This window comes from Streptomyces colonosanans, assembly GCF_001866645.1.
Taxonomy (GTDB): Bacteria; Actinomycetota; Actinomycetes; order Streptomycetales; family Streptomycetaceae; genus Streptomyces; species Streptomyces colonosanans.
This window is the reverse complement of the sequence record NZ_MLYP01000007.1, coordinates 114154-170523: the sequence shown is the minus strand read 5'-3', so window position 1 is coordinate 170523 and position 56370 is coordinate 114154. Positions and strand designations below refer to the sequence as shown.

General features: G+C 69.7%; 52 protein-coding genes and 1 pseudogene (2 of these 53 cut by a window edge). 34 read left to right on the top strand and 19 right to left on the bottom strand.

Translation table 11 applies throughout. The features are described from left to right. Positions 1–1181: the 3' portion of a bifunctional uroporphyrinogen-III C-methyltransferase/uroporphyrinogen-III synthase gene (locus tag BIV24_RS03740; RefSeq protein WP_071364668.1), read on the top strand. The gene continues 523 nt to the left of window position 1, outside the view; 1181 of the gene's 1704 nt are visible here — the last part of the coding sequence; its start codon lies beyond the left edge, outside the window; its stop codon occupies positions 1179–1181. 221 nt (positions 1182–1402) lie between these two features. Then, complete coding sequence (locus tag BIV24_RS03735; RefSeq protein WP_071364667.1) at positions 1403–2335, top strand: phosphotransferase family protein; 933 nt, start codon at positions 1403–1405, stop codon at positions 2333–2335. Between the two features lie 15 nt (positions 2336–2350). Here BIV24_RS03735 and BIV24_RS03730 read toward each other — a convergent pair whose 3' ends face one another. After that, complete coding sequence (locus BIV24_RS03730; protein ID WP_071364666.1) at positions 2351–3256, bottom strand: SAM-dependent methyltransferase; 906 nt, start codon at positions 3254–3256, stop codon at positions 2351–2353. 90 nt (positions 3257–3346) lie between these two features. Here BIV24_RS03730 and BIV24_RS03725 point away from each other — a divergent pair, with 90 nt between their 5' ends. Beyond that, complete coding sequence (locus tag BIV24_RS03725; RefSeq protein ID WP_071364665.1) at positions 3347–3601, top strand: hypothetical protein; 255 nt, start codon at positions 3347–3349, stop codon at positions 3599–3601. Between the two features lie 121 nt (positions 3602–3722). On the opposite strand, the gene BIV24_RS03720 is transcribed toward BIV24_RS03725, so the two are convergent. Continuing rightward, positions 3723–4331 (bottom strand): acyl-CoA-like ligand-binding transcription factor, encoded by a 609-nt coding sequence (locus BIV24_RS03720; RefSeq protein ID WP_071364664.1) that lies wholly within the window; start codon positions 4329–4331, stop codon positions 3723–3725. Beyond that, the gene (locus tag BIV24_RS03715) at positions 4328–5884 is read right to left on the bottom strand and encodes an MFS transporter (RefSeq protein ID WP_071364663.1); all 1557 of its coding nucleotides are present in this window, start codon (positions 5882–5884) and stop codon (positions 4328–4330) included. Before BIV24_RS03715 ends, BIV24_RS03720 begins: the two co-directional genes overlap by 4 nt. A gap of 214 nt (positions 5885–6098) precedes the next feature. Between BIV24_RS03715 and hemB the strand changes: the two genes are divergently transcribed. After that, complete coding sequence (hemB, locus tag BIV24_RS03710; RefSeq protein ID WP_071364662.1) at positions 6099–7091, top strand: porphobilinogen synthase; 993 nt, start codon at positions 6099–6101, stop codon at positions 7089–7091. A 200-nt stretch (positions 7092–7291) separates the two neighbouring features. After that, positions 7292–8194, top strand: a complete 903-nt coding sequence (locus BIV24_RS03705; RefSeq protein WP_071364661.1) for an SAM-dependent methyltransferase — start codon at positions 7292–7294, stop codon at positions 8192–8194. Positions 8195–8263: 69 nt separating this feature from the next. On the opposite strand, the gene argS is transcribed toward BIV24_RS03705, so the two are convergent. Beyond that, a complete protein-coding gene (gene argS, locus BIV24_RS03700) occupies positions 8264–10024 on the bottom strand; it encodes an arginine--tRNA ligase (protein WP_071364660.1) in 1761 nt (586 codons plus the stop codon). Positions 10025–10286: 262 nt separating this feature from the next. On the opposite strand from argS, the gene lysS reads away from it, so the two are divergent. Further along, positions 10287–12029 (top strand): lysine--tRNA ligase, encoded by a 1743-nt coding sequence (gene lysS, locus BIV24_RS03695; protein WP_071364659.1) that lies wholly within the window; start codon positions 10287–10289, stop codon positions 12027–12029. Between the two features lie 77 nt (positions 12030–12106). Here the strand turns inward: lysS and BIV24_RS03690 are convergent, their stop codons facing one another. From BIV24_RS03690 to BIV24_RS03680, 3 genes are all read right to left on the bottom strand, one after another. After that, entirely contained in the window at positions 12107–13471 is a 1365-nt protein-coding gene (locus BIV24_RS03690; protein ID WP_245766654.1) for a DUF2637 domain-containing protein, read from the bottom strand. A 146-nt stretch (positions 13472–13617) separates the two neighbouring features. After that, on the bottom strand, positions 13618–14559 hold the full coding sequence (locus BIV24_RS03685) for a DUF3558 family protein (RefSeq protein WP_071364658.1): 942 nt from the start codon (positions 14557–14559) through the stop codon (positions 13618–13620). A 110-nt stretch (positions 14560–14669) separates the two neighbouring features. Next, entirely contained in the window at positions 14670–15509 is an 840-nt protein-coding gene (locus BIV24_RS03680; protein ID WP_071364657.1) for a hypothetical protein, read from the bottom strand. A gap of 191 nt (positions 15510–15700) precedes the next feature. Between BIV24_RS03680 and BIV24_RS03675 the strand changes: the two genes are divergently transcribed. Further along, complete coding sequence (locus tag BIV24_RS03675; RefSeq protein WP_071364656.1) at positions 15701–16894, top strand: RtcB family protein; 1194 nt, start codon at positions 15701–15703, stop codon at positions 16892–16894. Positions 16895–16964: 70 nt separating this feature from the next. Here the strand turns inward: BIV24_RS03675 and BIV24_RS34145 are convergent, their stop codons facing one another. From BIV24_RS34145 to BIV24_RS03660, 4 genes are all read right to left on the bottom strand, one after another. Then, positions 16965–17132 carry a hypothetical protein gene (locus tag BIV24_RS34145; protein ID WP_177198614.1) on the bottom strand — a complete coding sequence of 56 codons (168 nt, stop codon included), beginning with the start codon at positions 17130–17132 and terminating at the stop codon, positions 16965–16967. Beyond that, complete coding sequence (locus BIV24_RS03670; protein ID WP_071364655.1) at positions 17132–17908, bottom strand: SDR family NAD(P)-dependent oxidoreductase; 777 nt, start codon at positions 17906–17908, stop codon at positions 17132–17134. Before BIV24_RS03670 ends, BIV24_RS34145 begins: the two co-directional genes overlap by 1 nt. A 210-nt stretch (positions 17909–18118) precedes the next feature. After that, positions 18119–18454, bottom strand: coding sequence for a YnfA family protein (locus tag BIV24_RS03665; protein WP_071364654.1), 336 nt, complete (start codon positions 18452–18454; stop codon positions 18119–18121). Positions 18455–18511: 57 nt separating this feature from the next. Next, positions 18512–19441, bottom strand: coding sequence for a helix-turn-helix domain-containing protein (locus BIV24_RS03660; protein WP_079167976.1), 930 nt, complete (start codon positions 19439–19441; stop codon positions 18512–18514). Between the two features lie 648 nt (positions 19442–20089). Here BIV24_RS03660 and BIV24_RS03655 point away from each other — a divergent pair. Both BIV24_RS03655 and BIV24_RS03650 read left to right on the top strand, forming a co-directional pair. After that, positions 20090–20788: a response regulator transcription factor gene (locus BIV24_RS03655; protein WP_079167980.1), complete on the top strand. Its 699-nt coding sequence runs from the start codon at positions 20090–20092 to the stop codon at positions 20786–20788. Between the two features lie 59 nt (positions 20789–20847). Beyond that, a complete protein-coding gene (locus tag BIV24_RS03650) occupies positions 20848–22347 on the top strand; it encodes a HAMP domain-containing sensor histidine kinase (protein ID WP_079167979.1) in 1500 nt (499 codons plus the stop codon). 48 nt (positions 22348–22395) lie between these two features. On the opposite strand, the gene BIV24_RS03645 is transcribed toward BIV24_RS03650, so the two are convergent. After that, complete coding sequence (locus tag BIV24_RS03645) at positions 22396–24345, bottom strand: APC family permease (protein ID WP_071364652.1); 1950 nt, start codon at positions 24343–24345, stop codon at positions 22396–22398. A 393-nt stretch (positions 24346–24738) separates the two neighbouring features. Between BIV24_RS03645 and BIV24_RS03640 the strand changes: the two genes are divergently transcribed. The 3 genes from BIV24_RS03640 (at position 24739) to BIV24_RS03630 (ending at position 29371) form a co-directional block, all read left to right on the top strand. After that, positions 24739–25197, top strand: a complete 459-nt coding sequence (locus tag BIV24_RS03640; protein ID WP_071364651.1) for a hypothetical protein — start codon at positions 24739–24741, stop codon at positions 25195–25197. Positions 25198–25691: 494 nt separating this feature from the next. Next, positions 25692–26732 carry a LacI family DNA-binding transcriptional regulator gene (locus BIV24_RS03635; RefSeq protein WP_071364650.1) on the top strand — a complete coding sequence of 347 codons (1041 nt, stop codon included), beginning with the start codon at positions 25692–25694 and terminating at the stop codon, positions 26730–26732. A 251-nt stretch (positions 26733–26983) separates the two neighbouring features. Next, the gene (locus BIV24_RS03630; protein WP_071364649.1) at positions 26984–29371 is read left to right on the top strand and encodes a protein kinase domain-containing protein; all 2388 of its coding nucleotides are present in this window, start codon (positions 26984–26986) and stop codon (positions 29369–29371) included. Here BIV24_RS03630 and BIV24_RS35000 read toward each other — a convergent pair. Continuing rightward, positions 29344–29823, bottom strand: coding sequence for a hypothetical protein (locus BIV24_RS35000; protein WP_079167974.1), 480 nt, complete (start codon positions 29821–29823; stop codon positions 29344–29346). The two genes, BIV24_RS03630 and BIV24_RS35000, sit on opposite strands and share 28 nt — an antisense overlap. A gap of 492 nt (positions 29824–30315) precedes the next feature. On the opposite strand from BIV24_RS35000, the gene BIV24_RS03620 reads away from it, so the two are divergent. The 13 genes from BIV24_RS03620 to BIV24_RS03565 all read left to right on the top strand — a co-directional run bounded on the left by BIV24_RS03620 (position 30316) and on the right by BIV24_RS03565 (position 42955). Continuing rightward, the gene (locus BIV24_RS03620; protein ID WP_079167972.1) at positions 30316–32073 is read left to right on the top strand and encodes a recombinase family protein; all 1758 of its coding nucleotides are present in this window, start codon (positions 30316–30318) and stop codon (positions 32071–32073) included. A 271-nt stretch (positions 32074–32344) separates the two neighbouring features. Beyond that, positions 32345–33556: a helix-turn-helix domain-containing protein gene (locus BIV24_RS03615; RefSeq protein WP_079167971.1), complete on the top strand. Its 1212-nt coding sequence runs from the start codon at positions 32345–32347 to the stop codon at positions 33554–33556. Positions 33557–33645: 89 nt separating this feature from the next. Next, positions 33646–33867 carry a hypothetical protein gene (locus BIV24_RS03610; protein WP_107459182.1) on the top strand — a complete coding sequence of 74 codons (222 nt, stop codon included), beginning with the start codon at positions 33646–33648 and terminating at the stop codon, positions 33865–33867. Further along, positions 33864–34109, top strand: coding sequence for a DUF7848 domain-containing protein (locus tag BIV24_RS03605; protein WP_071364647.1), 246 nt, complete (start codon positions 33864–33866; stop codon positions 34107–34109). Before BIV24_RS03610 ends, BIV24_RS03605 begins: the two co-directional genes overlap by 4 nt. Before the next feature lie 236 nt (positions 34110–34345). Next, a complete protein-coding gene (gene hemL / locus BIV24_RS03600) occupies positions 34346–35665 on the top strand; it encodes a glutamate-1-semialdehyde 2,1-aminomutase (protein ID WP_071364646.1) in 1320 nt (439 codons plus the stop codon). Then, positions 35662–36336 (top strand): histidine phosphatase family protein, encoded by a 675-nt coding sequence (locus BIV24_RS03595; RefSeq protein ID WP_071364645.1) that lies wholly within the window; start codon positions 35662–35664, stop codon positions 36334–36336. The genes hemL and BIV24_RS03595 overlap by 4 nt, the downstream gene beginning before the upstream one ends. A gap of 234 nt (positions 36337–36570) precedes the next feature. Beyond that, positions 36571–37845 (top strand): polysaccharide deacetylase family protein, encoded by a 1275-nt coding sequence (locus BIV24_RS03590; protein WP_071364644.1) that lies wholly within the window; start codon positions 36571–36573, stop codon positions 37843–37845. Positions 37846–37911: 66 nt separating this feature from the next. Then, positions 37912–38547, top strand: a complete 636-nt coding sequence (locus BIV24_RS03585; protein WP_071364643.1) for a TlpA family protein disulfide reductase — start codon at positions 37912–37914, stop codon at positions 38545–38547. A 1-nt stretch (position 38548) separates the two neighbouring features. Continuing rightward, complete coding sequence (locus BIV24_RS03580; RefSeq protein ID WP_071364642.1) at positions 38549–39322, top strand: cytochrome c biogenesis CcdA family protein; 774 nt, start codon at positions 38549–38551, stop codon at positions 39320–39322. Between the two features lie 2 nt (positions 39323–39324). After that, positions 39325–41124, top strand: a complete 1800-nt coding sequence (gene resB / locus BIV24_RS03575; RefSeq protein ID WP_071364641.1) for a cytochrome c biogenesis protein ResB — start codon at positions 39325–39327, stop codon at positions 41122–41124. After that, positions 41121–42203 (top strand): c-type cytochrome biogenesis protein CcsB, encoded by a 1083-nt coding sequence (gene ccsB / locus BIV24_RS03570; protein ID WP_071364640.1) that lies wholly within the window; start codon positions 41121–41123, stop codon positions 42201–42203. The genes resB and ccsB overlap by 4 nt, the downstream gene beginning before the upstream one ends. A 144-nt stretch (positions 42204–42347) precedes the next feature. After that, the gene (locus BIV24_RS34135; protein ID WP_177198611.1) at positions 42348–42506 is read left to right on the top strand and encodes a hypothetical protein; all 159 of its coding nucleotides are present in this window, start codon (positions 42348–42350) and stop codon (positions 42504–42506) included. A gap of 38 nt (positions 42507–42544) precedes the next feature. Then, positions 42545–42955: an SRPBCC domain-containing protein gene (locus BIV24_RS03565; protein ID WP_071364639.1), complete on the top strand. Its 411-nt coding sequence runs from the start codon at positions 42545–42547 to the stop codon at positions 42953–42955. A gap of 6 nt (positions 42956–42961) precedes the next feature. Here BIV24_RS03565 and BIV24_RS03560 read toward each other — a convergent pair whose 3' ends face one another. Both BIV24_RS03560 and BIV24_RS03555 read right to left on the bottom strand, forming a co-directional pair. After that, complete coding sequence (locus BIV24_RS03560; RefSeq protein WP_071364638.1) at positions 42962–44506, bottom strand: ABC transporter substrate-binding protein; 1545 nt, start codon at positions 44504–44506, stop codon at positions 42962–42964. A 28-nt stretch (positions 44507–44534) separates the two neighbouring features. Next, positions 44535–46667: a hypothetical protein gene (locus BIV24_RS03555; RefSeq protein WP_071364637.1), complete on the bottom strand. Its 2133-nt coding sequence runs from the start codon at positions 46665–46667 to the stop codon at positions 44535–44537. Positions 46668–46964: 297 nt separating this feature from the next. On the opposite strand from BIV24_RS03555, the pseudogene BIV24_RS36175 reads away from it, so the two are divergent. Further along, positions 46965–47236: pseudogene (locus BIV24_RS36175) on the top strand (transcriptional regulator); the annotation flags it as partial. Further along, complete coding sequence (locus BIV24_RS36170) at positions 47193–47321, top strand: DUF397 domain-containing protein (RefSeq protein ID WP_342745237.1); 129 nt, start codon at positions 47193–47195, stop codon at positions 47319–47321. The pseudogene BIV24_RS36175 and the gene BIV24_RS36170, both read left to right, overlap by 44 nt. Here the strand turns inward: BIV24_RS36170 and BIV24_RS03545 are convergent, their stop codons facing one another. The 4 genes from BIV24_RS03545 to BIV24_RS03535 all read right to left on the bottom strand — a co-directional run bounded on the left by BIV24_RS03545 (position 47322) and on the right by BIV24_RS03535 (position 49122). Beyond that, entirely contained in the window at positions 47322–47675 is a 354-nt protein-coding gene (locus tag BIV24_RS03545) for a hypothetical protein (RefSeq protein ID WP_071364635.1), read from the bottom strand. After that, complete coding sequence (locus BIV24_RS03540; RefSeq protein ID WP_071364634.1) at positions 47672–48271, bottom strand: DUF6232 family protein; 600 nt, start codon at positions 48269–48271, stop codon at positions 47672–47674. Before BIV24_RS03540 ends, BIV24_RS03545 begins: the two co-directional genes overlap by 4 nt. 59 nt (positions 48272–48330) lie before the next feature. Continuing rightward, positions 48331–48633, bottom strand: a complete 303-nt coding sequence (locus tag BIV24_RS34995; RefSeq protein ID WP_245766653.1) for a LysR family transcriptional regulator — start codon at positions 48631–48633, stop codon at positions 48331–48333. 93 nt (positions 48634–48726) lie between these two features. Then, a complete protein-coding gene (locus BIV24_RS03535; RefSeq protein WP_071364633.1) occupies positions 48727–49122 on the bottom strand; it encodes a PLD nuclease N-terminal domain-containing protein in 396 nt (131 codons plus the stop codon). Between the two features lie 233 nt (positions 49123–49355). Between BIV24_RS03535 and BIV24_RS03530 the strand changes: the two genes are divergently transcribed. The 7 genes from BIV24_RS03530 to mqnE all read left to right on the top strand — a co-directional run. Further along, positions 49356–51455, top strand: a complete 2100-nt coding sequence (locus tag BIV24_RS03530; RefSeq protein ID WP_143064556.1) for an FG-GAP repeat domain-containing protein — start codon at positions 49356–49358, stop codon at positions 51453–51455. Positions 51456–51637: 182 nt separating this feature from the next. Then, complete coding sequence (locus BIV24_RS03525) at positions 51638–53095, top strand: menaquinone biosynthesis decarboxylase (RefSeq protein WP_071364631.1); 1458 nt, start codon at positions 51638–51640, stop codon at positions 53093–53095. Continuing rightward, positions 53092–53994, top strand: a complete 903-nt coding sequence (gene mqnP / locus BIV24_RS03520) for a menaquinone biosynthesis prenyltransferase MqnP (RefSeq protein ID WP_071364630.1) — start codon at positions 53092–53094, stop codon at positions 53992–53994. The genes BIV24_RS03525 and mqnP overlap by 4 nt, the downstream gene beginning before the upstream one ends. Before the next feature lie 120 nt (positions 53995–54114). Then, complete coding sequence (locus BIV24_RS03515; protein WP_425442512.1) at positions 54115–54258, top strand: hypothetical protein; 144 nt, start codon at positions 54115–54117, stop codon at positions 54256–54258. Between the two features lie 111 nt (positions 54259–54369). Further along, positions 54370–55062 (top strand): UbiX family flavin prenyltransferase, encoded by a 693-nt coding sequence (locus BIV24_RS03510; protein WP_079167970.1) that lies wholly within the window; start codon positions 54370–54372, stop codon positions 55060–55062. A 154-nt stretch (positions 55063–55216) separates the two neighbouring features. Beyond that, the gene (locus BIV24_RS03505; protein ID WP_071364627.1) at positions 55217–55672 is read left to right on the top strand and encodes an Lrp/AsnC family transcriptional regulator; all 456 of its coding nucleotides are present in this window, start codon (positions 55217–55219) and stop codon (positions 55670–55672) included. 82 nt (positions 55673–55754) lie between these two features. Beyond that, positions 55755–56370, top strand: partial view of an aminofutalosine synthase MqnE gene (gene mqnE / locus BIV24_RS03500; RefSeq protein WP_071364626.1) — the 5' portion only. 548 nt of this gene lie beyond the right edge of the window; only the first 616 of its 1164 coding nucleotides appear in the window; its start codon is at positions 55755–55757; the stop codon falls past the right edge of the window.

Below are 56370 nucleotides of genomic sequence, written 5' to 3'. Positions count from 1 at the left end.
CGCGGACCGCCTCGGAGCGCTGCTGGACCGAGGTCGGTGCCTCCGACGGCACGGTTGTGGTCTCCACGACCCTGGACTCGGTGGCCGCCGCCGCCGGGGAACTGGTGGCCGCGGGCCGCAAGCCGGACACCCCGCTGACGGTGACGATCGCCGGTACGACGACCCGGCAGCGCACCTGGTCCGCGACGCTCGGCTCGATCGCGCAGACGCTGAAGCAGGCGAAGGTCCTGCCCTCCCCCGAGGGCTGTCGGCCGGTGATAGCCGTGGTCGGTGAGCGATCCGCCGCGCAACGCGACCAGCTGTCGTGGTTCGAGAGCAAGCCGCTGTTCGGCTGGAAGGTCCTCGTCCCGCGGACGAAGGAGCAGGCCGCGTCGCTCTCCGACCAGCTGCGGTCGTACGGCGCCGTGCCGCACGAGGTGCCGACGATCGCCGTCGAGCCGCCCCGTACGCCCCAGCAGATGGAGCGGGCGGTCAAGGGCCTGGTGACGGGCCGGTACGAGTGGATCGCGTTCACGTCGGTCAACGCGGTGAAGGCGGTCCGGGAGAAGTTTGAGGAGTACGGCCTCGACGCGCGTGCCTTCGCGGGTATCAAGGTGGCCGCGGTCGGCGAGCAGACGGCGAAGGCACTGGTGGCCTTCGGTGTGAAGCCGGACCTGATCCCGTCCGGGGAGCAGTCCGCCGCCGGTCTGCTGGAGGACTGGCCGCCGTACGACCCGGTGTTCGACCCGATCGACCGTGTCTTCCTGCCCCGCGCCGACATCGCCACGGAGACCCTGGTCGCCGGTCTGATCGAACTGGGCTGGGAGGTCGACGACGTCACGGCGTACCGGACGGTTCGCGCCTCGCCGCCGCCGGCCGAGACCCGCGAGGCGATCAAGGGTGGCGGCTTCGACGCGGTCCTGTTCACCTCGTCGTCCACGGTCCGGAACCTGGTGGGCATCGCGGGCAAGCCGCACAACGTGACGGTGATCGCCTGCATCGGCCCGGCGACCGCGAAGACGGCGGAGGAGCACGGCCTGCGCGTCGACGTCATGTCGCCCGAGCCGTCGGTCCACAAGCTGACGGAGGCGCTGGCGGACTTCGGCCTCAGGCGGCGCGCCGCCGCGCTGGAGGCCGGGGACCCGGTGACGCGGCCGAGCGAGCGGAGGCCGGGGGCGCGGAGGCGTCGTTCGACCACCTGACCGAGCGGCACGCCCCTCGCGTGGCGTGAGCTTGGCCGCCTTCGGCTCATGGACGGAAGGGCGCCCCCGGTTCGGGGGCGCCCTTCCGTGCATGGCGGAGGAAGTTCCCGCCGAGCCGGCCGTGCCGCCGCGTATCGGGTGGGTTCGGGCCGCGCAGGCCGCCACGGCCGGTGTGATCCGTTCGCAATACAGGGGGCCGCCAACGGGCCTAGCATGCGCCCATGTTGCCGAACGTGGACACGGACGACGAGCTGAGAGCGGTGATCTCGGACGAGGCGGTGCTGCGTCCGGCCGTCGAGGATCTGGTCGCCCGACTGGGGCTCAGCGGCTTGTCGTTGCGGCGTTTCGACGACGGTTCCCTGCCGGTGTACGCGCTCGGGGGTGATCTGGTCCTGAAGCTGTATCCGGGGTTCGAGGTGGCCGAGGCCGTCCGAGAAGCGCGGGTGCTGGCCCATCTGTGGGGTCGACTGCCGGTGCCCACACCCCGGGTGTATGCGGCGGACGAGTACGTGAACGGCTGGCGGTTCGTGCTGATGTCCCGGCTGTCCGGCCTGAGCCTTGCCGAGGCCTGGCCGCGGCTCACGGAGGCCGAGCGGGACCGGATCGTGACGGAGGCGGCCGAGGCGTTGGCCGCGCTGCACGCGATGGACCACAAGCAACTGGCGGACGTCGTGGGCCCGTCGGACTGGGACGGGTTCCTGCGCCGCCAGCGGGCCGGTGTGTTCGAGCGCCACCAGGCCGCCGGTCTGACCGAGCCCTGGCTGAGCCGGATCCCCGAATTCCTGGACTCCGTGACCCTCCCCGCGTCCATCGAACTCGCCCTTTTACATACGGAGTTCATGCGCGAGCACCTGACCGTCGAGCTGGGCGACGGCCGTCGGCTGACCGGGCTGTTCGACTTCGAACCGGCGATGATCGGCGACCCGGCGTACGACTTCGTGGGCGTCGGCCTGTTCGTCACCCGCGCCGACCCGCGTCAGTTCGGCCGCTTCTACGAGGCCTACGGGCGCGCCCCGCACGACCCCGACCAGCTTCTCGCGTACACGCTGCTGCACGTGTACAGCAACCTGCCCTGGTACCTGCGGGAACTGCCGGCCCCGGCCGAACCACGCCTCGACGCGCTTGCCGAGATGTGGTTCGGCACGGATGGGTAGCGGCGCCCGCGGCGGCTATGCCTTGCGGCCGATGGCCGCGTACACGTTGATGTCGGCGTCGGTGACGTCGTTGATGTCGCGGTAGCGGACCTTTTCGATGTCGTCGAGGGTGGCGAGGAAGGCCGGGTCCACAGCTTCCGGGGCGGGCGCCGCACTGTCCTGCTGCCAGTGGTGGACCGGGACGACGCCCGGCTCGTCCAGTGTCAGGCCGGGGGGCTCGGTGAAGAACCGGGCGACCTCGTCCCGGGAGCGCAGCACGAAGGTGAAGCCGCGCTCGGTGTAGGTGCGTTGGACCGCGCGAATGCTCTCCGGGTTGAGGTCCTCGGTGAGATGGCTGAGGACGACCCGGCTGCCGGACGGCAGCGCGTCCACCAGGTCGCGCACGATCGGGTACGCCTCCTCGTCCTCGACGAAGTGCAGGATCGCCACCAGCACGAGCGCGACGGGCTGGCCGAAGTCGAGGGTCTTGGCGGCGTGTTCGAGGATCTGCGCCGGGTTCTTGAAGTCGGCGTCGAGGTAGTCCGTGCGGCCCTCGGGGCCGCTGACGAGCAGAGCGCGGGCGTGCGCCAGGACGACGGGGTCGTTGTCGACGTAGACGACCCTCGCGTCGGGGGTGATGCGCTGGGCGATCTGGTGGACGTTCTCCGCGGTCGGCAATCCGGTGCCGATGTCGAGGAACTGGCGGATGCCGTCCTCCTTCGCCAGCCGGGTCACCGCGCGGCGCAGGAAATCGCGGTTGTGGCGGACGTCGAGGTACCCGCGCGGATTGGCGGCGAGCGCGGCGGCGGCCGCGGCGCGGTCCACCGGGTAGTTGTCCTTGCCCCCGAGGAAGACGTCGTAGACGCGTGCCGGATGGGCCTTGGCGGTGTCGATCCGCTTGCTCAGCTCGGCCGGGTCGTGGCTGAGCGCATCGCCGGGCATGGGAGTCTCCCTGGGGGATCGGTCATTCGAACGGCAACCAATGTGCTGGCCAACAACCTAACTTTCAGGAGCACTTGATGGTGCTCGTCCATGACTCTCGGGTTCTTGGGCTCTTGGGGCACTGGGAGCGTCTCTTCGGTCTTCCTGGATCAGCCCGTGGCGTCCGGCGCGGTGCGTTGCAAGCCGGAGGTCGACCTCTCCCGCGCCCTCCTGTCCCGCCTCACGGAGGGCGCCGCGACGATGACCACGACGCCGGCGGCGATGTCGGAGTGGGGCCGTGCGTGGGAAGGGGGGTCGCCTCCGGGGGCGGAGCGGGAGCGGCTGTTGCGGGAGTGGGCGGGCTAGAGCCTCCGATTCAGCCCGCCGCGGGAGCGGTCGAGTCCGTCACCTGTCGCACCGCTTCCGCCGGCAGGTCGAACGCCTCCCAGGTCAAGAAGATCGACGCCGACCTCCGCCTGTCGGGGCACTAGAAGTCCAGACCGCGCGACAGCAGCGGCAGATGCCGTTCGTACAGGGCTGCCAGGTCCTCCTTGCCGTCGCCCTCCACCCAGTGCCGCACGAGGGTGGTGAACACGGCGACGATGGCGGCGGCCGCGCACTTGACGTCCAGGTCGGTCGTGCTGCGGCCGGTGCGCTCGGCGATGCTCGCGGCGATGCCTTCCTCGCTGCGCTGCTGCTCGGCCACCTGGCGGGCCCGGATCGCGGGGTCCGTGAAGGAGATGCGGGTGCGCAGGAGCAGTTCGTCGCGGTCCTGTTGCAGCATCTCGCCCATGGGGCCCCGCAGGGAGTTGAGGATCGCTTCCACGATCGGCTCGTCGGCGGGGCGGGCCCGCAGCGCCTCGGCGAGTGCGGGGTCGTACTCGTCCTGCATGACCACGTCTTCCTTCGTGGGGAAGTACCGGAAGAACGTGCTCGGCGAGACCTCCGCCGCCTCCGCGATCTGGTCGACCGTGGTCGCCTCGTACCCGTGCTCGGCGAAGAGGCGGTAGGCCTCGCGCCGGATGCGCTCGCGGGTCTTCTGCTTCTTGCGCTCCCGCAGGCCGAGGGGTGCGGCGGAGGTCTCGTGGGTCGTCATGCGACAAATTCTCCGTGCTCCGGGGCCGCCTCGGCCACCGTCGGGGAGGTAGTGGACCGGCTGGACCGGCCGGGGAGGAAGAGCGCGGCCAGGCCCGCGCCGAGCAGGGCGATCACCCCGCATGCCATCAGGACCAGGTTCATCCCGTGGACGAAGGCCTCGTGCGCCGAGGCCGCGAGGGCCGCGTCGTGCAGTTGCAGTGCCACCGCGTCGGCGCCCGCGACCGAGTCGCGGGCCGCGTGTGCCGCCTGGGCCGGCAGGCCGTCGGTGTGGATGCGGGCCAGGTAGCCGTAGCCGAGCAGGCTGCCGAGGCCGGCGATGCCGAGGACGGCGCCGAGCTGCTGGACGGTCTCCAGGAGGCTGGTGCCCGACCCGGGGCGGTCGGCGGGCAGCGCCCCCATCACCAGGCTGGTCGCCGGCACCACCGCGAGACCGAAGCCGAGGCCGGTGAGGGAGAGCCACAGCGCCGTGACGCCGTAGCCGTCCGAGGCGTCCGTGGCCGCGCCGAGCAGGACGCCGGTTGCGAGCGCCAGCAGGCCGAGCGGTACGACGGTGCGGGCGCCGAACCGCGGGACCAGGGACTCGCTCGCCGCGGCCGATGCCATCAGGCCGCCGATCAGGGGCAGGACGCGGATGCCGGTGCCGAAGGAGTCGTGGCCGAGCACGGACTGCAGGTACTGCGGGAGCACGAACAGGATGCCCATCACCGCGAAGTTGACGAAGACGGCGATCAGCGTGCCCCAGAGGAAGCGGCGGTCCGCGAACAGCCGCAGGTCGACGATCGGGTGCGCGTGACGGCGCTCGCGCAGCACGAAGGCGATCAGGAGTACGAGTGCTGCGGCGAGCGAGACGATGACGCCCGGGCCGGTCCAGCCGTCCTGCGGGATGAGGATCGTGCCGTACACGAGCGCGGTGATGCCGAGGCCGCCGAGGACGGTGCCGAGGGCATCGAAGGCGGCGGTGCGTGGGCGGTTCGTGTCGCGCGGCAGCAGCCACAGCCCGGCGGCCAGGGCCAGCACGGCGACGGGCGCGTTGAACAGGAAGACGGAGCCCCACCAGAAGTGGTCGAGCAGCCAGCCGCCGACCAGCGGGCCGACGGGCATGCCGAGCGCAGTGGCGGCGGTCCAGACGGCGATGGCCTTCGGCGTCTCCTCCTTGCTGAAGATGCGTGGCAGCAGTGCCATGGACAGCGGCATGATCGCGGCGGCGCCGAGGCCGAGGACGGCCCGGGCCGCGATGACCGCCCCGGGTGAGGAGGCGAGCGTGCCGCCGAGCGACGCGAGGCCGAAGAGGGTGATGCCGGCCAGCAGTAACCGCTTGTGGCCGTAGCGGTCGCCGAGCAGGCCGACCGGGAGCATCGCCACCGACAGGGTCAGCAGATAGCCGCCGCCGATCCACTGCAACTGCGAGCTGTCGGCGTGGAGTTCGCCCGCGATGGTCGGCAGGGCGACGTTGATGACGGTTCCGTCGAGGCCGACGATCAGCACGCTCAGGGTGAGGGCGGCGAGGGCGAGCCAGCGGCGGGGCGACCGGGAAAGGGCAGGTGCGGACATATGGACCCTCCAAGAGGAAGCAATCTGATGAGAGATTACCGCCAAATGGGAGTCCACTGTCAATAAATAGTCGTCTCTCGATTTGCTGGGTTCGAGGGGCGCCCTGCGACGCAGGGGGCGGGGAGGGCGAGGGTCGCGGGGGTGGAAAAAGGCGGGGTCCGGCCCGACGCCGCGTCGGCAAAAGGACCCTTGTCGCGGGCGTAGCGTAGGTGGCATGACGAAGTACGGATCCTTCCCCGGTGCCCGTCCCCGGCGGCTGCGTACGACGCCCGCCATGCGCCGCATGGTCGCCGAGACCCGGCTCCATCCGGCCGACTTCATCCTTCCCGCCTTCGTGCGGGAGGGCGTCAGCGAGCCCGTGCCGATCGCGGCCATGCCCGGCGTTGTGCAGCACACCCGCGACAGCCTGAAGAAGGCCGCGCTGGAGGCCGTGGAGGCCGGGATCTCCGGGATCATGCTGTTCGGCGTGCCGGAGGAGTCGAAGAAGGACGCCCTCGGGACCGCGGGGACCGATCCCGACGGGATTCTCCAGGTCGCGCTGCGCGATGTGCGCGCCGAGGTCGGGGACGAACTGCTCGTCATGTCCGACCTGTGCCTGGACGAGTTCACCGACCACGGTCACTGCGGTGTGCTCGACGCCGACGGCCGGGTCGACAACGACGCCACGCTGGAGCGGTACGCCGAGATGGCGCAGGTGCAGGCCGACGCGGGGGCGCACGTCGTGGGTCCCAGCGGGATGATGGACGGTCAGATCGGCGTCATCCGCGATGCGCTGGACCAGATCGGGCGCGAGGATGTCGCCGTCCTCGCCTACACCGCCAAGTACTCCTCCGCCTTCTACGGGCCCTTCCGGGAGGCCGTCGGTTCCTCGCTGCAGGGCGACCGCAAGACCTACCAGCAGGACCCCGCCAACCTGCGCGAATCGCTGCGGGAGCTGGCCCTCGACCTGGAGGAGGGCGCCGACATGGTGATGGTGAAGCCGGCCGGTCCCTATCTCGACATCCTCGCCCGTGTCGCCGACGCCGTGGACGTGCCCGTCGCCGCCTACCAGATCTCCGGCGAGTACTCGATGGTCGAGGCTGCCGCCGAGAAGGGCTGGATCGACCGGGACCGGGCGATCATGGAGACCCTGACCGGCATCAAGCGGGCCGGCGCCCGCAACATCCTCACCTACTGGGCCGTCGAGGCGGCGCAGAAGCTGGGCTGAGCCGCGCCTTCGCCGCAGGGCCCCTTCAGTCACCTGGAGGGGCCCTCGTCGCGTCCGCCCCGACCGTGCTGGCGAACCCGTCAGCGCCGGGAGCGGCCGACCATCTTCCGAGTGGCCCCGGTTCGCCGCAGCGGGCACCATCAAGTCGCCCTGAGAGTTACGTTGTTGACCATCAGTCGCACCTCTCAGGGAGACGCCTCATGCCCGGTGATGCCCTCAGCCACGACTCCGCCGAGGTGAGCAAAAGGATCGACACCACCAAGCCCCACCCGGCCCGGGTCTACGACGTCCTCCTCGGCGGCAAGGACCACTACCCGGTCGACCGGCAGGCGGCCGCCGCGGCCATGGCCAACCACCCCCGCGGCTTCCTCACCGCCCGGCACAACCGGGACTTCCTGCGCCGCGCGGTCACCACGCTCGTCAAGGAAGAGGGCATCCGCCAGTTCCTGGACATCGGCGCCGGCCTTCCCACCGCGGAGAACGCCCACCAGATCGCCCAGCGCATCGCCTCCGATTCGAGGGTGGTGTACGTCGACAACGACCCGATCGTGCTCGCGCACGCGCGCACCCTGCTCACCAGCGGCCCCGAGGGGCGCACCGACTACATCGACGCCGACCTGAAGAACCCGGCGCACATCCTGCGCGAGGCGGCCCGGACGCTCGACTTCGACCGGCCCGTCGTGCTGTGCATGGTGGCGGTGCTGCACTTCATCGAGGACGAAACCGCTTACGGCGTCGTCCAGGAGGTGCTGGACGCGCTGCCCCCGGGAAGCTGGCTCGTCCTGAGCCACCTGGCCGACGACCTCAACCCTGAGGAGACCGCCAAGGTGGCGCGGTCGTTCCAGAAGAGCGGGCTGACCTTCGTGCTCCGGTCACGCGAGAAGGTGGAGCGGTTCTTCACCGGCAACGGGCTGACTCCCGCCGAACCGGGCGTGGTTCCCGTCCACCGCTGGCGGCCCGACGGCGCGGCGCCCGTGCTCCCGGCGCCGGACCCCGAGCGCCTCGCGTCCCTGGAGTTCATCGACCGGATCAAGTACCACGACATCAACGACGTCACGGACGCCGACATCAGTGTCTACGCGGCGATCGCGCGCAAGCCCTGACGGCCCCGAACCACTCAGGGTCCTGCGCCGGGCCGCCACCGCTGTCGGCGATGACGGCCCGAAAGCGCCTCAGAGCCGCTCGGGCGTCCTGATGCCCAGCAGCGCCATGCCCTGGTGCAGAGTGCGGGCGGTGACGTCGCACAGGAAGAGGCGGTTCTCGACCTGCTCGGGCGTCTCGGCCTTCAGCACCGGGCACTTGTCGTAGAAGGAGGTGTAGAAGGACGCCAGCTGGTAGAGGTACCCGGCCAGCTTGTGCGGGGCGTACTCCGCCGCGGCCTCCGCCACCGTCTCCGCGAACTGGTCCATGTGCAGACCCAGCGCCCGCTCCGCCTCGCTCAGCGCCAGCTCCGGGTGCGCGGCCGGGCGTACGTCGCCGGCCTTGCGGAGGATGGACTGGATACGGGCGTACGCGTACTGGAGGTACACGCTCGTGTCGCCGTTCAGCGACACCATCTGGTCCAGGTCGAACTTGTAGTCGCGGCTCGCCGACGTCGACAGGTCCGCGTACTTCACCGCGCCGATGCCCACCTGGGTGCCGCGCTCGGTGATCTCTCCCTCGGACAGGTCCTGCGCCTTCTCCCGTACGACGGCAGAGGCGCGCTCGATCGCCTCGTCGAGGAGGTCGACCAGCCGGACCGTCTCGCCCTCACGCGTCTTGAACGGCTTGCCGTCCTTGCCGAGGACCGTGCCGAAGGCGAGCTGGATCGCCTTCACGCCGTCGTTCAGCCAGCCGGCCCGCCGCGCGGTCTCGAAGACCATCTTGAAGTGCAGCGACTGGCGGGCGTCCACGACGTACAGGAGGGCGTTCGCCTTGTGGTTGAAGACGCGGTCGCGGATCGCGGAGAGGTCCGTGGCCGCGTAGCCGTAGCCACCGTCCGACTTCTGCACGATCAGCGGGACCGGGTTGCCGTCGGGGCCCTTGATGTCGTCGAAGAAGACGCACAGCGCGCCCTCCGAGCGGACCGCCACGCCGGACTCCTCCAGCAGGCGGCAGGTCTCGGCGAGCATGTCGTTGTAGCCCGACTCGCCGACGATGTCGGGGTCCCGGATCTCCATGTCGAGCTTCTCGAAGACGGAGTAGAAGTAGATCTTCGACTCGTCCACGAACTTCTGCCACATGGCGAGGGTGTGCGGGTCACCGGCCTGGAGGTCGACCACCCGGCGCCGGGCGCGCGTCTTGAACTCCTCGTCGGCGTCGAACTTCCTGCGCGCGGCCTTGTAGAGGCGGTCGAGGTTCGACATCGCCTCCTCGCCGGTGACCTGGCCGGCCTTGTGGTCCAGCTCGTGCGGGTGCTCGTCCAGGTACTGGATGAGCATGCCGAACTGGGTGCCCCAGTCGCCGATGTGGTGGCGGCGGACCACGGTCTCGCCGGTGAACTCCAGGAGCTGGACGACCGAGTCGCCGATCACCGCGGAGCGCAGATGCCCGACGTGCATCTCCTTCGCCACGTTCGGCTGGGCGTAGTCGATGACCGTGGTGCCCGGCGTCTCGGCGTACGGCACGCCCAGGCGGCCCTCGGGGTCGGCGGCGCGGGCGGCGAGGTTCTCGGTGATCGCCCGGTCGGTGACCGTGATGTTGAGGAAGCCGGGGCCGGAGACCTCGATGTCCTTGATCACGCCACCGGTGACGACCTTGTCCACGACCTGGGTCGCCAGCTCCCGGGGGTTCGCCTTCGCTTTCTTCGCGAGCGCCAGGATCCCGTTGGCCTGGAAGTCGGCCCGGTCGCTTCGTCGCAGCAGCGGGTCCGCGTCGGCCTCCGGCAGAGTGGCCGAGAGGGCGGTCGCGAGGCGCTGGTGGACGGAGGCGGTGAGGGACGTGACCGAGGCCATGAGGTGGGAGCCGTTCTCCTCGTGCGTACGGATAGACGTGGCCAGTATCCCACGGGGGTAAAGGGGTTTTTCCGGCTGCGGTCTCCGACACGGGCGATCGGGATTTCGAGGTCCGCCACGCCTGCGCCCGGGCGCTGCCCTGCCTGTTTCAGGTGGGGCTTGAAAAGTGGTTTTCGTGGATGTGGTCGAGACAGGGACAATGGAGCGGGTCAGCCGTGTGACCATGCCGGCTGGGTGTGAGGAACTTCCAGACAAAGAGGACGTGCCGATCGTGGCTCAGAGCACCGAGACCACCGACTGGGTCTCCCGTTTCGCGGATGAGGTCATCGAAGAGTCGGAGCGCCGGGCCCCGGGCAAACCGGTCGTCGTCGCGTCCGGGCTCTCCCCGTCCGGGCCCATCCATCTGGGGAACCTGCGCGAGGTCATGACGCCCCACCTCGTCGCCGACGAGATCCGGAGGCGCGGGTACCAGGTCCGGCACCTGATCTCCTGGGACGACTACGACCGGTACCGGAAGGTGCCGGCGGGCGTCGCGGGGATCGACGAGTCCTGGGCCGAGCACATCGGCAAGCCGCTGACCTCCGTGCCCGCCCCGAAGGGCTCCGCCCACGCCAACTGGGCCGAGCACTTCAAGGCCGCGATGATCGAGTCGCTCGCCGAGCTGGGCGTCGAGTACGACGGCATCAGCCAGACCGCGCAGTACACCTCCGGTGCCTACCGCGAGCAGGTCCTGTTCGCGATGAAGCACCGGGGCGAGATCGACGCGATCCTCGCGCAGTACCGGACCAAGCCCAAGGCCGCCGCCAAGAAGCAGCAGAAGCCCGTCGACGAGGCCGAGCTGGAGGCCGCCGAGGGCTCCGGTGCCGCCGCCGAGGACGACGGCAGCGCCGGGTCCGCCGGGTACTTCCCGTACAAGCCCTACTGCGGCGGGTGCGGCAAGGACCTCACCACCGTCACCGCGTACGAGGACGACACCACCGAGTTGACGTACTCGTGCTCGGCCTGCGGCTTCTCCGAGACCGTCCGGCTGAGCGAGTTCAACCGCGGCAAGCTCGTGTGGAAGGTCGACTGGCCCATGCGCTGGGCCTACGAGGGTGTCGTCTTCGAGCCCTCCGGCGTCGACCACTCCTCGCCGGGCTCCAGCTTCCAGGTCGGCGGCCAGATCGTCGGGATCTTCGGCGGCAAGCAGCCCATCGGGCCCATGTACGCGTTCGTGGGCATCAGCGGCATGGCCAAGATGTCCAGCAGCAAGGGCGGGGTCCCGACCCCGGCCGACGCCCTGCGGATCATGGAGCCCCAGTTGCTGCGCTGGCTCTACGCCCGCCGCAAGCCCAACCAGTCCTTCAAGATCGCCTTCGACCAGGAGATCCAGCGGCTCTACGACGAGTGGGACAAGCTGGCCGCGAAGGTCGCCGACGGTTCCGCCCTGCCGGGTGACATGGCGGCGTACACCCGTGCCGTCGGCAGCGCCGCCGGTGAGCTGGCGAAGACGGCCCGCCCGCTGCCGTACCGCACGCTCGCGTCCGTCGCCGACATCACCGCCGGCCACCAGGACCAGGCCCTGCGCATCCTGTCGGACCTCGACCCGGCGAACCCGCTCACCGCGCTCGACGAGGCACGGCCGCGCTACGACAAGGCCGAGGCTTGGATCAACACCTACGTCCCGGCCGACCAGCGCACCATTGTCCGTGGCGAGCCCGACGCCGAGCTGCTGAAGTCCCTTGACGAGCAGGCCAAGCAGTCGCTGCGGCTGCTGCTCGACGGGCTGGAGAAGAACTGGTCCCTGGACGGGCTCACCCACCTCGTGTACGGGGTGCCCAAGGTCCAGGCCGGTTTCTCCGCCGATGCCACCCCCAAGGAGCTGCCGCCGGAGATCAAGACCGCCCAGCGGACGTTCTTCGCGCTCCTCTACCACCTGCTCGTCGGCCGCGACACCGGGCCGCGGCTGCCTACGCTGCTGCTCGCGGTGGGGCAGGACCGGGTGCGGGCCCTGCTCGGGGAGTAGAACCGCTCGAGTACGACAAGGGGCGCCCGGTGTTCGCCGGGCGCCCCGCGCCGTACTTCCCTGGTACTTCCCTGTGGTTATGCGATGTGGTCCTCTTCCAGCTCCGCGTTGAAGCGATTGGAGAAGCGGTTCACCATGCGCTTGGCGGCGGTGTCGCCGAGGGAGATGTTGTACGTCGCCTCGACGCTGTCGCTGAACTCACGGGGCGTGGGCAGGCTGCCGTTGATCGACCGGCGGAAGACCTGGTAGTAGTCCTCCTCGCCCGGTTCCGTGCCGCCGCCCTCGCCGAGCCGGCGGGTGCGGTTCGGGCCCGACGGAATGGGGAAGCTACCGGTCTCCTCCGCGGAGGGCTCCTGGGCGGAGGGCTCCTGCGGCTGCTCCGGGCCGTCCTGCTGCCGGCCCTGGTGCTGCTCGTCCTGGAACCCCTGCTCTTCCTGGACCTCCTGCTCCTGCTGGAACTGCTGCTCCTCGTACCACTGCCAGTGCTCTTCCTCGAGGTCGTAGGAAGGCTCCGGTTCGTACGCCGGGTCGTAGCCGCCGTGGTACTCGACCTGCTGCGGCGGCTTGAACCAGGGGTTCAGCTCCGGGGACGGCACGGCCTCGGGGGCCGGAAGGTCCTGGGGTTGCCCGGGGGCCGGGTTGCGCTCCAGCTGGGGGCGCTGCTCATCGGGTGTCGCCGCCTTCTGTGGTCCCGCTTCGGCCGGGGCGCCCACGGCCACCTCCAGCTGGGGCGCCGGCGGTATCAGGGCCGGTTCGATGCCCGCCGCCGCCAGGCCCGCCGAGGCCGTCTCCGCGAGCGGGACGCCGTACCGCGCGAGCCTCAGCGGCATCAGCGACTCCACCGGGGCCTTGCGCCGCCAGGCCCGGCCGAAGCGGGAACGCAGCCGTGCCTGGTAGACGAGACGTTCCTGCTCCAGCTTGATCACCTGCTCGTAGGAACGCAGCTCCCACAGCTTCATACGGCGCCAGAGAAGGAAGGTGGGCACCGGGGAGAGCAGCCAGCGGGTCAGGCGGACGCCCTCCATGTGCTTGTCGGCCGTGATGTCCGCGATCCGGCCGATCGCATGGCGGGCCGCTTCGACCGCGACCACGAACAGGACCGGGATCACCGCGTGCATGCCCACGCCCAGCGGGTCCGGCCAGGCCGCCGCGCCGTTGAACGCGATCGTCGCCGCCGTCAGCAGCCACGCCGTCTGACGCAGGAGGGGGAAGGGGATGCGGATCCAGGTCAGCAGCAGGTCCAGGCCCAGCAGCACGCAGATGCCGGCGTCGATGCCGATCGGGAAGACGTAACTGAAGGTCCCGAAGCCCTTCTTGACGGCCAGCTCGCGGACGGCCGCGTACGAACCCGCGAAGCCGATCCCGGCGATGATGACAGCGCCGGTGACGACCACGCCGATCAGAACCCGGTGTATCCGTGTCAGCTGCAGTGGCGCGGCCACCTCTGAATCCCCTTCCAGTGCGTGTTGTTGCGCGCAACAGGGTGGCACACACGTGCGGTGAACGAGTGGCCGGAGTGACGGAAGCCCGGTCCGTACGGGACCGGGCTTCCGTCAACTGCCCTGGTGTCGCCATGAATTAGGCTCGGTCAGTTCTTTCCTGACTCCGACGCGGACGAGGACGCCCCCTTCGACGGGGAGGCGTTCTTCGACGCCTTCTGCGCCGGGGCGTCGCTCGCCTTGCCGCCGCCCTTGTTCGCTGCCGAGACCGCCGACACCGTCTCCTTGGCGGCCTTCTCGGCGGCCGCCGTCAGGTCGCCGACGTCCGGCGTCTTGTCGCCCGCCAGGCCCGCACCGTTGTAGTCGAGGGTGACGACGACGTTTTCCACGCGTGCCACGACCGTCTGCTGCCTGAAGGTGCCTTCCTTCTTGTCCAGGACGTAGCGCACCGTCGTCGCCTCGTCGCCGGTCCCCGAGACCGGCTCCGACGCGGTGTTGCTCGCGCCCTGGACGGACTTCGCGTCCTGCACCTGCTTGGTGTAGTACTCGTGCGCGAGCTTGTTGCCCTCGCCGCGCGTGGCGTCCGAGTCGAAACGCAGCAGGGAGACATTGAGCCAGCGGAACTGCGAGCCCTTGACGCCGTTGTTCTGCAGGCTGTTCCACGAGCAACTCGATCGCGTGCCCGCCTCGCTCGACTTGCCCTTCTTACCGGACTTCGCCGCCTTAGGTACGAGGTCGCCCAGGGTCTTGGCGGACAGGACGGAGCAGGGCTCGGGCAGTGTCGCGTACGCGGCCGGCTGCACGGTGTTCGCCGAGGCGCTCTGCGTGGGCTGAGAGCTCGAGGTCGCCTTCTGCTTGGCGTCGCCGCCGGAGCCGGACCCGGAGTCGGAGCCGGAGTCGGAGGAGCAGCCGGCGGCGACGAGCACTGCCGGGACGGCGGCCGCGCAGACGAGGAGGCGGCGAAGGCGCGGGCCCCGTCGGCCCGGCTGCCGCTCGCCCTGGTCGTGCTGGTCTCTCCCCCACTGCCTGAAGGGCGTGGGAGGTATCCCCATGTCTCGCTGTGCAGGTCGGTGCATGGTTCCTTCACTCATGACGCTCGTGGATCGTGCGGTCGGATCGGGTCCGAGGGGCCACCGTACGTGGTGGTGACGCGTGCGTCGCGAGGTTCGGTGTTCCGGGTGGGGTGGTGCGCAGGGGTGCGTCAGCCGAGTGAACCGGCCAGCCGCTGGGCCAGTTTCTGTGCCCTGTCCTGCATGTCCTGGCTGCTCGGTGCGGTTTTGGCGGGGGGCGGCTGCTCGTCGTACTCGAGGGTCACGATCACGTTGGACGTGCGAAACACCACAGTCACGGTGTGCTGCCGGCCGGTGCCCTGCTGGTCGTTCAGGAACGCCTCGTCGCCGAGGTCGTCGAGGGCGCGGGGCTGGAGGTCCGTCGGGGTGTCGGTGGCGGACGGGCTCCCGGAGGCGGGGGCGGACGGGGAGCCGGAAGGCATGGCGGTGGCGTCGGCGCTGCTGCTGCTGTTGTTGCCGCTGCCGTCCGGAGGGGTGGAGCCGGGACCGGAGCTGGAGCCGGAGCTCGAACTGGAGCTGGGCAGCGGGATGTTCGCGGACTTCGCCTTGTCGGCGAAGACCTCACGGGCGCGGTTGTCGTCGCTGACCGTGTTGTCGTACGACACCACCCGCTCGAGGTCGAGGTGCAGATGGGCCGTGGTGTCGGCCGACTCGGCCTTCCAGCGGCAGCCGGAGCGCCGGTCGTTGTTGTAGGTGAGGTCGGCCTCACCTTCGTAGGCCCTGTCGCGCTGTGCCCGGTCGGCTATCTGCTTGATTCCGGGCATGAGCGAGTCGAGCATGCCGTGGCTCACGGCGCTGCACGCGTCGGTGAGGGTGTGGTACTTGCCGGGCTGGGCGGCGGTCGCGCTCGTGGTGGAGTCGGCGGACCTGGAGCCGTCCGCCGTGTCGTCACCGCCGGACCCGCCGGTGCAGGCCGCCAGCAGTGCCGTGAGGAGCATGACGGCGCCCGGTACGTACGCCTTCCGCTGCACGGTGAGGCTCCTCTCGACGGTTCTGCGGGCTGTGTCCGCTGGTTATTCGGTTGCCGCGCGGGGCGGGCCCCTGGAGACAATGTGTATCGCACGCACTGCCGTGGACGCCGGTCCGTTGTCCTTTACGTCGACCTTGACTCCGGTATTTGTGCTTTGAGACTTGTGTTGTTTTCCTGGGGGATTGAGGCGATATGTCGTATGTAGAGATGCCGGGGGCGAAGGTTCCGATCCGGATGTGGACGGACCCGGCGGCGGTCGAGGGCGCCGCGATGCAGCAGCTGCAGAACGTGGCGACGCTGCCGTGGATCAAGGGCCTCGCGGTCATGCCGGACGTTCACTACGGCAAGGGGGCGACGGTCGGATCGGTCATCGCGATGCGGGACGCGGTGTGTCCGGCGGCGGTCGGTGTGGACATCGGCTGCGGGATGTCCGCGGTCAGGACCTCGCTCACGGTGAACGACCTTCCCGGGGACCTGTCGCGGCTGCGGTCGAAGATCGAGCAGGCGATTCCGGTGGGACGCGGGATGCATGACAGCCCCGTCGACCCGGGGCGGTTCCACGGGCTGGCGACATCCGGGTGGGACGACTTCTGGGGGCGGTTCGACGGGGTCGCCGAGGCCGTGAAGTTCCGCGAGGAACGTGCGACCAAGCAGATGGGGACGCTCGGCTCGGGGAACCACTTCATCGAGGTCTGCACGGACACGACCGGCACCGTCTGGCTGATGCTGCACTCCGGTTCCCGGAACATCGGCAAGGAACTGGCCGAATACCACATCGGCGTGGCCCAGAAGCTCCCGCACAACCAGGGCCTGATCGACCGCGACCTCGCCGTCTTCGTGGCAGACACCCCGCAGATGGCGGCGTACCGCAACGACCTGTACTGGGCGCAGGAGTACGCCAAGCACAACCGCACGCTGATGATGGCGCTCCTGAAGGACGTGGTCCGCAAGGAGTTCAAGAAGGCGAAGCCGACGTTCGAGCCGGAGATCTCCTGCCACCACAACTACGTGGCGGAGGAGCGGTACGAAGGCATGGACCTGCTCGTGACCCGTAAGGGCGCGATCCGGGCCGGTTCCGGCGAGTACGGCATCATCCCGGGCTCCATGGGCACGGGTTCGTACATCGTGAAGGGCCTCGGCAACGAGAAGGCGTTCAACTCGGCGTCGCACGGCGCGGGCCGGCGCATGAGCCGCAACGCCGCGAAGCGCCGCTTCACGGCGAAGGACCTGGAGGACCAGACACGGGGCGTGGAGTGCCGTAAGGACTCCGGTGTCGTGGACGAGATCCCGAGCGCGTACAAGCCGATCGAGCAGGTCATCGACCAGCAGCGCGACCTCGTCGAGGTCGTGGCGAAGCTGAAGCAGGTCGTCTGCGTGAAGGGCTGACGCACCAGACCCCCGGCCGGAAACCGGGGGTCTCGCTATGCCCGGCCGCTCGCCCGTCCACCCGTGGTGGTCACTTCGCGTGCCTCACCGCGTAGATCATCACGAACGCCACGACATGGATGCCGAAGAGGAAGTACGCGAGGTAGTACCAGACGTAGCGCTCGCGCTTCTTCTCCAGGGACAGGCCCTGCTGTTCCGCGGACGGCTCGGGCTCGTCCTCCGGGGTCGGCTGCGTCATCACTTCTCGCGGTGGACCTTGGTGTTCGATGCCTGGGCGCGCGGGCGGACCACCATGAGGTCGATGTTGACGTGGCTGGGACGGGTGATCGCCCAGCCGATCGTGTCGGCCACGTCCTCCGCGGTCAGGGGCTCGGCGACGCCCTCGTACACCTTCGCCGCCTTCTCCGTGTCACCGTCGAAGCGGGTCAGCGCGAACTCGTCCGTCTTCACCATGCCGGGGGCGATCTCGATCACCCGGACGGGGGTGCCGACGATCTCCAGGCGGAGGGTCTCGGCGAGGACGTGCTCGGCGTGCTTGGCGGCGACATAGCCCGCGCCGCCCTCGTACGTGGCGAAGCCCGCGGTGGAGGAGACCACCACCACCGTGCCGTCGCCGCTCGCCGTCAGCGCGGGCAGCAGGGCCTGGGTGACGTTCAGGGTGCCAAGGACGTTCGTCTCGTACATCCGGCGCCAGTCGTCGGGGTCGCCGGTCGCGACCGGGTCCGCGCCGAGCGCGCCGCCCGCGTTGTTGACCAGGACGCCGATGGTCTGGAAGGCGGTCGCGAACTGGTCGACCGCCCCGCGCTCGGTGACGTCCAGCGCGTACGACGTCGCCGAGTGGCCCGCGGCGTTCAGTTCCTCCGCGAGCGCCTCGATGCGGTCCTTGCGGCGGGCGGTGAGGACGACGCGGTAGCCCTCGGCGGCGAGCCGGCGGGCCGTTGCGGCACCGATTCCGCTGCTCGCGCCGGTGACGACGGCGATGCGGGAGGCGGCGGAGGGTGCGGCGGCGGTCATGGGCTGCTCCTCGGACGGCAGGCTCGTGCGGACGGGCACACGGATCGGTCGGTACGGGGTCGTCGGTATGGGGGTGTCGGTACGGGGTCGTTCGCGCGGGGTGCCCCTACGGGTTCGCGAGCGACGTCCGCCCCAGGATAGGCGCCCGGACCGGGGGTCCGGCGGAGTGCCGTAGGCGTGGCCGGTCGATGTCCGAAGGGCTGCGAACCGTCAGTGCCCCCGCGGCGCCCACATGATGACGGCCATCCCGGCGAGGCAGACCAGCGCGCCGGTCACGTCCCAGCGGTCGGGGCGGTAGCCGTCCGCCACCATGCCCCAGGCCAGCGAGCCGGCCACGAAGACGCCGCCGTACGCGGCGAGGATGCGGCCGAAGTGCGCGTCCGGCTGAAGAGTGGCCACGAAGCCGTAGACGCCGAGGGCCATCACGCCCGCGCCGGCCCACACCCAGCCGCGGTGTTCGCGCACGCCCTGCCACACCAGCCAGGCGCCGCCGATCTCGAACAGCGCGGCGACGACGAAGAGGGCGGCGGAGCGCAGGATCAGCATGCGGCCACCCTTGCATGCCGTTCCCGGCGCGCCCGAGGGGGCCGCCACCGTGGCCCCTCACCTGCCCGGCGGCGTCTGCCACGGCGTGCGGGGTTTTCGGCCGGTGCGGCGAGTGGGGGTACCCCCTGCTCGAAGAGCTTGGGGGAGCGTGCCGGGCGTCGCGATGGGGCAAACGTTGCCTGCCGGGGCCCAGGAGGGCGCGTACGCCGTCGGCGGTACCCCCACCGCCGCCGTGAAGTCCCGCACCAGATGGGCCTGGTCGGCGTAGCCGAGGTCCGCCGCCAGGCCCGCCCAGTCCACGGCCCGCTCGGTCTCCGCGCGCTCCAGCACCTCGTGGATGCGGTAGCGCAGAATGACCCACTTCGGGCCCACCCCCACATACGCGGCGAACAGGCGCTGCATGAGGCGCACGGACATGCCCTCCGCCCGTGCGAAGTCGGCGACGCGGCGGATCGTGCGATCGGTGCGGATGCGGTCGACGAGGGCCGTCGCGAGATCGGCCCGCGGGTCCGGGCGGGGGGCGAGGCTCAGCAGGAACGCGTCCAGGGCGGCCACGCGGGCGCGATCGTCGCCGGGGGTGAGGACCGCCGCCGGGTCCGTGTCCGGGTACACCTCGGGCAGGGGGACGTGGCGGTCCGTCCAGTCCGCCACCGGGCGGTCGGGGGCGAAGGGACGGAAGCCGCCCGGGCGGAACTGGATCCCGCACACCCGGCCGCAGCCCTCCAGCTTCCGTGTGGACAGCTTCAGGCCGATGCCCGCGACCTCGCCGAAGGGCGGCTGGTCGTAGTAGCGCTGGAAGACGATGTTCACCGACGGGTGCGGGACGACATGGGACGCGTGCGGTTGCGGCAGGTCCCAGTCCATCAGCCAGTAGTGCTCCAGATAGGGGCGCAGGGGCTCGGCCGGCTCGTATCGCCGGAAGGCGACGTGTGAGAAGAGTCCCGCGGCGTCGACGATGCCTCGTGTGTCACGGCGTGGGGCAGCCATGGACGGATCGTACGAGCGAGCACCGACAACGGAGGCGGCGTGCTGCGCCCGCCCCGGTCGTCCCGCGTCGGGTTCGCGCAAGCCGTGGGGCGGGCCGGGCGGTCCGGTGCGACCCCGTGCGTAAAGCGTGAGGGAGGGGTGGGCCGCCACCGTCGTACCGCTCCGGCCCACCCCTCCCGCGCGGACGGAACCCCGGGGGGTTCCAGGACCGGCCAGGCGGCCTCCGTCACCCGGCCGCGCCCTGGGACGGCGGGCCGGGTGGCCTGTGGAGGTGGGACCTCCCGCCGCCTGCGCGGCGCGGCCCCGGTCGTACGTCACCTGTTCATGGGCGTCCTTCGGGCGTCCACGCAGCCGTCACGCGCCCTGCGGGGAATCGGCGGGGCGGGAGGGCGATCGGTACCATCCGGCGACGAGCCCCAACCCGTCGGCCGGTGCCCGCGACCGCTCCGTCCCGGCCCCGCCTCGATGGCTCTCCGGCGCGGCCCCCGGGCGGGGACCGCTGTGGTGTGACATAGCCGACACCCTGGCCCGACCAGGTAAGTCGCCGCGTTCTGAGCGGTGAGAGGCGGGTAAGAAGCCCGTCCGCAGCTCGACTCGCCCGGTGGAGCACCCCTGCGGCCTTGGCAGACTGGTGGGGTGACCCAGACCGTGCTGCTCGCCGAGGACGACCGCGCCATCCGCCATGCCCTGGAACGCGCGCTGACGCTGGAGGGTTACGCGGTGACCGCCGTGGCCGACGGGGTGGAGGCGCTCGCCCAGGCCCATCGCACCCAGCCCGACGTGCTCGTTCTCGATGTGATGATGCCCGGCATCGACGGCCTCCAGGTGTGCCGTGTGCTGCGCGCCGAGGGCGACCGCACCCCGATCCTGATGCTCACCGCACTGGTGGAGACGGCCGACCGGATCGCGGGCCTGGACGCGGGCGCCGACGACTACGTGGTGAAGCCGTTCGACGTCGAGGAGGTCTTCGCCCGGCTGAGGGCCCTGCTGCGGCGCACCAACGGCTCCGCCCCCGAGGCGCCCAAGGAAGAGGAGAAGATCCCCACCGGCCAGGTGTGCGTCGCCGCGCTGCGCATGGACGTCCAGGCGCGCCGGGCCTGGCGCGGCGAGCGCGAGCTGGAACTCACCCGGACCGAGTTCGACCTGCTGGAACTGCTCGCCCGCAATGCCGGCATCGTCCTCGACCACGCCACGATCTACGACCGCATCTGGGGGTACGACTTCGGCCCCGGCTCCAAGAACCTCGCCGTCTACGTGGGCTACCTGCGGCGCAAGCTCGACGAGCCGGGGGCCCCGGCGCTCATCCACACGGTGCGCGGCGTGGGGTATGTGCTGAGGGAGGACTAGTGCCTCCTGCGCTCGGTCCGGCCACCGATGCCGGGATCTGGTTGCGTCTGTGGCGGCGGCTGCCGCGCGGGCTGCGCGCCCGGCTGCGGCTGCGGTCGCGGCTGCGGCGGATCTCATCGCTGCGGACCACCTTCACCGTGTCCTTCGCGGCCGTGGCCGCGGGCGTCACCGTCCTCGTCGGCTTCCTCAGCTACGACGCCGCCGCGCGCCTCGTGCGCGTGGACCAGCAGAGCGTGTTCGCGCAGGTCGTCGCCGACCTGCGGACCCAGGTCGGCCAGAAGTGGCTGACACCGGAAGACTTCGCCGTCTCCGACAAGGATCACGACTCCGCGCGCGAGGAGATCATCCGGCCCAGCCGCACGGTCGTACAGGTGCTCGACCCGGGCGGAACGGTCGTCGGCCGCTCCCATCCGGTCCTGCCCGTCGGCGACGACGACCGGCGCATCGCCGCCACCGTCACGGCGGGCAAGCTGGTGGAACACAAGAGCGTCGACGTCAACGGCGACATCTACCGGGTGGCCACTGTCGGGCTCGGCCACGGCAACGGCGCGGTGCAGGTCGCCCAGGAACTCAGCAGCACCGAAGACCTGCTGCGCAGCCTCCAGCAGCGCACGGCCCTGCTGATGGGCGCGGTGGTGGTGGCGGCCGGACTGTTCGGCTGGTGGCTGGCACGCAGGATCACCGGGCGGCTGGTGCGGCTGGCCGGTGCCGCCGAGGACGTGGCGCGCACCCGGCGGCTCGGCATCCAGGTCCCGGTCACCGGGAACGACGAGGTGGCCCGCCTCGGCCGTTCCTTCGACCGCATGCTGGGGCGGCTGGCCCGCTCGGAGGAGGACCAGCGTCGGCTGGTGCAGGACGCAGGCCACGAACTCCGTACGCCGCTGACGTCTCTGCGTACGAACATCTCGCTGCTGCGCCGGATCGACGAGCTGCCGCCCGCTGCCCGTGAGGAACTGGTCGCCGACCTCGCCCAGGAGTCCCGCGAGCTGACCGACCTGGTCAACGAGCTGGTCGCCCTGGCGGCCGGCCAGTCCGACACGGAACCGGTGCAGCGGCTGACGCTCGCCGACGTCGCCGAGGACGCGGCGACGATCGCGCGCCGGCGCACGGGCCGCGGGATCGTCGTCCGCGTCACCGGCGACACCACGGTCGACGGACGCGCCTCGGCCTTGCAGCGGGCGGTGTCCAACCTGTTGGAGAACGCGGCGAAGTTCGACCGCGACGGCGAGGCGCCGGTCGAGATCGTCGTCACGGGCCCGGAGCACCCGCCCCGGCTGGAGGACTCCGACGAGCCGGACACCGGTCCGCCGCTGGGCAGCGTGCGCGTGGAGGTCCTCGACCGCGGGCCGGGCATCGCGGAGGGCGATCTCATGCGCGTCTTCGACCGCTTCTACCGGGCCGCGGACGCCAGGAGCCTGCCCGGTTCGGGGCTCGGTCTGTCGATCGTGCGGGAGGTGGCGACGTCGCACGGGGGCGCGCCGTTCGCGTACCGGCGCGAGGGCGGCGGAGCGGTCATCGGGTTCACGGTCGGTGGGGGGACGAGGGCCGGGAGCGAGTGAGCGGACGGGAGCTGGGGCAGTAGCACGGCCTGGACGAGAGGGGCGTCCTCAGCCGACGTGGACGCGTGGCCGCCGGGTGCGGTCGGGCTCCGCCTCGCGCAGGACCTCCCGCGTCACCGGGGCCACCTCGCCCTGCCCGAAGAGGAAGAAGCGCAGGAAGTTCGCGAACGGGTTGCCCTCGGTCCAGGTGAAGTAGATGTGCGGGGTGCAGCCGGTGGTGTCGCGGACGTGCAGCAGCAGGGCGGCGAGTGCGTTGGGGATGGAGGACGACTCCAGGGTGAGCACGCGATAGCGGTCGTGCAGGACCTCGCCGCGCACGCTCAGTCCCGCCTCGAACTCCGAGGGGTCGCCGATCGTGACCTCCACGAAGACGAAGTCCTCCTGCAGCGGGACGTCGTCGTCGGCGCGGATCTGCTCGATCTTGGCGCGGTATTCGGCGAGGTCGCGGCCGCGGGGTTCGTTGGCGATGAACCGTATCTTCCGGCTGGCGATGTCACGGACGAACCGTTCCGCCATGCCGTCCAGGGTCACGCTGGTGACCCGCAGCTCGAAGGAGCGGGCGAGCCGGGACAGCAGCGAGACGAGGATGATCCCGGTGATGAAGCAGGCGCCGATCTTCACGCCGTCCGGCCGTTCGATGACATTGACGACGGTGGTGTAGAGGAACACGGCGGCGATGACGGCGAAGGCGATCGTCCAGCCCTTCTGGCGGGCCCGGCGTGCGGCGACGGTCACCGCGATGGCGGCGGAGCTGATCAGCACGAGGACGCCGGTGGCGTAGGCGCCGCCCTGGGCGTCGACGCTGGCGTCGAAGATCCAGGTGACCAGGAAGGCGATCAGGGTGAAGACGATGACCATGGGGCGTACGGCTCGGGCCCAGTGCGGGGCCATGCCGTAGCGGGGCAGATAGCGGGGCATCAGGTTGAGCAGCCCGGCCATGGCGGAGGCGCCGGCGAACCAGAGGATGGCGATCGTCGAGATGTCGTAGACCGTGCCGAACCCACTGCCGAGGTATGCGTGCGCCAGATACGCCAGCGCCCGTCCGTTGGCCCGCCCGCCCGCCTTGAACTCGTGTGCGGGGATGAGAAGGGTGGTGATGAAGCTGGTGGTGATCAGGAAGCCGCTCATGATGACGGCGGCGGTGGTCAGCAGCTTTCTGGTGTCCCTGATCCGGCCCGTGGGCTTCTCCTCGGTGTCACCGGGGTCACCCCGTACATGCGGCATGACGGCGACCCCGGTCTCGAAGCCGGACAGGCCGAGGGCGAGCTTGGGGAAGACGATCAGGGCGAAGCCGATCATGACGAAGATGTTGCCGTGCTGGGTGCTCAGGGCGCTGGTCCAGTCGGTGATCACATGGCCGGCGGTGAGCACATGCCACAGGCCCACGGCCACGACGACGACGTTGAGGGCCAGGTAGACGGCGACCAGGGCGAAGGCGACGCCGATGGCTTCGAGGAAGCCTTTGAGGAAGACCGCGCCGAGCAGGGCGACCATAAGCAGGGTGATGAGCAACTGGTGGCCGTGGAGGGTGCCGGTGAGGTGGGGGTTTTCGATGAGGTGGGTGGAGGCGTCGGCGGCGGAGAGGGTGATGGTGATCAGGAAGTCGGTGGCCGCGAAGCCGAGGAGGGTCAGGACGAAGAGCTTGCCCTTCCAGAAGGAGAGCAGGCGTTCGAGCATGGCGATGGAGCCCTGGCCGTGCGGGCTCTCCCTGGCGACGCGGCGGTAGACGGGCAGGGCGCCGGCGAGGGTGACGAGGACCAGGACGATGGTGGCCAAGGGGGAGAGCAGGCCGGCGGCGAGGGCGGCGATGCCGGGCTGGTAGCCGAGGGTGGAGAAGTAGTCGACACCGGTCAGGCACATCACCCGCCACCAGCGCTGGCCCTTGTGCGGGGGTTCGGGCGGGGCGTGCGGACCCTGGGGGGCGCCGCCCATGTCGGACAGGCCCTCCAGCATCCACGCCCGCAACCGGTTCGGGCGGGTGCGCTCGGTGGCGGCCATAGGCGTGCTCTCCTGGCATGCGGCTCTGCGAACGGCCCGGCCTTCGAGAAGGCCGCCTTACCAGCGTAGGCAGGGAGTCGTGGTCCAGGGAGCCTGTGGACACGAGTGGACGGTGTCACGGCGGCGCGGGGCGGTCCGGGCGCGCACGGTCATCTGCCGTGGCGCACCCAGACGTTCGCGCTGTCGGGGCGAATCTGAGACGAAGGTAATAACTAGGTCATACGGCCGCTCCTCCCACCTGCTTCGATCACAGACGGTCACCGATATGTCTGATGACTTCGTGGCAATGAGGTGAAATCCGGGTCGCCGCCAAATCGGTTACGTGCAAATCTCGATGGTGCGCGCACTGGGGGAGTCCGTAGTGGGGGAACTGTCCTAGTACAGGAGTCCAACGTGAAATCCTCACTCCGTACCCGCTCCACCCGTGTGTTCGCCGTCGGTGCGCTGTCCGCGGCACTGCTGACGGCCGGAACGGCCGGCGCGTTCGCCGCCGAGCCGAACCCGAACCCCAAGGCGACGCGCATGGCGGAGCCGAAGGCGACGCTCAAGCCGAACCCGCAGGTGCCCCACCGCTCGGCCTCGATCACCACCAAGGTCAACAGGACCGAGGTGAGGGTCGGCGACAGGGTGACGCTCACGGGACGCACCGACGGCCTGGAGATAGGCAGCCCGGTGGTGCTCGAGCGCTACTACAGCGGCAAGTGGGAGCCGATGAGCACCGACATCCACGCCACGATCAACAAGGCCAGCAACTACACCCTGGACACCCGGCTGCCTTACAAGGGCCGGGAGCAACTCAGGGTCAGGGTCGGGAACGTGGTGTCGCAGCCGGTGGCGGTGACGGTGAAGTGACCGCCGTGACGGCGAAGTAGCCGCACCACCACTCAGAGGGCCGGCCCTGACCGGGGTCGGCCCTCGTCTGCGGTTCTGCGGCTGATGCCCCGTCTTGCCTTCGGGTTACCCGACAGGCAGCGGCGGCGAGGCGGGGTTCCGGCTCGCCGAAAAGATAGAGACGTGGCCCTCCTCGAGATCGCTTAGCCGGGTGCGTGCCTGCTCCCGACCAGCCACCGTCCGGCTGGAACGCGCTGGGAAAGGCCGCCGGAGGGCCGCCGGAGAACCGCAACCGGCGCAGCATCGCCGACTTGCGTTCCGGCCCCTGGTCGCCGCCGGAGTAGTGCCCCGCCTCATGCTACCGATGGCTCAAGTCCCGCCAGCCGTAGAGCGATGGGGAGCGGGAGGGCGCTGACCTGGTACTGCACCTCAGGTGAAGTTGTCTTCCGGGTCCGTGGAGGTGCGCCGTTGGGGAGAATGGGGGCGGTTCAAAAACGGCGAGGTGGGAGACGGGTATGGCGGGCGACGGCGGTCCGGTGACACTGCGCGGGATCGCGGAACAGCTCGGGCTGCACGTCTCGACGGTCTCCCGGGTCCTCAACGGCTCGTCCGGGGAGCAGGGCCGCGCGGCGTCGGGCGAGACGGCGCGACGGATCCGCGAGCTGGCCGACGAACTCGGCTACCGGCCCAACCCGCACGCCACCAGCCTGCGCACCCGGCGCAGCAACCTGGTCGGGGTGCTCTTCCCCCGGCTGTCGGAGATCGTGGTGGCCACTATTTACGAGGGTGTGGAGGAGGAGGCGACCCTGCGAGGGCTCTCCACCTTCGTCACCAACACCCACGACGACCCCACCACCCAGCGCGAGCGGATCGGAATGGTCCTGGGTCGCCGGGTGGACGGCCTCATCATCGGCGACGCACACCTGGACGGGGCCGCGCTGGCCGCCCCGGCCCTGGACGGCACGCCCTTCGTGCTCGTCAACCGCCGCACCGATACCGGTCACCCGGCGGTCACCTGCGACGACCACCTGGGCGGGCGACTCGTGGCCGAGCACTTCCTGGCCCTGGGCCACCGCCAGGTGGCCGTCATCGCCGGTGAACCCTTCGCCAGCACCGGCACCGACCGCACCACCGGCTTCACCGACCGCTACCGCGAGGCCGGCCTGCCCCTGTCCGCCCACTCGGTGCGGCACTGCCGCTTCGACACGGCCGGCGGGCACCGGGCCGCCGTCGAGTTGCTGAGCGGGTCCGACCGGCCGACCGCGATCTTCGCTGTCAACGATCTCGCGGCGATCGGCACCATCGGCGCCGCCCGCGACCTGGGCCTGCGGCTGGGGGAGGACCTCGCGCTCGCCGGGTTCAACGACACCCCCCTCGCCGCCGAACTGCCGGTCCCGCTCACCAGCGTCCACTCCCCGATGGCCGAGCAGGGCAGACGCGCCGTACGGCTGCTGCTCCGCCGTATCGCGGGCGAGCCCATCGCCTCGGAGGTGCTCAGGCCCGATCTCGTGGTGCGGGCCTCCACGGGCACGCCGATCGGGCCCGGTCTGCGGTGAGCGAGACAACGTAAACCACGCCGATCACCCGTCAGTTCCGCTTCGGCCGAGTCCAGTGGGCGCCGTTACCCAAACGATTGGCGCAAACGATTGGGTAGAGCATACTGGCCACTCGGCAGGCGTCCGGCTGAGGCAGTGGGGGTGGCTTGGTGAGGTGGTTGGGCAGGCGGCGCGAGGCGACATCGGATCCCGGCGCGGTTCCCCGCGAGGATTTCGTCGCATCACTGCGGGAGGGCAGCAGAAAAGCTGAGTTGACAGGACGTCAGGGAAACGCGGAGGAGGCCGCCGAACGTTACGCGGATCTGGTCGCGCAAGCGGAACGCGTCCTGGGGCCGCAGGACACCGACACATTGGCGCTACGGCACCAACTGGCCCACTGGACCGGTGAGTCCGGACAACCAGAAGCCGCAGTGCAGATGTTCGCCCGACTGATGGCCGACCGGGAGCGGACGCAGGGACCGCGCCATCAGGACACCGAACTGGCCCGGCATCAACTGGCTCACTGGCACGGCCGGTCGGGCCGACCCGAGGAGGCCGTTCGCCGCTACGAAAGCATGCGCCGGTCAGCCGAGCGGGAAAACCGCACCGAGACGGCGCTCACCCTGCTGTGCGAGGTGGGTTACTGGCAGCAGAAAAGCGGCGACAACGCGGCCGCGCTGCGCGCTTTCTCCCAGATGTTGCAGACCGCCCAACAGGAGCTCGGCCCCGGGCATCAGCTTGTCAACATCGCTCGTCAGCGCTACGCCGAGGTCGCCGGCGGGCTGCCGTTCGGCAACGAGGGCGGCCACGACGGGCTCCAGGACCTCCTCGCGACGGCCGCCGCGGTCGAAGCCGCAGGAGACTTCCAGCGCGCGGGCCGGATGTACGGGCAGGCAGCCGCGCGGTGCGAGCAACTCTACGGGGCGGGCAGCTCGCATACCCTCTCCGCGCGTGTCGCGCAGGCGAAGGCGGCGGTGAGCGCGGAGGACCACGCGGCGGCTGTCGACTGCTTCGGGAAGGTGCTCGCGTGCATGGAGCTTCAGGGCCAGGGGCCGGGTTCGCCGGAGTACGACATCCTCCGCGGGCAGCGCGACGAGCTTGCCCGGATGGACCGGCGCACGGTGGTCCGCATCGCGGAAGGGACCGCGACGCTGTTGGGCGAGGCGGTGCAGGCCGCGGCGGAGACGGCACGCGCAGTGCTGGCACGCGAGGCCGGCGCGTCTCACGCGACCCGCCTTGCGGTCGTGAACGGCGGTGCGGGCGACCCGACATGGACCGCGGAGCAGTGGGCGGATGTGCTGCGGAAGCTGTCCCGGCACGGGTATGAAGCGACAGCCCTCTGCTTCGCCCGCGGCGACCTGCGGCCGACACCGGAAGAGGCCTTTGTGTGCGAGCGGTTGGGGCTGCCGGGCGTCTACGTATCCCGCCTGAGTGACGAGAACGTGCGGTTTGAGGCGTACGTCTTCCGGGCGGGCGAACCGGCGACGGCGCAGGTCGTCGTGGTGAAGGACGAGCAGCCCGCGACGGGTGAACGGGACGCGCGGAAGCGGATGTCCGCGGGGGCTGCGGACGGCCGGATCGCGGTGCACGCGCAGGCAGCGGCCATCGGTACCTGGCGGGAGATGGAGCGGGCCCGGCCCACCGCCGGGGTGGACCAGCCACCGGTCTTCGGCACGTACGAGGTGCTGGAGTGCGTCGGCGAGGGCGGCTTCGGGCGTGTCTACCTGTGCCAGGATCCCGACGGGCTGATGGTCGCGGTCAAGACGCTGCACGCGCACCTCGCGGCGGCTCCCCCGATCAAGCGAGGCTTCGCCCACGAGGTGCGGGCGGCCCAGCGGGTCGGTGGGCGGTTCAGCGTGCCGGTGATCGCCGCGGACACCGACGGTTCGACCCCGTGGATGGCGGTGCCCTACGTGGCGGCCCCGTCGTTGCAGGAACTCGCCGAGCGCTGCGGAGGGCTGGAAGTCGACCTGGTGCGCACGCTGGGGGCGGGCATCGCCGTCGCCCTGAGCGCCATCCACGCCGAGGGCATCGTGCACCTCGATCTCAAGCCGGCCAACGTTCTGCTGACCGAGGACGGCCCGCGCGTCATCGACTTCGGTATCGCCCAGATCGAACGGCTCACCGAGCCACGGCGCGGCTTCGTCGGCACCTACGCGTACGCCTCCCCCGAGCAACTACGCGAGCAGCGCACCTTTACACCTGCCAGCGATGTGTTCTCCCTGGGTACCGTTCTCGCCCGCCTTGCTCTGGGGCGCAGCCCCTGGGGCCAGGACACGCCGTCCGTGGTCGCCGGCATCCGGGCGGGTACACCTGATCTCGCCGGGCTGCCCGGAGACTTCGTGGAGGTGGTCCGATCGTGCCTTCACCCCGATCCGGATCAGCGGCCGACAGCCGGTGATGTGGCCGAGGCGCTGGTTCCCGGAGCCGGTGAGGGCATGATCGACCCGCCGCCGCTGTCGGAGCAGGCGCGGGCTCTCGTCGCGGAGTACGCCACCGTGCCTGCCACACGCCATTACGAGACGCTTGCCTACACCCGAGCTCATGGCGCCGAAGACACCACATGGGCTGTGCCGCAGGCTTCCCGAGGGCGGGACCCGAAAGCCCCGCCCGCTACCCACGAAACATCGGCTCAGGGCCACACCAAGCAGTACGGCTGATGCCCCGCCTCATGCAACCGATGGCTGAAGTCCTGCCACTCGTGCAGCAGTTGGTACACATTGAACGCGTCCCGCGGCCCGCCCCGGTCCGGCACCGTCGACCAGATGAACGCCGCCGCGCCCACCGCCTCCTCGCCGACGCCGCGCAGGGGGTCCACGACCGTCATGGGGAGTTTGACCACCGCGTAGTCGGGGTGCAGGACCACCAGTTCCAGCGGCGGGACCTTGTGCAGCGGGACGCCCTCGATGCCCGTGAGGACCATCGCCGCCATCGTCTCCGGCTTGATCTTGGTGAACATCCCGCCCATGCCGAGTTCGTCGCCGCCGAGTTCCTCGGGGCGCATCGAGATCGGTACGCGGGCCGCAGTGGCACCGTTCGGCGCGCCGAAGTACTTGTACGTCACCCCCACCCGACCACCATTCCCGCTCCCTGTCCCGAGTCGGCCGACCATACGGTCCCTGCGGTCTCTACGCGCCGCCCGGTCGATTCTCTCAGGCGCGCTCTGCGAGCCCTGGGAGTTCTGTGAAAAGCCCTGAGAACTCTGCGAGCTCTGAGAGCCCTGGGGATTCGGCGAGCTCTGCGGAGCCTGGGAACCGTGCGAACCATACGGTTCGTGCGCCTCGTGCGGTCCCTGCGCCCGACGTGTCTCGTTGTCCTCCGCCTCGCGCCGGTGCCTTCCCCGCCGGGCACGCCGAGGACCCAGATCACCGGTCCCCTCGCCCAGTCCGCCACCGCGATGCATATCTCCACCCGACTGCTGTTCCAGGACGCGTGGTCCCCGCCGCGCAACCCGATCATCGTGTCAGTGACCTCCCCCGCGCCCGCTCGCCGAAACGTGCGTGGAAACACCTGTCCGCAGGATCGTCGCGGCCTCTGACACCATGGCTTGTGTGAGCTATCCGTACGAAGCCCCAGCTTCATGTAGTTGGGGTACCTTGGCTCGATGCACCCAACTACAAGGGCGGGGGGCCCGGAGCACGTCGCAACCGTGCTCCGGGTAGCAGCAGGATATACCCGTCAGTCAAAAGCCAAAGCGGACAAGTCGGAAGCTAGCCCGCAAACGCAGGACGAAGCAACCGAGCGAAAAGCGCGAGAGCGCGGATGCTCCTTCAAAGGGCATTACAGGGATATCGGTGTTTCCGGATACGACCCAAACGCGAAACGCAAGGCGTTCGAGCGTCTGCTGAACGACTGCCGTTCAGGGCTCGTACACGAGATCATCGTCTTCAACGTGACTCGGTTCTCCCGGCGGGAGCCGAAGGACGCAATCCCTATCGTCCTGGAGCTATTCTCTCTCGGCGTCACCATCACATCGGTGTCGGAGGGGTCCTTCTCTCCCGACAGCACGATGGAGCTGATCATGCTGATCATGCGCCTTGACGCCGCACACCAAGACAGTAAGAACAAGAGTGAGTCCATCACCGGAGCCAAGGCAAAAGCGAAGCAGTTCGGTGGGTGGACCGGGGGCACCGTTCCTTATGGTCTGGAGTCGTACCCGGAGTCGGTGACACGGGAGATTGACGGGAAACCAGTCACGGTAACCATTCGTCGACTGCGCCCCGCGTCGGTGCGCGAAGACGGGACAGACCAAGCCGGCGAAGTCCGGAAGATGGTGGACCACGTCTTCGAGTTCAAAGACAAGCCTTGGACAGGCAAGAGGAACGCCCACCCGGCATCAGTCAATGCGATCGTGTCGTGGCTTAACTCCAATAAGGTCCGCACGCAGAACGGTGGACTGTGGAGGGAACGTGCCGTTAAGCGGCTCCTCACGGATCCACGCTTGGCGGGGATCGCTGCCGAACCTACGTACTCCAGGGACAAGGACGGCAACCGGACGCGTAACGTTGTGGGCTACCGGATCCTCCGCGATGAGAACGAAGAGCCCATCATCGTCGGCGAAGAGTTGATCCCGCGTGCCCAGTTCTTCGAGCTGCAGGACTGGCTGGAAGGTAGAGGGCGGGGCAGCCGGGGCGGGACGCCGGGTAAGTACCTCCTCACGGCCATGGAAAAGCTCTATTGCGAGTGCGGGCGCCCTATGACCGGTTCCCGTGACGTCTACAAGTGCAGCCGGCCGTCAGGTGTGGTGGAGGAAGGCAAGCACGAAGGTGGAAGCACGATCCAGCAAGCAGACGTCGACAACCACATTGCGGCAAAGATCATGGCCGTGATCGCCAGCGCCGACGAGGATGATCCGGAAACCATGGACACGCTCGTCGAGGCTGCCTCCCGTCTGGCACGATTCAAGGAAAGTCCAGAGATCCGCAGTGAGCGCGCGACGCTGCTTGGAGAACGCGCGGAGGTCGTGCGGTCTATCGAGCAGCTCTACAGCGATCTCAGAATCGGTATCTACGACGGCGAGATCGGGCGGCAGCAGTTCCTAGCCGACAAGGGGTCGCTCGACGCGCGCCTGAATGGGCTCGACATCAAGATTGTTGAGGTCGGCAATCCTGAACTGCCCCCACTCCCCATCGAGGAGTGGGGCGCATCAGACGACGGTGACCCTCTAGGGCCAACGTCGTGGTGGGCACGCGCTGACGTCGAAGACCGTCAGATGTTGGTTCAGCTCTTCGTCGACCGCATCGACGTCGCCAAGGCAGAAAAACGCGGCGGTACTGATCGTGCGTGTCGTGTCGAAGACCGCGTGACGGTGATCATGTCCTCGTCCCGAGCGAACGCGAACGAGGAGCGCGACGCCGCCTGAAGTTGCCTCGCGCATACGAGAGCCCCTGTCGCGTCGACAGGGGCTCTCTTACGTCTACGGCGCCTTGCTCCATGGGCCGGCTTGGGGACGCGTAGGCATCTCCGCTTCGGCCCTGGACAGGAACCAGTCTATGAACTGCCGCATGGCCGCTGAGCGATCAGTGAGCGCCGCTTTGGTGGCCCCGGAGCATGGTCGGTCCTATCGACGTCGGATGAGGGCGCTCGGGTTCGACGTCTGACAGAGCGGGCGTCGGCGTCGTACCGTCAATGACGTGAGCGAACACCTTGGGGACAAGCTCAGCCGGCTTCGACGCCTCTCCAGCCTGACGCAAGAGGAGTTAGCAGCGCGGGCCGGAATCTCAGTCGACGTTGTCCGGAAGCTCGAACAGAGGCGGAAGAACTCCGCGGCACTGCCGACCCTGCATGCCCTGGCGAAGGGGCTCGGCGTCGAGCTGACGTCGCTCCTGGGCGATCCTCCGGGCGTCCCGTCGACGGGGGAAGTCGATCCCCCTCAGCTCGTCGCCGTGCGCCGCGCCATCTCCCCGCCGCTCTTTGCTCCGCCCCCGGAGCCGAAGCGGGCAGAGAAACTCTCACTGTCGCTCCTACGGGCCGAGATCGCCGACGCCTGGACGCTGTACCACGAAGCAGAGTTCGGGCGCCTCATGGAGCTACTGCCGGACATCATCACGGACGCACGCTTCGCGTCAGCCGTCGGGGCGGACGACGAGCGCGCGGCCGGACAGGCTGCGTTGGGCAAGGCGCTGCAGCTCGGGGGACACCTGGCCATCCGACTCGGTAAGACGGACCTTGCTCTAACGAGCCTGGAGCGCGCCATAGACGCCGCCGGGAAGTCGTCAGATCCGCTGCTTGCCCCGATGGTGTCCAACTCCGTGGCATGGGCGTATCAGCGCCAAAACAGGCTCGACGACGCAACGCATCTGGCCGTCTACGCTGCGGACAACGTCGAGCGTGAACACGCGACGGATGCGTCCGGCGTCCGGGTATGGGGCGGGCTCCTCATGTCGGCCGCGACGAGCTACGCCAGGAGCGGGGACTACGACCGCGCGGACGAAATGATGCGGACGGCGGAGAAAGCGGCGGGACGCGTCGCGAAGATGCCGGCCCCGAAAGACGGTCGCCTCGTCTCCGTCTTCAGCAAGTCGTCCGTCCGCATCGAGCGCGTCCGCCTGGCCGTGCAGCACGGGCGGCCGGAGGAAGCGCTCACCCTGGCAAAGGGGATGCGGCTGTCGAAGGACACCCCTCCGTCATGGCGCACGTGGCTCCTGCTCGACGTCGCCCGCGCTCATACCGACGTCGGCAACGCCGAAGGCGCCGTGAAGGCTCTTGAATCCTTGCGCCGGGTGGCGCCTACTTGGATGCGGCACCACACACTAGCCGTCGCCATCGTGCGGGATCTCTGGGAACTTCCCGCGCGTCCGCCGGGGCTCCGTTCGATCGCTGAGTTTCTCGGCGTCGCCAATTAGCGTTGCGAGAGTAGGACGCTGCGTCCCTGTTGCTCTGCTTCACCTCACGAAAACCTAGGGCCGTCCAAGCCCCTGGCGGAGGTGAAGGAATGGGCCTAGAAAAGGCGCTGAGCGACCCGGTGGAATTGCTGGACCCACTCGCGGTGTCCGACCCGCAGCCTAATCCGGACTGCGATGTGTGCGGCGCGCTCTTCAAGCAGTGGCAGGCCGCGAAGGAGCCGAAGAGCCCGCTGCACAACCCATCCCGGGCATTGGATCTGGCCGTCGAGATACGGCGCCACCACGGCAGCGTGCGGGAGGCGCGGCGATGACGAGCCCCGTGAAGAGCTACGCATATCCCGAAGTCCACGGTCCGCTGAACTTGAGCGCACTCCCGGCCCGTCGGTGGGTCGAATGCGCGTCCTGCATCGAGATGGAACACGTCGAGAGCGACGAGCAAGCGGACAAGTGGGCGACTGAGCATCACCGCGTGAGCCCGCGACACGACCGCTTCCGCGTCGTCGTTCAAACCGGATGGCGCATCCCGCCGGCCGACGACGTCACCACCCCCTGATCCTGCGCCCTGACCACCTCGTCCCTGATGCTGCTCTAACTCCGTCGATCAGGGGCGAGGCGCCGCCCGGCAGCGCCGAGCCCGCACCCTCCTGCGGGGTGCCGAGCGGCAGAAGCCCCGCCTATCTCTCCCCGTGGTAGGCGGGGCTTTTTGGTACCTGTGGACGTCCGCGACGTGGGGGCACTGCCCTACGCTGGTTAGGTCCGCCGTCCGCTTCGACGTAGAAACCGCAGGTTATGACCGAACTGCCCTATAGCTATGAAGCCCCAGTTTCGCAGACTCTTTTCGAGCGCGCGGCGGCCGTCACGCCCGGCGGCGTGAACTCGCCGGTGCGCGCCTTCCGCGCCGTGGGCGGTACGCCCCGGTTCATGGTGTCCGGCAGCGGTCCGTATCTGACCGATGCCGATGGACGTGAATATGTTGATCTTGTGTGTTCTTGGGGGCCCTTGATCCTCGGGCACTCCCACCCGGAGGTGATCGCCGCCGTCCAGGAGGCCGTCTCCCGCGGTACCTCCTTCGGTACGCCCGGCGAGGGCGAGGTCGCGCTCGCCGAGGAGATCGTCGCCCGCATCGAGCCGGTCGAGCAGGTGCGGCTCGTCTCCAGCGGGACCGAGGCCACCATGTCGGCGATCCGGCTCGCCCGCGGGTTCACCCGGCGCTCCAAGGTGATCAAGTTCGCGGGTTGTTACCACGGACACGTCGATTCGCTGCTCGCCGCGGCCGGCAGTGGTGTGGCCACGTTCGCGCTGCCCGACACCCCCGGTGTCACCGGCGCCCAGGCCGGCGACACCGTCGTCCTGCCCTACAACGACCTCGACGCCGTCCGCGCCGCCTTCGCCGCCCACCCCGGCGAGATCGCCTGTGTGATCACCGAGGCCTCGCCCGGGAACATGGGCGTGGTGCCGCCGCTGCCCGGGTTCAACCAGGGACTCAAGGACCTCTGCCGCGAGAACGGCGCCCTGTACATCTCCGACGAGGTCATGACCGGATTCCGGACCAGCAAGGCCGGCTGGTACGGCGTCGACGGGGTCGTGCCCGATCTCATGACCTTCGGCAAGGTCATGGGCGGTGGGTTCCCCGCCGCCGCCTTCGGCGGTCGCGCGGACGTCATGGCGCACCTCGCCCCGGCCGGTCCCGTCTACCAGGCGGGCACCCTCGCCGGGAACCCGATCGCCACCGCCGCCGGGCTCGCCCAGCTGAGGCTCCTCGACGACGCCGCGTACGAGAAGGTGAACGCGGTGTCCGCCGAGATCCGGACGCTCGTCGCGGACGCGCTCACCAAGGAGGGCGTCGCCCACCGGCTGCAGAGCGCCTCCAACATGTTCTCCGTGTTCTTCACCGACCGGCCGGTCCACAACTACGAGGACGCCAAGAGCCAGGAGTCCTTCCGGTTCACGGCCTTCTTCCACTCACTCCTCTCGCAGGGCGTCTATCTGCCGCCCTCGTCGTTCGAGTCCTGGTTCGTGTCCACCGCCCACGACGAGCGGGCACTTCAGCAGATCGCCGACGCCCTTCCGGCGGCGGCCCGTGCAGCAGCGGAGGCCACGGCAGCATGAGTGACATCACCGTCGTCCACCTGATGCGGCACGGCGAGGTCGACAACCCCGAGGGGATCCTCTACGGGCGGCTGCCCGGGTACCACCTCTCCGAGCTCGGCCGGCAGATGGCCGAGCGGGTCGCCGATCACCTCGCCTCCCGGGACATCACCCATGTCGTCGCCTCCCCGCTGGAGCGGGCGCAGGAGACGGCCGAGCCGATCGCCAAGGCGCACGGGCTCGACATCGCCGGCGACGAGCGGCTCATCGAGGCCGACAACGTCTTCCAGGGCAAGACCTTCGGCGTCGGTGACGGCGCGCTGCGGCGGCCCGAGAACTGGAAGCACCTCGTCAACCCGTTCAAGCCGTCCTGGGGCGAGCCGTACCTGGAGCAGGTCGTGCGGATGATGGCCGCGCTGGACGCCGCCAAGGAGGCCGCCCGCGGACACGAGGCCGTGTGCGTCAGCCACCAGTTGCCGATCTGGATCGTGCGCAGCTTCGTGGAGAAGCGGCGGCTGTGGCACGACCCGCGCAGGCGGCAGTGCACGCTCGCCTCCCTGACCTCGTTCACGTACCAGGGCGACAAGATCGTGTCGGTGGGGTACTCCGAGCCGGCCCGGGACCTGGTCCCGGCGCATCTCCTCGCGGGCGCCAAGCCGGTGAAGGGGAAGGGGAAGGCGTTCGGCGCGTGAGCGCACCGGTGTGACGCCGGTCTCCCGCGCCGGACCGGACGCCGGACCCGACGGCGAGGTCGTACGCCGTGCGCCAAGGTGCAGGCTTCAGTACCAGGCGTACGAGATCCCGCTATGGGGGCGTATCTTCGTAAAGTCCGTTACATGCGGGCGGGTTCGGCGGAACCGTCCTCTTCATCGCGCCCTCTTATCGAGTGACCACCGAGCAAGAGGGCACGATGAAATGGGGATGGGATGCGGCGCATCGGCCGACGGGGACTGATCGGGCTCGGAGCGGGCGCGGCAGCGGCGATGGGGCTGGCGGCGTGCGGATCCCAGAAGAGCGGCACGAGGCCGGGTGGTGGCCCCGGCAAGGGCGGTTCCAGCAGCCCCACGGCCACCGCGCGTCCCCTCGGTGACGGTTCCACCGCCGACACCGGAACGCAGCCGAACCAGCTGGGAAAGCCGGTTCCCCTGGAGCCCGGTGAGACTCCGCCGCAGTTCGTGATCTTTTCCTGGGACGGTGCCGGGGAGGTCGGCAACGGCCTCTTCCCGCGCTTTCTCGATCTGGCGAAGGAACACGGCGCGCACATGACGTTCTTCCTCTCCGGCCTCTATTTGCTGCCGGAGTCGAAGAAGCGCATGTATCTGCCGCCGAACAACCGGCCGGGCGCCTCCGACATCGGTTACCTGACGGACGACCACATCCGCGTCACACTGCAGAACGTCCGCCGTGCCTGGCTGGAAGGCCACGAGATAGGCACCCACTTCAACGGCCATTTCTGCTCCGGCTTCGGCACGGTCGCACGCTGGACGCCCAAGCAGTGGCGCAGCGAGATCGAACAGGCCAAGTCCTTCGTCAAGGGGTGGCGCACCAACACCGGCTTCCAGGATCTGCCGCCGCTTCCCTTCGACTACGACAAGGAATTGGTCGGCGGCCGTACGCCCTGTCTCCTCGGCCAGGACAACCTGCTCCCCACGGCCCGCGAGCTGGGGTGGCGCTACGACGCCTCCTCGCCGGGTGGCCGGCAGCGCTGGCCGGAGAAGCGGCAGGGGCTGTGGGACTTCCCGCTGCAGCTGATCCCCTTCCCCGGGCACCGGTTCGAGGTGCTGTCGATGGACTACAACATGCTCGCCAACCAGTCGATCAGTACGACGCGGGCACCCGCGCACAACTACCCGGGCTGGCGCGAGCAGTCGACCAACTCATACATTGCGGGATTCAAGCGGGCGTTTGAGACAAATCGGGCGCCCTATTTCATAGGCAACCACTTCGAGCAGTGGAACGGCGGCATCTACATGGATGCCGTGGAGGGGGCGTTCAAGCACATCGTGCGCGAGAAGGAGAAGGGCGCCGACATACGGCACGTCTCCTTCCGGCAGTTCACGGACTGGCTCGACGTCCAGCGTCCCGAGGTGGTCCGCAAGCTGCAGTCCCTGGATGTGGGGCAGCGGCCGGCGGGTGGCTGGAAGGAGTTCTTCTCGGGCACGGGCAAGGGTGGCGCGGGCGACCCGTCGCAGGCCGCCTGAAATGCGGGTTTCCGCCCGCAAGGGGGGTGCGCAAGATCCCCGGATCGGACATGCGAAACTTTTCACATGAGTGCCGCCTGCCGCGCCCCGCAGCGCCTGAACCGCACCCGTAGCCGCAGCCGCCGACGTACCGCCCTCGCCGCCGCCGGTGCCGCTGTCGCGGCGCTCGTGCTGTCCGCGTGCGGGTCGGGCGGCATCTCCGGGGGCTCGGGCAACACCAACTTCATCACCGGGAAGGACGGCATCGCGACCGTCAAGAAGGGCGAGCGGGACGCCGCCCCCGACCTGTCCGGCACGACGGTCGACGGCAAGAAGCTCGACGTCGCCGACTACCGGGGCAAGGTCGTCGTCATCAACGTCTGGGGCTCCTGGTGCCCGCCCTGCCGGGCCGAGGCGGCGGGCTTCGTCAAGGTCGCAAAGGACAACGCGGGCAAGGGTGTCCAGTTCGTGGGCATCAACACCCGCGACACCAGCACGGAACCGGCCCGCGCCTTCGAGAAGCAGTACGGGGTCACCTACCCGAGCCTGTACGACCCGACCGGGAAGCTGATGCTCCGCTTCAAGAAGGGCACACTCAACCCGCAGGCGATCCCCTCCACACTCGTCATCGACCGGGAAGGGAAGCTCGCCGCGCGTTCGCTCCAGGCTCTCAGCGAGGACAGGCTGCGCGAGATGCTCGACCCCGTCGTCGCGGAGAAGTGACGTGAGCGGAGTATCCACGCTCGCCGCGGTCACCGACCCGAACCAGACGGTCCTCAACGGGGCGCTGCTGGTCGCCCTGCCGATCGCCCTCCTCGGCGGTCTCGTCTCCTTCTTCTCGCCGTGCGTGCTGCCGCTCGTCCCCGGTTACCTCTCGTACGTCACCGGTGTCACCGGCACCGACCTGGCCGAGGCCCGGCGCGGGCGCATGGTGGCCGGCGCCTCCCTTTTCGTGCTCGGCTTCACGGCCGTGTTCGTCTCCGGCGGGGCACTGTTCGGGTTCTTCGGCCAGACGCTCCAGGAGCACAGGGACACCCTGTCCAAGGCGCTCGGCGTCCTCATGATCCTTATGGGTGTGTTCTTCATGGGGCTGATGCCCTGGCTCACCCAGCGCGAGTTCCGCTTCCATCAGCGGCCGGCCGCCGGCCTCGTGGGCGCGCCTCTGCTCGGCGCGCTGTTCGGGATCGGCTGGACGCCCTGCATCGGCCCGACCCTGGCCTCCGTGATGGTGCTCTCCTCCGACCAGGGCAGCGCAGGCCGCGGCGCCCTCCTGACCATCGCCTACTGCCTCGGCCTCGGTGTGCCCTTCGTCCTCGCCGCGGTCGCCTTCCGCAAGGCGCTCGGCGCGTTCGGCTGGGTCAAGCGGCACTACACCTGGGTGATGCGGATCGGCGGCATCATGATGATCGCGACCGGCCTGCTGCTGCTGACCGGCGCCTGGGACAGCCTCGTGCAGCAGATGCAGAGCTGGTCCACCGGCTTCACGCCGGGGGTCTGACCATGAGCGACACACGGAGCGACGTGCACAGCGAGACGACGGACACCACCATCGACGGCACCGACGCCGGCCTCGGCGAGGCCGGCTCGCAGCTGTCCACCGCCCCCGTCGAGACGGCCATGCCCGGCTCCTTCGGCGGCTCCCGGGCCCCCGGCGCCAAGGGCTGGATCTCCTGGACCGCGCGCGAGGTCATCGGCTGGGCCCGCTGGTTCTGGCGGCAGCTGACCTCCATGCGGGTCGCGTTGCTCCTGCTCTTCCTGCTGTCGCTCGGCGCGATCCCCGGCTCGCTGATCCCGCAGACCGGCAGCAACGCCATGCAGGTGCAGGCGTTCATGGACGCGCACAAGGTCCTCGGCCCGCTCTACGACAAGCTCGGGCTGTTCCATGTGTACAGCTCGGTGTGGTTCTCCGCGATCTACATCCTGCTGTTCGTCTCGCTGATCGGCTGTATCGTGCCGCGCGCCGGGCAGTTCGTCGGGCAGCTCAGGAGCCGCCCGCCGGCCGCGCCCAAGCGGTTGAACCGGCTGCCCGCGTACGCGACCTGGCGCACCGACGCCGATCCCGAGCAGGTCCGCGAGGCCGCGCTGAAGGCCCTGGGCCGGCGCCGTTTCCGGGCGCACGTCGTCAAGGACGCCGTCGCCGCCGAGAAGGGCTTTCTGCGCGAGGCCGGCAACCTGGTCTTCCACATCGCTCTGGTCGTGATGCTGGTCGCCTTCGCCTGGGGCCAGCTGTTCAAGTCCGAGGGCAACAAGCTGGTCGTCGAGGGCGACGGCTTCTCCAACACCCTCACCCAGTACGACGACTTCAAGTCCGGCAACCTCTTCACCGACGACGACCTGGTGCCGTTCAGCTTCAGCCTGAACAAGTTCACCGGCACCTACGAGCGCAATGGTCCGAACAAGGGCACCCCGCGCACGTACAAGGCGGACCTCACCTACAGCGAGGGCGCCTACGGCAAGGAGAAGAAGACCACCGTCAAGGTCAACCAACCGCTGCACATCGGCAAGTCCAAGGTCTACCTCGTCAACCACGGGTACGCGCCCACGGTCACCGTCCGCGACGGCAAGGGCAAGGTCGTCTTCCACGACGCCGTGCCGCTGCTGCCCCTCGACTCCAACGTCACCTCACAGGGCGCGATCCAGGTGCGGGACGGCTACCGGAACGCCCAGGGGCGGCAGGAGCAGCTCGGCTTCGGCGCGATCTTCGTGCCGACCTTCGCCGGCGAGGGCAAGGGCAGCATGTTCTCCCAGTTCCCCGCGCTCGACAATCCGGTGCTCGCGCTGAACGCGTACCACGGGGACCTGGGCGTCAACGCGGGCGTCCCGTCGAACGTCTACCAGCTGAACACCAAGAACCTGAAGCAGTTCAAGGACACCGACGGCAGCATCCTCAAGGCTCGGCTGGTGCCCGGCGAGACCATGAAGCTGCCGGGCGGCTACGGCTCGATCACCTTCGACAAGGAGATCAAGCAGTGGGCCGGCTTCCAGGTCGTGCAGCAGCCCGGCAGCGGCTGGGCGCTCGGCGGCTCGGTCGCCGCGATCTTCGGCCTGGCCGGCTCCCTGTTCATCCAGCGCCGCCGCGTCTGGGTGCGCGCCACGACCGGCGCCGACGGCGTCACCGTGGTCGAGATGGCGGGCCTCGGCCGCAACGAGTCCACGAAGCTGCCCGTGGAACTCGGCGACCTGGCCGCGCTCATCCACGACCGCGCGCCCACGAAGACCGACGATCCAGACGCCGACCCCGATCGGGAGCCGGACGCCGTACCTCACGTACCTGCCGCTGAAGGGGCTCAGACGAAGTGACCCTCGCCCTCGCCACCAACGAACATCTCGCGAACCTCAGCAACACGCTGATCTACTCCGCGATGGCCGTCTACACCCTGGCCTTCTTCGCGTACATCGCCGAATGGCTCTTCGGCAGCCGCAGCAAGGTCGGCCGCACCGCCAGCGCGCTCACCGCCGACGCACCGCGGAAGGCCGAGGCACCCGCCGTCGCGGTCAAGCAGGCCGGAGGCACTGCAGTGCTGGAGCGGCCGAAGGTCGTCACCCGCGCCGCGGCCGGCGCCCGTGACGTGCCGGACGGCCCCGGCGCGCACGGCGGCGACGAGAAGGGCGACCTCTACGGCCGGATCGCAGTGTCGCTCACCGTGCTGTCCTTCCTCATCGAGCTCGGCGGCGTCGTCGCCCGCGCGGCCTCCGTGCAGCGGGCGCCGTGGGGCAACATGTACGAGTTCAACATCACGTTCTCCACGGTCGCCGTCGGCGTGTACCTCGGGCTGCTGGCGCTGAAGAAGAACGTGCGGTGGATCGGGCTCTTCCTCATCACCACGGTCCTGCTCGACCTCGGCCTCGCCGTCACCGTCCTGTACACGGCCAGCGACCAGCTCGTCCCGGCCCTGCACTCGTACTGGCTGTACATCCACGTCTCCACCGCCATCTTCTGCGGCGCGGTGCTCTACGTCGGCGCGGTCTCCACGCTCGCCTACCTCTTCAAGGACTCCTACGAGAACAAGCTGGCCGGCGGCGGCAAGCCCGGCCGCTTCGCGACCTCGGTCATGGAGCGGCTGCCCGCCTCGGCCTCGCTCGACAAGTTCGCCTACCGCGTCAACGCCGCCGTCTTCCCGCTGTGGACCTTCACGATCATCGCGGGCGCCATCTGGGCCGGTGACGCCTGGGGCCGCTACTGGGGCTGGGACCCGAAGGAGACCTGGGCCTTCATCACCTGGGTCGCCTACGCCTGCTATCTGCACGCCCGCTCCACCGCGGGCTGGAAGGGCCGCAAGGCCGCGTACATCGCGCTCGTCGCCTTCGGCTGCTACCTGTTCAACTACTACGGCGTGAACCTCTTCGTCGGCGGTATGCACTCGTACGCGGGCGTGTAAGCCCCCGCCCCGCAAGCCCCTCGCCACCAAGGCCGGTTCCTGTGACCCACGTCACCGGAACCGGCCTTTGCCGTACGGGCAGATGACGGGCGTGGACAGCCACCTGAGGAAACGTATCCGCGCGGGGGGACCACGGCGCGTTCGGTGAGCTCTTCGACGCCTACGCACGAGAAGACGCACGAATTCCTCGGCGAGCGCAGCGTGGCCAGCGAGGACTACTCGGACGTGAAGAAAGGCCAGGTCACGAGCAATGCGGCCGTGCTGCGCCGAGCCGTCGTCGACAAGGCGGGCGAGCGCCCGTAAGGAGTGCGGATCCCCCGTTCGCGCGCGAGGCTGGTGTCATGACCAATCCCATCGAAGAGGTCACCGCCGAGCATCGAGGGGATGTGTACGTACGGCACTTTCTGCTGCGTCTGCCCGGGCCCGTGGAGGAGGTCTGGCCCGCCCTGGCCACCCCCGCGGGCCTGGGGGAGTGGCTGGCCGCCGCCGAGCCGTTCGAACCGCGGCTCGGCGGCGCGGTGGCGCTTCACCTGCCCGACGGCACCGCCCCGGGCCGCATCACGGCATGGGACGTGGAGCGGGTCGCCGAGTACACGGTTGAGGGGCGCGGCCGTATCCGCTTCCACCTGGAGACGGGGCGGCCGGCGGGCACGACGGTGCGTTTCACGCATGAAAGCGAGGAGGAGCGGGATCCGGGCTGGCGGGCGCGTTTCGAGCGCCTCCTCGCTTATGTGGAGAGCGGTACCCGGTGAGTCCCCTCATGCGCGAGGGAGGCACGCGGCAGCGGGGGGCTTTCCCTCCGGCCAGGCGATCCGCACGAAGCGCGCGCCGCCCGACGGCGTCAGTTCCACGATCGGCACCGCCTTGTCGTACGGGTTCCCATGCACATCGAGGCAGATCCATCCGCTCGCGCCGTTCACTCGCTGTTGCCCCTTGATGAACGCCCACTCGTTGACCACGTCCGCCAGCGGCGGCGTGGTCGCGCCGCTCGGTGTGGCCTCCCGCAGCCCCTGCACCGCGAGCCGCAGCGCGTCGTACGCGACGATCAGCTGCCCGTCGTCGAGGTCGATCGGTCCGATCGGCCCGACCGGCGCCTGCTTGCCGCGGGCGACCAGCTCGTCGAGGGTTGCGGTGTCGGACGCGCTGCCGCCCGTCGCTACCGTCCCCTTCCGCCATGCGTCCGGATGGGCCAGCGCGGTGTATCGCACGGAGAGGTTGCCGGTCAGGGCCTTCCGGTCGAGTTTCGAGTCCCCGGTGAGGTACGAGCCCTCGTCCCCGGTGAGCAGGGTGAACCGGTGATCCATGCAGCCTCGCTGGCCCAACTCGTTGATGAACTGACGTAGTTGGGTGTGTCGTCCGGCGAAGAGGACCGTGTTCGTGGACTTCGGGGTGGAGCACAGGAGTTGGGTGATCTGCCGGAACTGGTTCGAGGTCGTGCCCTCCTGCGTGCGGTCCGCGGGGGGTGTGAACGGCTGCTCCGGGTTGGGTGATCCGGGCATCAGCCTCTTGAAGGAGTCCTGGAGGGTGCGCGTGTAGGGGTCGCCCGGCTTGTCGTACACCAGCAGAGCCTTGTCGGCCGCGGGCTTGGCGAACGAGGCGAGGGCCCGGGCCTCGTCGGTGTTCGTGGGGGCGACGCGGGCGAGCCCCGGGAACGGGTCCTTGCCGCCCTGCCCGTTGGCGAGGTCGTCCGCGGTGATCGAGGAGCCGATCACAGGGATGCCGCGTCGGGTCAGTTCCCGGACGGCCTTCTTGTTGTTGTCGGTGCTCTGTCCTATCCCGGTCACCGCCCGCAGCCGGTCCGGACCCTTGCTCATCTCCTCCAGCCGGTCGACCACCCGCGGCCAGTACGTCCCGTCCGCACCGGCGTTGGCCAGGACGAGCCGGACCTGCGGGAACTCGCCGGTCGAGCCGTGGTTGGCCTGGTACTGGGCCAGGTAGGCGCCCTGCAGCTCGTGCAGGGTGTCGTTCAGGCTCGCCGGGGCGGATGTGGTGAACGGCAGGAGCAGCGCGACCGTCACGTAACTGCCGGGCTTGAGCCGGTGGTTCTCGCGGTCGATCGCCCGCGCGGTGGCGGTGAACCGGGGCTGCCCGAAGTCGTACGCCGTCGTCGACACGCCCACGCAGTCGCCGCTGCCCTTCGGGTGGGCCACGCCCGTGGCGCAGGACCGGTCCTCCCGGGCGAGCCGGAGCCCGCCCCACACGGCGGCGGCCACGAGCGTCGCGGCCAGCAGCAGCGCCACATACCGGCGGAAGCGAATCTCCCAGACGTCCTCGCGCAGCCATCTCCACGGCCGTGCCGCCATCACCGACCCCCGTTCTCGTACGGGCCCGTCATCCGTGACCCCGATCCTCGTCGTCGCGCGGGATGCGCAGGGGCCGGCCGGCCAGTGCGTCCGACGGCCAGTCCCGGGAAGCCCGCCACAGCAGGGCGGTGGTCTCGGGGCGCAGGTTCGACAGCTGCTCCAGGTCGAAGCGCATCCGATCGGCCACCTGCGGGTCGGGAAGCACCAGCGGGTCGGTCAGCTGCCAGACCGCGTGCAGCAGACGTCGTACGCGCAGGTGCAGCACGGTGTCCACGCCTTCTGGTGCCTGCTGCGCCGCGTCGGTGTGGCCGAGGGCGACCGCGGTCCGGTGGTCGTGGCCGCCGTCGAAGTCGCGGCCTTCGGGGTCGTGCGCGTGGTAGTAGGGCGCGGACGCGATGAACAGGAGCGAGGACAGCCATTGCCCGACGTCCGTTTCGGGGAAGCTGTCCCGCAGATGGGTCACCGCGAACTCCACTGTGCCGAGGGCGAGGTCATGGTGCAGCCGGTAGCGGGCGGCGTCCGTGGTGTCCCGCTCGCCGTAGTGGTCGATGAGCGCGCGGTGGGCCGCCCGCCACTCGGCGTGGTCCGCATCGAGGTGGTGCAGCCGCAGCAGGAGCAGTGCCCGCAGGAACGGGTCACCGACGAACTGCCCGGCAGCGGCGGGCCATCCCTCCTCGGAGAGCTGTTCCTCCAGGCGGAGTACCCCGGCCGCGCCGAAGCCGTCCGGGAGCCGGTCCCGGGCGAGCGCCAGCGCGGATTCCCGGTCGTGGGCGGTGGCCAGCACGGTCAGCTCGTCGAGCCGGCCGCCCGGCACGAGGCGATCGAGCAGCTCCTGGTAGGCGGGGCGGCCGTCGCGGTCCTCGCGGACGGCGACCTCACCGGTGAGCAACGCGCCGAGGGAGTCGGCCCCGCGGGGCAGGTTCTGCCGGGCGGACTCGGCGAGCAGGGCGATGCCAAGCGGGCTGCCGCCGGTCAGCCGGTGGGTGGCGTGGGGGAGTTGGGGCGGCAGGGTGAGGCCTCGGCAGACGGCGCCCACGATGTGCAGGGTGTCGTCGGGCGTCAGCGGCGGCAGGGACACGAGCAGCGCCCGGGAGGACGGGGAGGCACCGGGCTCCCAGCCGGTGGTGCGGGCGACTTCGGTCAGGGTGCGCCGGGAGGCGTTGCGCAGGGCCATGGAGGTCCCCCCGCTCGGCCGGAGCGGGGAGTTGGGGAGGGCGTACCCGCGCAGGGCCGCGAAGAAGACGACCTGGTCGCGGATGCCGTCCGTGCGGTCGCGCAGCACGCACTCCATGAAGTTGCGCCCGGCGGGCGCGTGCACGTTGTCGACGAGCACGACCGGGCGGCCCAGGCGGTGCGAGCGCTGCACGATGCCCGCGTAGGCATCGTCGAGATCGGCGAGCAGGGCGCGGACGAGATGGCGCTCGGCGTGGGCGCGGGAGCCGCCGTCGGCCCGGAAGTGCCCGGACAGCAGGATGAGGCCCAGCTTCGGGTTGCCGCCCGCGTTCGGGTAGCCGCGATACCAGGTCGCTGCCCGACGGGCGCGCCGGTGGTTGGGTGAGATCCCTTCGCTGAAGGCCTCCAGGGTCGCCTCGATGATCGGCTCGACGACGGGCCCCGTGTGGGACATGGTCGCGACGAGCTTGGCCACGACCTTGGTCGCCCAGCGGCCCGCGAAGCCGTCGAGGAAGGACCGCGAGTCGTTCAGCAGCAGGATCCGTTCGGCCTCCTGTCGCATGCGGGGCATGTCCTGGTCGCTCCAGCCGCCTGCCGCGACGGCGAGCAGCCCGGAGGCGAGCCGTGGGAAGCTGATCCGACGGGCACCCTTCACGGGCCCGGCGAGCTGCTCGGCGACGGTGGTGAGCGCCTGCGCGAGGGGCGACCAAGCCTCGCCGGGCCGCTCCGGCGGCGGCCCGGCGAACTGCGGTTCCTCACCGTCGATCAACGCGACCGGCGTATGCCCCTGATAGGCGGCGCGCAACTCCGTGAGCAGGGCGCTCTTGCCGAGACCGCGCCCGCCCGCGAACACCACGAACGGTATGTCGCCGTCGTGTTCGTACGGGGAGGAACGGAGCTGGTACGGACGCAGACCGACAAGCCGCGCAGCGAGACCGGGCGGGTCCGTGTCGAACAGCGACCCCCGGCCGTGCAGCCGTCTGTCCACCGCATCTCCCCTTGGCGCGGTTCGGTCGGATGTGCTGCTGTGATGTGTACCAACCTCAGTGTAAAAAGGGGAGAGTTGATTCGGGTCAGGACGCACGGTGACGGTCGGGTTACGGAATTCCCCGCGTTCGCGCGCGGGTTGACCGGTCGCGACGACGGTGCGGCCCGGGCAAAGGCCGTCGCAGCGGTGGAGGCGTGGACCGGGTGCCTCCTCACCCGCCGGGCGGCTCCATGACCGCGTAGTCCGCGAAGCAGCGGCGGTAGCGGGCGTGCCGGGTCTCCTGGGTGTGCCTGCGCTGTCTACTCGGAATCGCTGGATCGCGGTCATTTCACCGACGATCCAGTCGTGTTCGCGCGCCACAGCCAGACCTATGATGTGCTCAGGGCCGTGACGCTCCGTCAGCCCCAGAATCCGCCGCTTTGATCGGCGACGCGATGGAGGGGTACGAGCAGCATGGACAGGCACGTCCTCAGCGCGGCAACTTGGATCAAGAGCAGCTACAGCGACTCCAACGGCGGCAACTGCATCGAAATCGCCCCCGGTTTCCCCGCCACCGTCCCCGTCCGTGACAGCAAGACCCCCGACGGCCCGGTGCTGTTGGTGTCGCACCGGGCCTGGTCAGCGTTCGTCGCGGCAGCGGGACGCTCCGCCTGATCACTGCCCGCCCAGAAGCCCCAGGATCCTGTTCACGGCCTCCAGGACCGGCTGGCCCACCGCCCCCACGGTTGCCGCGATGCCGGCGACCGCCATCAGTGCGCGGTGCCGGTCCTGCGCCGGGGCGGTGGCGTCGGCGGTGATGACCGGGAGTGAGTCGTCGATGGCCTGGGCGCTCGCGGACGGGACCTGCTCGCGCAGCACCTCGACCAGGCGGCGCAATTCCGCCACAGCCGACTCCAGCGCGGGGGGCACTGGTTCGACGGGCGCCACCTGGTTCTTGACGATGCCCGTGTTGCCGGTGCCGCCGTGCATCGTCACGTTGTCGCCGAAGTAGTAGTTGTCGCCGCTCATGCCGCAATCCCCACGTTGCCCGTACCGCCGTACATGTTGACGTTGTCCCCGAAGTAGTAGTTGTTCGGGGAGATCATGAGGCGCTCCACCTTCACCTGGAACTCCGTCTCGGGGTTGTCGATCGCGTGGGCGACGTAGCCGACGAGCTGGTTCAGGGTCTCCGGATTGCTGCTGGTCACCACGGCCTGGGACGGGCCGGACGTCTCGATGGCCATGACGTAGTGCGACTGGGCCGTGAGTACGGACATCATCTGCACGAAGCAGTAGATCAACCCGGCCGCGGAGCCGACCCAGGCGAGCGTGATGAGCGTGCCACCCGAGTTCCTGCCGCCGAACTGCGTCAGGCCGCCGATGATCGTGAGGCCGAACGCGACCGCCAGGATGATCGCCGCGCTCTTCGCGAAGCGCAGCGCGGCCTCCTTGCGCCGGGGATGAGCATTGAACGTGTACACCCGCGCGATGTTCTGCAACGGGTAGGCCGCGCGGTCGATCCACAGCAGCCGCTTGCTGACCCGCAGGTCCACACCGCTCAACAGATGGGGCGGCGGTGCGGGAGGCGGCACGTCCGGCTGCCCCGGTGGATGCGTCGGCTGCATGGATCCCCCATGGGGTGAGTGCGAGCGAGGTGATTCCGCTCACCTGGGAAGACCATTAACTACACGGCGTGCTCAGGAAGCAAGCCAATACCGGACGTGAAGTGCGGGAAAACCATGGAGAGTTGACAATAAGGGCGCCTCAACGGGCAGCAACGGCTTCCCGGTTCCCGTCCGTGTCTCCATGGGCGCCGGACGGCTCCTCGGCGTCGGCGACCGCCGCGCGCCTCCTCGCTCAGCTCGATGATCTGCCGAGCGTACGGCAGCAGCCGTTCGCCCGCCTCCGTCAGCCGGATGCGGCTGCCCAGCCGGTCGAACAGTTCCGTGCCGAGCGAGGACTGCAGGGCGCGGATCTGACTGGTCACACTGGACTGCGCGTAGGCCAGTTTCGGCCGCGGCCCGGGTGAAGCTCAGGACCGTGGCGACCTTCTCGAGGGTGACGAGCAGGCGCAGTTCCGTCAGTCGGCCGTGGGCTCCTCGCCCCGCCCCCGCCGTCGCAGCTCCTCCTCGCGGCGGCGCAGGTCGGCCTCCCAGTCCTTCAGGAGCGACTCGTCCTTCTTGTTCTCTTCCCTCAGCGACTTCAGGAACTCGGGGTTGTCGTCGGGCGCGACCCAGGTCGTGCGCTGGTTGCGATGCCACTCGGAGGGCGTGGAGCCGTTCACCGGGGCCTGGCGCGCCTTGCCGGCGACCAGCCAGGCGATCGGTCCGATCAGCACCTCGCCGAAGAGCAGGATGATGATGACCCAGACCACCTTGGGCAGCCCTCGCACCTGCTCCTCGGGGGTGTTCAGGCAGTCGATGAAGGCGTAGATCCACAACGCGAGGACCAGCAGGAAGGGCAGATACCTGAGCATGGTCGTGCGATCCCCCAGAAGACGTGACGGGCCCGGTGACCGGGCCAGGTTAGCCTCTGCGTACCCTGCCCCACCTCTGGGTGGCCCCTCGGCACCGGCCCAGGGCCGGATCACGGCCTGGAGGGGATTCCCCTGTGTAGCCGATCTTGGCTGGTATACGCTGCGCCTGATTTGTTCGAACAGTACGGCGGATTCGGGCCACCGGATACGCCCTGCCCGGGGGGGGGCAATCCTTGACTTCACAGTCTCGCGCGGTGCTCGGCATCGCGCTCACACCCGTTCTCGTCCTGGCGGCGGTGGCCCCGGCCGCCGCCCAGACCACCACCAGCGCCACCACCAGCGCCACCGCCACAACCACCGTCGACAAGCGTGCGCCGGGCCCGTGGGGCACCCGCACCGCGCACGCCCCGGGCAGCTTGAGGGCTCTGGTGTCGGCGAAGAACGGCACCCTCGTCTCCTTCACCGACGGCATCCGGATCCGGCCCGCCGGCAGCACCCGCTGGCTGGCCCCGCAGACCTGGCCGGACGCCGGCGGGTACAACACCGAGCTGGTCTCGCTCAGCGACGGCTCGGTGCGCCTTGTCTGGGGGGCCAAGCGCCCTGACGACCACAACAACTACTGGCTGAAGATGGCCACCCTGGCGCCCGGTGCTACCGCCTTCTCCGAGCCCGAGTACATCGCCGAGGTCCCCGAGCACAACAGCTTGCACGCACTGGCGGCGGCCCCCGACGGCCGACTGGTCCTCGCGTGGTCGGACAACGGCGTCATGAGAACCGCCGAGAAGGCCGGCCCGGGGGCCGAGTGGACCGCTCCGGCCGACCTCAACACGCAGCCGCCGATCGGCAGCCGGGGCATCACCAACCTGGGGCTGACGATCGCCAAGGACGGCACCGCTCTGGTGGTGTGGAAGTGGTTGGCGACCGAGGTCATCGCCGCCCTGGAGAAGGCCCCCGGCGCGTCCGGCTGGACCGAGGTCAAGGACTTCCCGGTGCCGGCTGTGGCTTTGGCGCAGCCGAAGGTGTTCGCCAGTCCGCAGGGCGGCTTCGACGTGTTCTACACCGAGGCCGGGCACGTCATGCACACGCGCCGGTCCGCCGGTGCCACGACGTGGAGCACCCCGCGGACCGCCGCCACCTCCGGCAGCACCAACGGGATGGCGGCGCCCGTCTACCTGCCGGGCGGCGACCTCTTCGTCGCCGGCGGAGGGCCCGGCTCGTCGGTCCCCTGGTACGCGGTGCGCTCGGCGGCCACCGGCGCTTGGCTGCCGTACAAGCAGCCGTTCCCCGCGACCAAGGCGCAGTCGGTCGGCGCGGTCGCCACCTCGGGCGGCACGGTCACGGTGACGTGGCGGGCGGGCTACGCGGAGCAGAAGCACGCGATGGCCGCCGTCTTCAAGGGCGGCACCTGGTCCCCGGCGCGGCCGCTGAGCGAGAGCATCCGGGTCGGCCCGGTCCAGGTGGCCTCCGACGCGCTCGGACGCCCCGTGGTGCAGTGGGACCAGCACAGACTGACTGATTCCTACTCTCTGGACGGGACCTATCAGGTCACCACCACTGGCCGGGCGCTGTCCAAGTGGCGTGATTACACGGACGACGGCAAGGCCGACCTCTTCGGTTGGGGCTCCGGCGGGCTGAAGGTGTACGCGGGTGGTGCGACCGAGCTGACCGCGCAGAAGCGGGTGACCAGTTGGCCGGCGGGCACGCTGGTGCTGCCCTACGGCGACCTCGACGGTGACGGCTGCAACGACGTGTTCGTCCGCTCTCCGAAGGGCGAGGCCCGCATCTTCACACCGGTCTGTGGTGGGCTGCCGGACCAGAAGACGTCCTCGGTGAAGGTCTCCTCGAACTGGAGCGGCTACAACGCGGTCGTCTCGCCCGGCGATGTGACCGGCGACGGCCGTCCCGACCTGCTGACCCGGTCCGCAGCGACCGGGAAGCTGTATCTGTACGCCAACAACGGCAAGGGCGGTTTCAAGGCCCGCACGCTGGTCGGGTCCGGCTTCGGCGGCTACAAGAAGCTGATCGCCGCCGGGGACCTCAACGGCGACGGCAGGATGGATCTGCTGGGCCTCGACGGGGCGAAGAAGCTGTGGCGGTTCGACGGGACCGGCAAGGGCACCTTCAAACCCCGGGCGCTGGTCTTCAAGGACTGGGGCGCGACCTACAAGGACGTGGTCGGCGGACTGGACCTGTCCGGGGACGGCCGGGCCGACATGATCTCGCTCGACAAGAGCGGCCGCGCCTGGCTGAACCGGGGCGACGGCAAGGGCGGTCTCGGCAAGCGGTCGCAGGTCGGCAAGCCCACGAACTGGTCGAGCATCCGCATCTCCTGACGACGCCGAAGCGGGGCCACCCGGAGTCCCGGGTGACCCCGCCCGGCTTTGCGTCCGGCACCGCAGAAGACGGTGACGGGCCAGGTCAGCCTCTGCGGACCGTGCCCAACCGCAGGGTGGCCCCTCGGGCGCCGGCAGGGGCGGCGCAGGGGCGAAGCGGCCCCTCGGCGATACTGGGACGCATGGCTTACGACGATCTTCGGACCCTGCTCCGGGCGCTTGAGCGCGAGGGCGACCTCAAACGCATCAAAGCCGAGGTCGACCCCTGTCTGGAGGTCGGGGAGATCGTCGACCGGGTGCAGAAGTCCGGCGGGCCCGCGCTGCTCTTCGAGAACGTGCGCGGTTCGGCGATGCCGCTCGCCATGAACGTCTTCGGGACCGACCGGCGCCTGCTGAAGGCCCTCGGTCTGAAGTCGTACGGGGAGATCTCCGACAAGATCGGCGGCCTGCTGAAGCCGGAACTGCCGCACGGGTTCGTCGGGATGCGCGAGGCCTTCGGGAAGCTCGGCACGATGACCCATGTACCGCCCAAGAAGGTCAAGCCGGAGAACGCGCCGGTGCAGGAAGTCGTGCTGCGCGGCGACGAGGTCGACCTCGACGCCCTGCCTGCCCTGTTCACCTGGCCCCAGGACGGCGGCTCCTTCTTCAACCTCGGGCTCACCCACACCAAGGACCCGGATACCGGGATCCGCAACCTCGGCCTGTACCGCCTCCAGCGCCACGACCGTCGCACCATCGGCATGCACTGGCAGATCCACAAGGACAGCCGCAACCACTACCAGGTGGCGGCCAGGCGCGGCGAGAAGCTCCCGGTCGCCATCGCCTTCGGGTGTCCGCCCGCCGTGACGTACGCGTCCACCGCCCCCCTCCCGGGCGATATCGACGAGTACCTCTTCGCCGGGTTCATCGCGGGCAAGCGGATCGAGATGGTCGACTGCAAGACGGTTCCGCTCCAGGTCCCGGCGCACGCCGAAGTCGTCCTGGAGGGCTGGCTGGAGCCCGGCGAGATGCTGCCTGAGGGGCCCTTCGGCGACCACACCGGCTTCTACACGCCGCAGGAACCCTTCCCGGCCCTGAAGATCGACTGTGTCACCATGCGCCGGCGCCCCCTGCTCCAGTCGATCGTGGTGGGCCGCCCCCCGACGGAGGACGGACCCCTCGGCCGGGCCACCGAACGCTTCTTCCTCCCCCTTCTCAAGATCATCGTGCCGGACATCGTGGACTACCACCTCCCCGAGGCGGGCGGCTTCCACAACTGCGCGATCGTGTCGATCGACAAGAAGTACCCCAAGCACGCCCAGAAGGTGATGCACGCCATCTGGGGCGCGCACATGATGTCGCTGACCAAGCTGATCGTGGTCGTCGACTCCGACTGCGATGTGCACGATCTGCACGAGGTCGCCTGGCGGGCCCTCGGCAACACGGACTACGCCCGCGACCTCACGGTCGTCGAAGGCCCCGTCGACCACCTCGACCACGCCTCCTACCAGCAGTTCTGGGGCGGCAAGGCGGGCATCGACGCGACGAAGAAGTGGCCCGAGGAGGGCTACACCCGGGACGGGGGCTGGCCGGACATGGTGCTGTCCGACCCGGAGACGGCGGCGAAGGTCGACCGCCGCTGGAAGGAGTACGGGCTGTGAGTTCCGCTTCCGCTGCGATCCCGCAGCCAGGACGCACCAAGGCGTTCCTGCGCCTGGTGATGATCGAGCACTCGGTGTTCGCGCTGCCCTTCGCGTACATCGCCTCCCTCACCGCGATGTACGAGTGGGACAAGAGCATCCACTGGGGGCGGCTGCTTCTGGTCACCGTCTGCATGGTGGGCCTGCGCACCTTCGCGATGGCGGTCAACCGGATCATCGACCGGGAGATCGACGCCCGTAACCCCAGGACGGCGCACCGCGAACTGGTCACGGGCGCGATGTCCGTCCGCCACGCGTGGACCGGCGCCCTGATCGCCCTGGTGGTCTTCCTGGGGGCCGCGGCCCTGCTCAACCCGCTCTGCCTCGCCCTCGCACCCGTCGCGGTGATCCCGATGGTGGTGTACCCGTACGGCAAGCGGTTCACGAACTTCCCGCAGGCCATCCTCGGCCTCGCCCAGGCGATGGGCCCGGTCGGCGGCTGGCTGGCGATCAGCGGCGAGTGGTCCTGGGACGCGGTGATCCTGGGTCTCGCCGTCGGCATCTGGATCGGCGGCTTCGACCTGATCTACGCCTGCCAGGACGTGGAGACCGACCGCGAGATCGGCGTCATGTCGGTGCCGGCCCGCTTCGGCATCCCGGCGGCGATCCGGGGTGCCCGGGTGTGCCACACGATCACGACGGCGTTGCTCGCGTGGTACGCGGTCGTCACAGGGGCCGGCGTCTTCTTCTGGCTGGGCCTGGCGGTCACGGCGGGCGCCTTCGTCTACGAGCACTCGATCGTGCGGCCCCATGACCTCAGCCGCCTCAACCGTGCCTTCTTCAGTGTCAACGGGTTCATCGGCATTGCCCTGTTCGTGTGTGCGCTGCTCGACCTTCTGGTTCGGGGTCTGACCGTCTGAGTACGGTGCGGCCTACGATCGAGGGCAGGACCCCAGGGAGGCCAGTCATGACCGTCGTACGCCTCCCGGGGCATCGCCGACTACCTGATCTTCGACTCGCTCCAGGGCCACGTCGTCACGATGTGGAACCCCGGCCCCGACGGCTACCGAGGCCGCGACACCATCCCCTACGGCCCTGACCTGACCGTCGACTCCCCGCTCGGGAAGCTGACCCTGACGACTGCCGGCCTCCCGGTCGACCCGAAAGCGCGCCGCCAGTCCTGACCCCGGACCCATCGCCACGGCGGCGGACCGGGAACGCCGCAACCGCCCCTGGGTATCCGCCCGCCCCCCTTGGCCGGTTCCCGTTCCGGAGCGCCGGATAGGCTCGGTGCCGTGAACCCAGTCAAGCCAGGAGAGACGCCCCGTACGCCTTGGATCGTAGGGGTGTCCGGCGCTTCCGGCACCCCGTATGCCGCTGCCGTGCTGCGCGGGCTCCTCGCCGCCGGGGAGAGCGTCGACCTCGTCGTCTCCCGTGCCTCGCGGCTCACGCTGCTCGACGAGACCGGCATCTCCTTCCGGGACGCGCACTGGCGTGAAGACCTGCGGGAGTGGCTGGAGCGGGGTGCCGACGGCAAGTCCGGGACGTTCGAGGTGGACGTCGAGGGTGACCGCGTCCGGTACTGGAGCGCGGGCGACCTGGCCGCCGGACCGTCCTCGGGGTCGTACCCCGCGAAGGGGATGCTGATCGTGCCCGCGTCCACGGCCTGTGTGGCGGGTGTCGCGCTCGGGCTGTCGAAGGATCTGCTGCAGCGGGTCGCGAGCGTCACGCTCAAGGAGGGGCGGCGGCTGGTCGTCGCCGTGCGGGAGACCCCCCTCAACGGGCAGACGCTCCGGAATCTGGTGGCGCTGGACGAGGCGGGCGCGGTCGTGCTGCCGGCCTCCCCGGCGTTCTATGCGGGGGCGACGCACATCCAGGACCTGGTGGACTTCGTCGCGGGGCGGGCGCTGGACGCGGCAGGGGTGCCGCACCGGCTGTACCGCCGTTGGAAGGGAGAGCTCGGGGGCGGGTCTCGCCCCGAGGCATAGGTGCGTGACGGGTGGGGGCAGCGTTTCGCGACGGCGGGCCCGAGCAGCCGCTCACCGTTGATTGCACAAAAGATTCACAGGGAAAGTCCCCTGTGTGCCTTAAGTTCTAAACGTAGACTCGCGGGAACGCCGAGCAATGAAAGGCTTCGGATCTATGGACGCGGTTGACAGGCAGCTCATCCAGGCCCTGCGTGAAAATGGCAGGGCCTCTTATGCCGAACTCGGCCGGCTTGTCGGCCTCTCCGGGCCCAGCGTCACCGACCGCATCAACCGCCTGGAGGCGGCCGGCGTCATCACGGGCTACCGCGCCACCGTCGACTCCGCCTCCCTCGGCCTCGGTGTGACCGCCCTCATCGGCATCTCGCTCTCCGACGCCGCCGACCACGAGGACGTGGCACACCGTCTGAAGAACCTTCAGGAGATCGAGGACTGCTGGTTCATCGCCGGCGACGACTCGTTCATGCTCAAGGTGCGCGCGAGCGACGTGGACGACCTGGAGAAGACCATCCGCCGGTTGTCGGGAACCCAGGGCGTCTCCCGTACGCGTACGACGATCGTGCTCTCCACGAAGTGGGAGAACCGGGTGGGCGAGTTGCCGGAGCCGGAGTAGGTGCAGCGGTGTATGGCGGCACCGGCCGCCTGTGGCTGGGGGAGTACGGTTGTCGGAGTTGTCGGCAGGGAGAGGTAAGGGCATGGATGTCGGGCTCAAGCGCGAGCTGGAGGACAAGGTCCGGGCCGGTGAGCGGCTGACCCGCGAGGACGGTATCGCGCTGTACGAGTCGGACGACCTGGCCTGGCTGGGCGGCCTTGCGCACGAGGTGCGGACCCGTAAGAACGGTGACGTCGTCCACTTCAACGTCAACCGTCATCTCAACATGACGAACGTGTGCACCGCGTCCTGCGCCTACTGCTCCTTCCAGCGCAAGCCGGGCGAGAAGGACGCGTACACGATGCGCATCGAGGAGGCCGTCAAGCTCGCCAAGGCGATGGAGACGGAGAACCTCACCGAGCTGCACATCGTCAACGGCCTGCACCCGAACCTGCCGTGGCGCTACTACCCGCGCTCGCTGCGGGAGTTGAAGGCCGCCTTGCCGGGTGTCTCGCTGAAGGCGTTCACGGCGACGGAGATCCACCACTTCGAGGCGATCTCGGGCCTGTCGGCCTCCGAGATCCTCGACGAACTGATCGACGCGGGCCTGGAGTCGCTGACCGGCGGTGGCGCCGAGATCTTCGACTGGGAGGTCCGGCAGCACATCGTCGACCACAAGACCCACTGGGAGGACTGGTCGCGCATTCACCGCCTGGCGC

What these genes read in the sequence shown, in the direction of transcription:
- BIV24_RS03675 (WP_071364656.1), top strand. Translation starts at nt 15,701, where the DNA reads ATGTCGTATGTAGAGATGCCGGGGGCGAAGGTTCCGATCCGGATGTGG.
- hemB (WP_071364662.1), top strand. Translation starts at nt 6,099, where the DNA reads ATGACGAAGTACGGATCCTTCCCCGGTGCCCGTCCCCGGCGGCTGCGT.
- BIV24_RS03665 (WP_071364654.1), bottom strand. Translation starts at nt 18,454, where the DNA reads ATGCTGATCCTGCGCTCCGCCGCCCTCTTCGTCGTCGCCGCGCTGTTC.
- BIV24_RS03560 (WP_071364638.1), bottom strand. Translation starts at nt 44,506, where the DNA reads ATGGCGGCACGGCCGTGGAGATGGCTGCGCGAGGACGTCTGGGAGATT.
- BIV24_RS03610 (WP_107459182.1), top strand. Translation starts at nt 33,646, where the DNA reads ATGGGCCTAGAAAAGGCGCTGAGCGACCCGGTGGAATTGCTGGACCCA.
- BIV24_RS03670 (WP_071364655.1), bottom strand. Translation starts at nt 17,908, where the DNA reads ATGACCGCCGCCGCACCCTCCGCCGCCTCCCGCATCGCCGTCGTCACC.
- BIV24_RS34145 (WP_177198614.1), bottom strand. Translation starts at nt 17,132, where the DNA reads ATGACGCAGCCGACCCCGGAGGACGAGCCCGAGCCGTCCGCGGAACAG.
- BIV24_RS03515 (WP_425442512.1), top strand. Translation starts at nt 54,115, where the DNA reads ATGTGGAACCCCGGCCCCGACGGCTACCGAGGCCGCGACACCATCCCC.
- BIV24_RS03685 (WP_071364658.1), bottom strand. Translation starts at nt 14,559, where the DNA reads ATGAGTGAAGGAACCATGCACCGACCTGCACAGCGAGACATGGGGATA.
- BIV24_RS03645 (WP_071364652.1), bottom strand. Translation starts at nt 24,345, where the DNA reads ATGGCCGCCACCGAGCGCACCCGCCCGAACCGGTTGCGGGCGTGGATG.
- BIV24_RS03620 (WP_079167972.1), top strand. Translation starts at nt 30,316, where the DNA reads ATGCACCCAACTACAAGGGCGGGGGGCCCGGAGCACGTCGCAACCGTG.
- resB (WP_071364641.1), top strand. Translation starts at nt 39,325, where the DNA reads ATGAGCGACACACGGAGCGACGTGCACAGCGAGACGACGGACACCACC.
- BIV24_RS03525 (WP_071364631.1), top strand. Translation starts at nt 51,638, where the DNA reads ATGGCTTACGACGATCTTCGGACCCTGCTCCGGGCGCTTGAGCGCGAG.
- BIV24_RS35000 (WP_079167974.1), bottom strand. Translation starts at nt 29,823, where the DNA reads ATGGTCGGCCGACTCGGGACAGGGAGCGGGAATGGTGGTCGGGTGGGG.
- argS (WP_071364660.1), bottom strand. Translation starts at nt 10,024, where the DNA reads ATGGCCTCGGTCACGTCCCTCACCGCCTCCGTCCACCAGCGCCTCGCG.
- BIV24_RS03735 (WP_071364667.1), top strand. Translation starts at nt 1,403, where the DNA reads ATGTTGCCGAACGTGGACACGGACGACGAGCTGAGAGCGGTGATCTCG.
- BIV24_RS03720 (WP_071364664.1), bottom strand. Translation starts at nt 4,331, where the DNA reads ATGACGACCCACGAGACCTCCGCCGCACCCCTCGGCCTGCGGGAGCGC.
- BIV24_RS03540 (WP_071364634.1), bottom strand. Translation starts at nt 48,271, where the DNA reads ATGCAGCCGACGCATCCACCGGGGCAGCCGGACGTGCCGCCTCCCGCA.
- BIV24_RS03595 (WP_071364645.1), top strand. Translation starts at nt 35,662, where the DNA reads ATGAGTGACATCACCGTCGTCCACCTGATGCGGCACGGCGAGGTCGAC.
- BIV24_RS03535 (WP_071364633.1), bottom strand. Translation starts at nt 49,122, where the DNA reads ATGCTCAGGTATCTGCCCTTCCTGCTGGTCCTCGCGTTGTGGATCTAC.
- BIV24_RS03590 (WP_071364644.1), top strand. Translation starts at nt 36,571, where the DNA reads ATGCGGCGCATCGGCCGACGGGGACTGATCGGGCTCGGAGCGGGCGCG.
- BIV24_RS03505 (WP_071364627.1), top strand. Translation starts at nt 55,217, where the DNA reads ATGGACGCGGTTGACAGGCAGCTCATCCAGGCCCTGCGTGAAAATGGC.
- BIV24_RS03705 (WP_071364661.1), top strand. Translation starts at nt 7,292, where the DNA reads ATGCCCGGTGATGCCCTCAGCCACGACTCCGCCGAGGTGAGCAAAAGG.
- BIV24_RS03660 (WP_079167976.1), bottom strand. Translation starts at nt 19,441, where the DNA reads ATGGCTGCCCCACGCCGTGACACACGAGGCATCGTCGACGCCGCGGGA.
- hemL (WP_071364646.1), top strand. Translation starts at nt 34,346, where the DNA reads ATGACCGAACTGCCCTATAGCTATGAAGCCCCAGTTTCGCAGACTCTT.
- BIV24_RS03730 (WP_071364666.1), bottom strand. Translation starts at nt 3,256, where the DNA reads ATGCCCGGCGATGCGCTCAGCCACGACCCGGCCGAGCTGAGCAAGCGG.
- BIV24_RS03545 (WP_071364635.1), bottom strand. Translation starts at nt 47,675, where the DNA reads ATGAGCGGCGACAACTACTACTTCGGCGACAACGTGACGATGCACGGC.
- BIV24_RS03635 (WP_071364650.1), top strand. Translation starts at nt 25,692, where the DNA reads ATGGCGGGCGACGGCGGTCCGGTGACACTGCGCGGGATCGCGGAACAG.
- BIV24_RS03725 (WP_071364665.1), top strand. Translation starts at nt 3,347, where the DNA reads ATGACTCTCGGGTTCTTGGGCTCTTGGGGCACTGGGAGCGTCTCTTCG.
- BIV24_RS03605 (WP_071364647.1), top strand. Translation starts at nt 33,864, where the DNA reads ATGACGAGCCCCGTGAAGAGCTACGCATATCCCGAAGTCCACGGTCCG.
- BIV24_RS03585 (WP_071364643.1), top strand. Translation starts at nt 37,912, where the DNA reads ATGAGTGCCGCCTGCCGCGCCCCGCAGCGCCTGAACCGCACCCGTAGC.
- BIV24_RS03565 (WP_071364639.1), top strand. Translation starts at nt 42,545, where the DNA reads ATGACCAATCCCATCGAAGAGGTCACCGCCGAGCATCGAGGGGATGTG.
- BIV24_RS03715 (WP_071364663.1), bottom strand. Translation starts at nt 5,884, where the DNA reads ATGTCCGCACCTGCCCTTTCCCGGTCGCCCCGCCGCTGGCTCGCCCTC.